Origin of the sequence: Caballeronia udeis, assembly GCF_001544555.2 — a bacterium.
Classification (GTDB): Bacteria; Pseudomonadota; Gammaproteobacteria; order Burkholderiales; family Burkholderiaceae; genus Caballeronia; species Caballeronia udeis.
The window spans coordinates 1-57,671 of sequence record NZ_FCOK02000026.1; the positions used below are offsets into that span (position 1 = coordinate 1).

Consider the following 57,671-nt stretch of genomic DNA (forward strand, 5'->3'; position numbering starts at 1 on the left):
CCCAGTAGCTATCCTGCGCTCGCACGCATAACAGCGTGAAATCAATGGCTTATGTTTGTGATCGAGTCAAAGTTCGGCCTAAGCGCCCGGCGCACGCCGCGCACGCTCTGGATCAGCTCCACGATGTTCTCGGGCACCCACATATCGACGGTCGCGCCCATCTGTGCAAGCACCGGCACGTAACGCGCGAATTGCATCATGTCGCCGTGACCTTGTTCGCCGACAACCAGCAGCGTCTTGCCTTGCGATTCCCCGCGCCATTCCGGCAGACCGGGAATGTTCACCGGCGTGTATTTGCTCGAGCGCCAGCGCACTTCGTGAAGCGCCCAGCCTTCCTTGAAATTGCCGCGCCGTAACTGCAGCAACGCGAGATTGTGCTGCGCGTCGGCGTGGTCAGGGGCGAATGTCAGTGCGTGCCGGTAGTGCGGCTCCACCTCCTCGAAACGGCCGCCTTGCGAGCCGATAGCCGCGCCCACGCACACGTGAATCTGCGGATCGTCGCGCAGGGTCAGCGCCCGGCGATACTGCGCCTCCGCCTCCACGAACTTCCCGAAAAGACCCAGCGTGGTGCCGAGATTCACGTTCGCCTCGAAGTGATCGGGCTTCAGCGCCAGCGCCCGATGCAAGCTGGCGACCGCTTCGTCGAAACGCTTCAGTTCGCGCAGCGCGTTGCCTTCGCCGAAATGGGCTTCGAAGCTGCCGGGGTTGCGGAGAAGCGCGTCACGGTACGTGGCCAGCGCCTCGTCGTAACGCTTCGCGGAGGCGAACGTCGCGCCGAGGTTCAAACGGGCGTCCATGAAATCGGGATCTCGAGCGAGCAGGGTCTCGTGCTGTTGAATGGCTTCGTCGAAGCGGCCAAGCTTTTGCAGCGCTGTGCCAAGATTGTTGCGTGCATTGGCGAAAGCGGGATCGAGGGCGAGCGCCTGTTCGTAGCACTGCACGGAGTACCGAAGATCACCGAGCGCCGCTGCCACCAGTCCCCGGTTGCTCCAGCATGCTGTGTCGTCTGGTGCGAGGCTAAGCGCGCGGTCGAGCAATTGCGCGGCGCGCTCATTGTCACCACGCTGATGCAGCATCACACCGAGGTAATGCAATGCATCGACGTGATCGGGGTGTTCCGCGAGAATCGCCCGATAACCGCGTTCCGCGTCGGCCATATGGCCTGCCTGATGGAGATCTAAAGCGGCGGCGAGCGGTTCGGTCAGTGGATTCATGGCAGGCGTATTCAGCAAAGTGGATAACCTCTCGATGCTAAGCGCTGCCTTCCCCTCCAGCTATCGGACTCCTCCTATCCCTTGTTTCACCGGTTGAGGTTATGAATTTCGCTTAAATCCGCCGCACCTTCACCTTCTTGCCCTTCACCTTGCCCGCCGACAGCTTCTTCACTGCCTGATCGGCAATATCCCGTGCAACCGCCACGTACGTGACCATGTCCGTCACGTTGATCTTGCCGATCTGCGAGCCTTCGAAACCCGCGTCGCCGGTAAGCGCACCGAGGACATCGCCCGGGCGAATCTTTTCCTTGCGCCCGCCGAGGATTTGCAGCGTCGCCATGGGCGGCTGGAGATGACCCGGCTTCGCCGGCGTCAGCTCGCTCAGCTTGTGCCACTCCACTTCCTTCTTCTGCGCCTGTTCAATCGTGCCCACGCGCCCCATTTCGTCCATGCTCGCGAGGCTCAGCGCCCAGCCTTCCTGATCCGCGCGGCCCGTACGGCCGATGCGGTGCACGTGGATCTCGGGATCGGGCGTGACGTCGACGTTGATCACGGCTTCCAGTTGCGCGATATCGAGCCCGCGTGCTGCAACGTCGGTCGCGACCAGCACCGAGCAACTACGGTTGGCGAACTGCACGAGCACCTGATCGCGTTCGCGTTGTTCAAGTTCGCCATGCAGCGCTAGCGCGTTGAAACCCTGCGCGACCAATACATCGAGCAGATCGCGGCATTGCTGTTTCGTATTGCAAAAAGCGAGCGTGCTGACCGGCTGATAGTGGTCGAGCAACTGGCCTACCGCGTGCAGGCGCTCGTTGTCGTGGACTTCGTAGAAGCGCTGCTTGATCTTCGAATTCGTGTGCTGCTCGGTGAGCTTGACTTCCTGCGGCTTGCGCAGGAATTGCTGGCTCAACTTGACGATGCCTTCCGGATACGTCGCGGAAAACAGCAGCGTCTGGCGATCCTTCGGACATTGCTTGACGACGGCGACGATGTCGTCGAAGAAACCCATGTCGAGCATGCGGTCGGCTTCATCGAGGACCAGCGTCTTCAGCGCGGTCAACGGCAACGTACCGCGTTCGAGGTGATCCATGATCCGGCCCGGTGTTCCCACCGCAATGTGGCAGCCATGTTCAAGGCTCGCGATCTGCGGACGCATGGGCGAGCCGCCGCATAGCGTCAGGATCTTGATGTTGTCCTCCGCGCGCGCGATGCGGCGGATTTCCTGCGTGACCTGATCGGCGAGTTCGCGTGTCGGGCACAACACCAGCGCCTGAACGGAGAAAAGCCGCGGATCGATTTTCGCGAGCAGCGGCAACGCGAACGCGGCCGTCTTGCCGCTGCCCGTCTTCGCCTGCGCGATGAGATCGTGGCCCGCAAGCGCGATCGGCAGGCTGGCGGCCTGGATCGGGGTCATCGTCAGATAACCGAGTTGTTCCAGGTTCGCCAGCATGGCCGGCGAAAGCGGCAGGGCGCTGAAAGAGGTAGGCGTGGTCATTGGATTACTTCACAGCAGGTTTCGGCGGGACCGAATTGTCCTGCTCGTAGGTGATGGTGCCGTCGGGCGCGTCGTGGCGCAGCACCTTGTTGCGCGCGCCGCACATGGGGCAGCGGAACATCAGGCCCTGGCCTTCGTTCTTGATAAGCACGTCGGCGAGTTGCCATTCGGCGCCGCACGGCTGGTTTCGGCAGATAAACATGATTGATTTGAGGGTAATTGATGGGGTTGCGGCGTGAAAAGGGCACCGGCGAGGCCGACGCACGCTGTTTCCGCGCAATTAGAAGCCGAAGTGTACGCGTACACGGCGCAATTGCCTCGTTTTGCGGCATTTTCCGGGGCCTTGCCCGCCCGGGCCACCGCCTGGGGCGGGTCGATCGGCTAAACTGGCAGCCACTAAAACGATGCGCGGCAACGCCTTCAACCCTACTCTCCGATGCGAATCCTGCACACCTCGGACTGGCACCTCGGCCAGTACTTTCTTGGGCATTCACGCCAGGCCGAACATCAAAAGCTGATTGCGTGGCTGGTCGAGCAGACCCGGCTGCACGCGGTGGATTCGGTGCTGATAGCCGGCGATATCTTCGACACCGGCGCACCGCCCAGCTACGCCCGCGAACTGTATTACACCCTGATCCTTGCGCTACGCGACGCAGGCGTCGGCTTGACGCTGCTGGCGGGAAACCACGATTCCGTTGCCGTGCTGGAGGAGTCGCGCAACCTGCTGACGGCGTTGAATACCGTCGTCATTCCCTCCGTGCAGGACGATCCGAACGAGCAGGTTCGTGTGCTCACCACGCGTGACGGAAAACCCGGCGCGATCGTCTGCGCCATCCCGTTTATCCGTCCGCGCGATGTGTTGCAGAGCATTGCGGGACAGAGCGCGCGTGACAAACAGGAGTCGCTGCAGGATGCGATTCACGCGCATTATCAGGCGCTGTTCTCGCTGGCCGAGCAAAAGCGCGTTGAGCTTGGCGCGCATTTGCCGATTATCGCGACCGGGCATTTGACGACGGTGGGCGCGAGCGCGAGTGAATCGGTACGGGAGATTTATGTGGGCGCGCTGGAAGCCTTTCCGACGAGCGCGTTTCCGGCAGCCGATTACATCGCACTTGGGCACATTCATCGGCCGCAGAAAGTAGGCGGGTTCGAGCACATTCGCTACAGCGGATCGCCGATTCCACTGAGCTTCGATGAAGCGCGGCAACAGAAAGAGATGCTGCTTGTAGATGTTTCGACGAACGGCCTTGAGTGCGTGACCGTGCTCGACGTGCCGTGCTTTCAGCCGTTGTTATCGGTGAAAGGATCGTTGAAAGAGCTCGAGTCCGCGGTCTCGGCGGCTGCGTCCCAAGCCGTTGAGGGCGAGAAAGTGTGGCTCGAAATCGTGGTCTCCGTCGATGACTACCTCAGCGATCTCCAGGCACGTATCCAGAAGATCACCGAAGACCTGCCGGTGGAAGTACTGCGCATTCGCCGCGAGCGTTCTTCTGCTTCGAACACGCTGCAATCCCAAGCGAAGGAAACCTTGAACGAACTCACGCCCGATGACGTATTCGCGCGCCGCCTGCAAACGGAAATCATCGACGAGGAAACGCGGTTGCAGCTTTTATCGATGTATCGCGAGGTGGTAGCGGAGATTGGCGAGGCGGATGCAGCATGAAGATCCTGTCATTGCGTTTGAGGAATCTGAATTCGCTGAAGGGCGAGTGGAAGATCGACTTCAGCCAGCCGCCGTTTCGCGATAACGGCTTGTTCGCGATCACCGGCCCGACCGGGGCGGGCAAAACCACGTTGCTCGATGCGATCTGCCTCGCGCTCTATCACCGCACTCCGAGGATGGACACCGTCTCGCAGGGGACCAACGAGCTGATGACGCGGCACACGTTCGAATGTCTCGCGGAAGTGGAGTTCGAGGTGAAGGGCGAGGGATATCGGGCGTTCTGGAGCCAGCGTCGCGCACGCGATAAAGCCGATGGGAATCTGCAAGCGCCCAAGGTGGAACTCGCGCGTCTCGATGGCTCGATCGTGACCGAGCGGATCGCGGACAAGCTTCGGCTTGTAGAAAGCATCACCGGGCTGGATTTCGGCCGCTTCACGAAGTCGATGATGCTCGCGCAAGGTGGCTTCGCCGCGTTCCTTGAAGCGAAGGCGAACGAACGCGCCGAATTGCTGGAAGAGCTCACCGGCACCGATATCTACGGCACGATTTCGCAGAACGTGTTCGAGCGGACGCGCAATGAAAAGCTTGCGCTGGATACGCTTCTCGTGCGCGCCGATGGCGTCCAGTTGCTGACTGAAGAGCAACGTACTGAGTTGCAGCAGCGATGCATCGGCCTTGCCGCGCAGGAAACCGCGCTCGGCAAACAGATCGAGGCAACACGCGCAATGCGGGCTTGGCGCGTTGCGTTATCGGAAGCGGAAACGCAGCTTGAACAGGCGCTGGCTAACCAGCGGCAGGCGGACGTGAAGATCGCCGAAGCCAAGGCTTCGCTCGATCGTCTCGCCGCAAGTGAGCCTGCCGAAAAGCTGCGCGCCGATCATACGGCGATGCTTTCTGCGCGTGACAGACTTGCGGAAACGTCGCGTCAACTGGCGATGTCGAAAGACGAAAAGCGCGCCGCTTCGCTCGATGCAGCGCGTGGTCTGCGTTCCGCATCATCGACCAGCCGACGAATCGTCGAAATCCGGGAAGACTCGCTGAATGGCGTGTTACTGGAAACCAAAACGGTTCAATCCACACTCGATGAACATCCGCATCGAAGCAAGCTCGGCGAGCAGATCGTGCTGTGGCAACAGCAATTTGCCGCGCGCCGGCAGATGCTAGGTGACATTGAGGTGAATGCTGCCAAGCAGAAACAATTGAGCGGCGAGATCGACAAGCAGACACGCGAGATCACTGCCAAACAGATTGCGGTACGTGACGCTGCGGCAGCAGCGGAACTCGCACGCAAGACGGAAAGCGAACAGCGTGAAAAGCTTTCGAGCACGCTGGGCAGCGAGGATGAGGCTGCGCTGAAGACGCGCTGCCAGCGTCTTGGCGAGCAGCATCATTTATTCGGCAAGTTGCTTGATATTCGCGACGCGGTCGCGCGCGGAACACCGCAAGCCGCTATGGACCGTGATGGGTTGGCTCAGAAAAACGCGTCGCTCGCGTCGCTGAACGAGCAACGCGATCGTCTTGCGAAAGACGTGGCGACGCTTACCGAGCAAGTGGAAGACAAGCGCAAATTGCTGCATCAGGAGCAGCGCATTCTCGATCTTGCCGGGCATCGCGCTGCGTTGCAGCCCGGCGAAGCGTGCCCGCTGTGTGGATCGACGGAGCATCCGTCCATCACCGCGTATGCCGCGCTCGATGTTTCGTCGACCGAGCAGGCGTTGAAGGACAAACAGCTTTCATTGCAGAGTGCGAACAAGGAAGCTTTGGCGACCGATGTCGCTGTCGCGGCGTTGACTGCGGAGATCAAGGCGCTTGGGACGCGTATCAGCACATGGCTTGAAGACGAAGCGCGCCACGCGGAGAGCTGGCGAAAGCTGTGCGTCGAGCTTGCACTCGGAACTGTTGACCGTGACGGACTCGATGCGCTCGTGCAAGCGCACGCCGCAACGTTGAAGCTGGCACAGGAAACTCTTGCAGCGGTCGATCAACAGATTGCGGTGATCAAGCAGCACGAAACTGCCAGGCATGCCGCGGAGCGGACGGCGCTTGAATGCCAACACGCGCTGAAGCTGTTAGAAGAGAGACAAAGCGCGGCGGAAAAATCCCTAAAAGAAGCCACCGATCAATCCGGCGCCTTGCAATCCGCGTTGCTCAAGCGAGAGCAAACGCTTGATGAATCAGTGACGTCTGTTGGCTACGCGCGGCCTGATACCTGGATACGTTGGCAGCAATGGCTCATCGAACGCGAAGCAGAATGGAGGGCATGGCAGAAGGCATCGGAGCAAATTCGCGCGTTGACGCAGCAAGCCGATCGCGTACGGCACTCGCGCGATGCCGCATTAGCTGAAACCGCAAAATGGTCCACACGATGGGTCGATTGCGAGAAGGATTATGCGGAGTTGGAAGCCGAAGCTGTTGCCACGACCGCCGATTCGGATGCTGCGTTTTTATCGGCAATACAGCGCTACGAAACCGCACGCGATAAAGCCAGCCTGCTCGAAGGCACCGAGCGAACGTTGACTACGCGCTTGAACGAAGAGAAGGACCGCGCAGAGAAAACATCGGCGACGTGGACCGAAGCGTTAGCCAAGAGTGGCTTCGCGAACGAGCCGGCGTTTAAAGAAGCGCTTCTCTCCTACGAAGAACGGGACCGCTTGCAAACGGTAAAACGCGAACTCGATGAACTGCGCACAACGGTTCATACGCTGCGCACGACCGCGGAAAACCGTCGCGCGGAATTGCTGAAAGAGCCGAAGACCGAGCTGGACGCTAACGCCCTGCAACATACGCTCGACGACATGCTGACAACATCGAAGACCCTCAGCGAGACCCAAGGCGAGCTTCGAGCGACACTCAAGAACGACGATCGCTTGCGCGTGGAAAAGCAGGCGCTGTATCAACAGATTGATGCTCAACGCGCGCGCTACGACTTGTGGCAACGCTTGAACAGTCTGATCGGTTCCGCCGATGGCGCTAAGTATCGAAAGTTTGCCCAGGGCCTGACGCTCGATCACCTGATCTATCTCGCGAACCGGCAACTCACGCAGTTGCATGGGCGCTATCAATTGAATCGCAAGCTCGCGGGCGATCTCGAGATGGAAGTGCTCGATATGTGGCAAGGCGATGTCGCGCGCGATACACGCACGTTGTCGGGCGGCGAAAGCTTCCTGGTCAGTCTTGCGTTGGCGCTGGCTTTGTCGGATCTGGTGAGTTTCAAGACTTCGATCGACTCCCTGTTCCTCGATGAAGGGTTCGGCACGCTGGACGGTGAAACGTTGGAGATTGCGCTCAACGCGCTTGATTCGTTGAACGCGAGCGGCAAGATGATTGGCGTGATCAGCCACGTGGAGGCGCTCAAGGAGCGCATTCCATTGCAGATCAGAGTAGCGAAAAGCGTGGGGATCGGCTTTTCGACGGTGGAAGTGGTGGGCGCGTGACGGACGGTTATTCGTCCCGACGCACCACGATTTTCTGTAGCGCAATCTTCTCGACCACAAAGAACGGCATGTCCAGGCGCCATTCGCCTTTCTGCACGGTGGCCCGGTAATCGAATAACGGGTTGCCGTCTGGCGCGCTGAAAATCAACCGTTGCGCAGTACCTTCCGGCAGCGCACTTTGGCCGCCTATCGCTTGATAGCTTGTATTGCTGCCGACATGGAAGTTATCCGTATTCCATCGGTTCGGCGCATGCGGCGGGAACGGTTTGGCATCGTGGAAACCGAACAGATCGTCGTGAGACAGGACGCTGTTACGCAACGTTGGCCACACATTTTCACGCAGATAGTGCTGGTCGATAAAGCGGCCGCTATCCGCATTCTTCGCAGCGAATTGCTGCATCGATTCAATCGCGTTATGCAAGACACCTGCGCACCCGCCCCATAAGCCGGCGAGAATCAATTCGGTGTGCGTGAAGTAATCGCGGATGATGTGAAAGTAGTACGGGCTTTCGACCCACTCCTGTACTGCCGCGTATTCGCGCTCGGAAAGGAGCGCGTCGGCATCGCGGAGAAGGAAGCGCTTGACGCTGGAATCGTCGACAACCAGGAAACGCCACATCAGCGGATGAACGCCCGAATCGCTGTCCATGAAGACGACTTCGGCGCCGGCTTCCTTGAGCCTTCGCTGAACGTGATCCGGGACGGTAGCGTCCAGATATACACGGCATGTCCAACCCTTGAAAACATCACGCGTCATTTCAGCGTTCATGACGGCGGGCTCGCAGTAGCGCGGATTCGATCCGAACAGCGAATAAGCAATCACGTTCTCAGCAGGGTTTGCCGGGTTGAATGCGGGCGGCGCGTGATCGGGAATCGGGACGCTCGGGTTGGCGCCGTATTTGGCATCGGAGGCGCGTAATGAACGCAGTCCGTATTCGCGCATTTCTTCGGTCTTGCCCAGCCAGCCGCAGACTTCCACCAAACCGTCGAGCCACGTCACCGACGCCAGCTTGCGCTTGCTCGCCGGCGCGTTGTGGATGCCCATGTAGACCTTGTACGCCTGGTCGTAGGCTTTGTTACGCATGAGGCACAACGCGTAGTCCGACAAGATCACCATGTTGTCCGGTGTGATTCGAAGCGCTTCTTCAGCAAATTTCGCACCGCTTTGATAATCCCCGGCCGCGTACGCCGCCTGAAACTGTTTCGCGATTCCCGCGAACCGCGCTTGGACGGCTGCGGGGGCTGGCGCATGCCGCCGGATTGTTTCGCTTGTTGAAAATTGGGTCGAGCCATGGCGTTTTATCGGTTATTTAGCGAACGGGCATTGTTCGTACGCGCGCTTGTGCCACAGCGCCGAACCGCTCCGAGGTAACCGTGGACTTTAAACGGCGCGGTGCCCATTGCCGACGCTGGAGATCGTTTTTCACAATTTTGCGGGGTGAAAACGAAGGGAGCGGGCAATCACGCGGACTCGCAAATGACTTGGCTTCGGTTGATCCACAAGAAGCCGATGGGTACTGCAACAGCGGACCCGCAAGTTTCGGCTCGCCGTAAGAAAATCTGAGGAGAAAGGCCGAATCGTAAGAAAATGTGCGCGCGGATAAGAAAATCTGCCGCGCCACTGGGTTTTATGATCTTTGATTCATTCGCGTAAGAAAAAATGGCATAAAAAGCCAAATCGTAAGAAAATCTGTAGTTGGATAAGAAAATCTGCACGCACTCCTGCGTTTTGCAAATTTTTTGTGGAGCCGGGATGACGGCTGTTGGCTATCAATACTTACACCACAAGCTGAACGCGGGCGCACAAGCACCGCGACGGCCCGCGCTTGTGAAGCCCGTTACCCGTTTGACAGAGATCAACGGATGCCTGGCGGTGCCGCAGCATATTGCGCCGCGCGACGACGCCTACCTTGAGCATGTCCTGTTCGCGCTGAAACACGAAGGCACCAACCTTGGCATTCTCGCGCAAGCATTGCCGGCAATCAGCGGCGACATTCTGATCGCGGCACTAAAGCGGGCACCAAACGGTATTTTCATCCGAAAAGCGTGCTTTCTCTGGGAATCGTTCACCGGCGACCAGCTACCCGACGCTCCCGCGGTTGGCGGCGCAGCGGTCGGACTCTTCGACCCGAAGCGTTACATAACCGGCCCCTCGGTCCGCAATGCGCGTTGGCGCGTCGATTTCAACGGCCTCGGATCTTTGCGCTATTGCGCAACGGTCGAGAGAACACCAGCGGTCGTCAGCCTGCTCGATTCCGACATTCTGGGCCGCGCCCAGGAATTCATGGCGTCACTGCCGGCTGAGATGATGGATCGGGCGATCAACTGGGCCTATCTTCACGAAACGCAGGATTCGTTCGCCATTGAGAAAGAGTCCCCCACCGAAGACAAGGCACGCCGCTTCGTGGCACTTTTGCGGCAGGCACATGAGGGTCATCCGTTGAACGAGGACTATCTGGTCGAGTTGCAGAACATCTGCGTTACCAATCCGCTCGACCAGGCCGCGGGATACCGGAGCCAGCAAAATCATCTGCAAAACGGCCTTCGAGGTGCGGCAGGGGTGACGTATGTCCCCCCTCCTCCCGACATGCTGCCTGAGTTGATGGACGCATGGCTGGCGTTTGCGAACGCCGCCCCGACCCAGATTGACCCAATCGTTGCGGCAAGCATTTCTTCGTTTGGCTTCGTGTTTCTTCACCCTTTCATGGATGGCAACGGCAGGCTTTCACGCTTTCTCATCCATCAGGCGCTGTGTTCTTCCGGGAAGCTTCAACACGGACTGTTGCTCCCCGTGTCAATCGCGATGAAGCGCCATGAACTGCAGTACCTGGAAGCACTCCAGGATTTTTCGAAGCCGCTGCGCGAGCATTGGCGGGTCCTCTGGATCGACGACGCAAACTTTGAGTTCGAGTTTCTTGGCAGTCCGTCGATGTACAGGTACTGGGACGCCACGCCAGCGGTTGAATTCGTCCTGCGAATGGCGGACGAGGCCCTTGAAGTCGAATTGCGGCGCGAGACGCAGTTTCTTCGCCATTACGACACGGTGCTTCGCGCCGTGAATGAACGCTTCGACGTGCGCGGCAGTACGCTCTCGACGCTTGTGATGATGTGTCTGGATAACGGCGGTGTAGTCTCGAAAAACCGCCGCAAACAATTCGCCGGGATGGTGCCTGAGGCTGTGTTCGAGGCGATCGAGAGGGCAACGAAAGCGGTGCTTGATGCCGAGTCCGAAGACACCCGGGGATTAGGAACTCCTCCTCTTGAATCATTGTGAAAGCGCCTCGTCCTCACCTGGAGGGCTTCGGTCTGGATCGTACCCATGCCATCACCCAAAAACAAAAAGCCAGTCGCATTCAAAGATGTGACTGGCTTTTTCCAAGCAAGCTGTTGATCGTGCTGCCGACTATCTCAAGATAGTCACAATCTCAAACGTCAATATTCCCCGCTATCAACGCGTTCGATTCAATAAACGCGCGTCGCGGTTCAACGTCATCGCCCATCAGCGTAGTAAAGATTCCATCGGCCGCAATCGCGTCTTCGATCTGAACCCGCAACAACCGGCGCACGGTCGGGTCCATCGTCGTTTCCCACAACTGCGAAGGATTCATCTCGCCCAAACCCTTGTACCGCTGCTTGCTCACGTTACGCTCCGCGTCCGCGATCAACCACTTCATCGCGCTCTTGAAGTCGGTCACCGCCATAGACCGCTCGCCGCGCTTGATCAACGCGCCCGGCCCGATCAAACCCTTGAACGTATTCGCGGTCGTCTGCAATTGCTTGTAGTCCGCGGTCAACTGGAAGTCTTCATCGATAACCGAAACCTTCACGTTGCCGTGATGCCGGCGATTGATATGCAACGACCGGATCTCGCGCACCGGGTCATAAGCCGGCTCGACGGTCACCTCCGGCTTCAAAGGATCGGCACGCAAAGCCGCCTGCAAAGCCGCTGCCGAAGCTGCCGCCGCTTCCTCCGTCGACAAGTCCAGCACAATGCCGTCCATCACCGCTTCCAGCGCGGTCACGTCGTAAAACCGGCTGACGCGATCCACCACCGCCTGCGCAAGTAGATATGCACGGGCAAGCTCGCCAAGCGCGTCGCCGCTGATCGGTGTAGCGCCTTCAGCCGGCGTCAGCTCCGAACCCTGCAATGCCAGCTTCAACATATGCTGGTTCAGCTCGTACTGGTCCTTCAGATACCGCTCGTCCTTACCCACCTTGATCTTGAAAAGCGGCGGTTGCGCGATATAGATAAACCCGCGCTCCACAATCTCCGGCATCTGCCGATAAAAGAACGTCAACAGCAGCGTACGGATGTGCGCACCGTCCACGTCCGCGTCGGTCATGATGATGATGCGGTGATAACGCAGCTTCTCGAGGTTGTAATCGTCCTTGCCGAGCCCGGTCCCGAGCGCCGTGACCAGCGTCACGATCTGCTCCGACGAAATCAGCTTGTCGAAGCGCGCACGCTCCACGTTCAGCACCTTGCCGCGCAGCGGCAGGATGGCCTGGAACTTCCGGTCACGCCCTTGCTTCGCCGATCCGCCTGCCGAGTCACCCTCGACAATATAGATCTCCGACTTCGCCGGATCCTTCTCCTGGCAATCGGCCAGCTTGCCCGGCAAACCAACGCCGTCGAGCACGCCTTTACGGCGCGTCATTTCACGCGCCTTTCGTGCGGCGTCGCGGGCCCGCGCTGCATCAATAATCTTGTTCGTGATGATCTTCGCGTCGTTCGGCGTTTCCTGCAGGAACTCCTCCAGCGCCTTCGCGACCACTTCTTCCACCGGCGCGCGCACTTCCGACGACACCAGCTTGTCCTTCGTCTGCGAGCTGAATTTCGGCTCCGGCACCTTCACGGACAGCACGCACGACAACCCCTCGCGCATGTCGTCGCCGCTCGTCTCGATCTTCGCTTTCTTCGCAATCTCGTGATCGGTGATGTACTTGTTCAGCACCCGCGTCATGGCCGCGCGCAGGCCGGTCAAGTGCGTGCCGCCGTCGCGCTGCGGGATGTTGTTCGTGAAGCACAGCACGCTTTCGTTGTAGCTGTCGTTCCACTGCATGGCCACTTCGACCGTGACATTGTCCTTCTCGCCAATCGCATGAAACACGGTCGGATGCAGGACCTGCTTGGTCTTGTTGATGTAATCGACAAAACCCTTCACGCCGCCGATAAACGCGAAATCGTCTTCCTTGCCGGTGCGCTGGTCCGTCAGCCGAATCCGCACGCCGTTATTCAGGAACGACAATTCGCGCATGCGCTTGGCGAGGATGTCGTAGTGGAATTCGACGTTGCCGAAAATAGTGATGTCCGGCATGAAATGCACTTCGGTGCCGCGATTTTCCGTGTCGCCCACAATGGGCATGGGCGAGTACGTAATGCCGTTTTCGGTGACGAGTTCGCGGTTCTGCACCACACCCTGGCGAAACTCCATGAAGTGCTTCTTGCCGTCGCGGCGCACCGTGAGGCGCAGCCATTCGGACAGGCCGTTCACGCAAGACACGCCCACGCCGTGCAGGCCGCCCGACACCTTGTAGCTGTTCTGGTCGAACTTGCCGCCCGCGTGGAGTTCGGTCATCACGATCTCGGCGGCGCTGCGCTTCGGATCGTGCTTGTCGTCAAGCTTCAGGCCCGTCGGGACGCCGCGGCCGTTGTCGGTCACGGAGATGGAGTTGTCGGCGTGAATGGTGACGTGGATGTCGTTGCAATGGCCGGCGAGCGCTTCGTCGATCGAGTTGTCCAGCACTTCGAAAACGAGGTGGTGCAGACCCGTGCCATCCGACGTATCGCCGATATACATACCCGGCCTCTTGCGGACCGCCTCCAGACCTTCGAGGATCTGGATGGAGGATGCGCCATAAGCGTTGTCGGGTTGCGAAATTGGGTTTTCAGTCATGGGTTTTTTTCCGGTTCTGCGTCACTACTGGGTCGCTACTGGGTCACTACGGGGTTGCTGCGCGGGACTTTTCGAAACACCTTAAAAATGCCAAAGGGGCAATGCGCCCCTTGGAATGTTTTTAGTTTTGGCCGCGTCAGATGCGCATTGGCATCACCACATATTTGAATTCGTCGTTCTCGGGAATCGTGATCAAGGCGCTTGAGCTAGCGTCGCCGAGGCTCACTTGCAGCATGTCGATCTTCAGGTTCGCGAGCACGTCGAGCAGATACGTGACGTTGAAACCAATGTCCACGCTGTCGCCCTGATAGGCGATTTCCAGTTCTTCCTGTGCTTCTTCCTGGTCGGCGTTGGTCGACATGATCTTCAACTGGCCCGGCTCGATCAGGCAACGCACGCCCTTGAACTTGTCCGACGTCAGGATGGCGGCACGCTGCAGCGAACGCTGCAATTCTTCGCGGCCGATCAGGAACGTGTTCTTGTGCGACTTCGGAATCACGCGCTGGAAGTCGGGGAACTTGCCTTCCACCAGCTTCGAGACGAGTTCGACCTGACCGAACGTGAACTTGACCTGGCTCGCCGCAATGTCGATCACCAGCGAGTCGTCAATATCTTCAAGCAAGCGCTGCAATTCAAGGATGGTCTTGCGCGGGATGATCACTTCCTGGCGCGCGAACGATCCCTCGATTTTCATCGACGAGAACGCGAGCCGGTGGCCGTCCGTTGCGACTGCCATCAACTGGTCGCCGTCGACAACCAGCAGCATGCCGTTCAGGTAGTAGCGGATGTCCTGCTGCGCCATCGCGAAGTGGACCATGCCGAGCAATTGCCGGAAGGTCTTTTGCGGAACCGAGAGGCTCGCGCCGAACTCTGTAGCCTGGTTGACGGTCGGGAACTCATCGGCAGCAAGCGTCTGGAGCGCGAAGCGGCTTTTGCCGGAGCGCACGGTCAGCTTCTTGTCGGTGAGATCGAGCGACACTTCACCCGGCGGCATGGCGCGCAGGATGTCGAGCAGCTTGCGCGCGGCGACGGTGGTGGCGACCTGATCGCTGCCGGTGCCGAAGTCGGCACGCGTGGTGATCTGAAGTTCGAGATCGGTCGAGAGGAACGACACGTCGGCGCCAGTCTTGGTGATCAGCAAATTGGCGAGAATCGGCAAAGTATGACGGCGTTCGACGATTCCGCTCACGGTTTGCAGCGGCCTTAGGAGATTATCTCGTTCGGTCTTGACCAGTTGCATAGAGTTCCTTCGTTGATGTGACGGCCGTCCGCCGCGTTTGCCACCGCTTCTGCCACCGCTTTTTGAGAAGCGTTTGCCACCGCATTGATGACCTTCGGACGGTCTCGTGTCACGCGCTCGCGGCGACAAGCCGATCGCACGTGCCAGGCTTACGCCAAAACGCCGCCCAAGGCCGCTGGACGGTCAAACCCGTATTGTGCCTCAAAACCTGACCGCCCCCTGAAAATGGGGGCAATTTCGTCAATAAACAGGCCCGCTTTTCGGCGCTTTTTGTGGCGCTTTTCAGCGCAAGCAACAAATGGCCGCGCGCACGTTCATCGCCTGCCGCTTGAAGCGTTTTCGCCGCTCGCACGACGACACTTTGACCTGGCGCTGTTTTTTGCATCAATCACTGCCGGCGGCGAGGTTTTGCGGCCGTTTTTCCACACTTTCAGCGTCTTCGCACGACACGGAATTCGCGCCGCGCCGGCTGGCAAAACGCTCAGCCTTTCAGCGTTTGCTCGAGCACGTGCAGTTCGTGATTCAACTGGGCGTCCGTGCCCCGCTCCGCCGAGATTTTCCGCACAGCGTGCAGCACCGTGGTGTGGTCACGCCCGCCAAACAGTTCGCCGATCTCCGGCAGACTCTTCTGCGTGAGCTCTTTCGCGAGGTACATGGCGATCTGACGCGGCCGCGCGATGTTCGCCGGCCGCTTCTTGGAATACATGTCCGCGACCTTGATGTTGTAGAAGTCCGCCGCAGTCTTCTGGATGTTTTCCACCGATATCTGCCGGTTCTGCACCGTCAGCAGGTCCTTCAGCGCTTCCTTGGTCAACTCGATCGAAATCTCGCGCCCATGGAACCGGGAGAAAGCCAGGATCTTGCGCAGCGCGCCTTCCAGTTCACGCACGTTCGAGCGCAAATGCTTGGCGACAAAAAATGCCACATCCTCCGACAAACTCACGCCTTCCGACTGCGCCTTGCGCATCAGGATCGCCACGCGCATTTCAAGCTCGGGCGGCTCGATCGCGACCGTCAGGCCGGAGTCGAAGCGCGAAATCAGCCGGTCGTCAATACCCGAAATCTCCTTCGGATACGTATCGCTCGTGATGATCACCTGCGCCTTGTTCGCCACCAGCGCCTCGAACGCGTAGAAAAACTCTTCCTGCGTCCGCGATTTACCCGAGAAGAACTGGATATCGTCGATCAGCAGCAGGTCGAGCGAATGGTAATAACGCTTGAAGTCGTCGAAAGCCTTGCGCTGGTAGGCCTTCACCACGTCCGACACGTATTGCTCCGCATGGATGTAGCGAATGCGGGCGCCAGCCTTGTCCTGCAGCAACTGATTACCGATTGCGTGAATCAGGTGGGTCTTGCCCAGGCCCACGCCGCCGTACAGGAACAGCGGGTTGTACGAGATGCCGGGGTTATCGGCGACCTGGATCGCGGCTGCGCGGGCGAGCTGATTCGCCTTGCCGGTCACGAAGTTGTCGAAAGTGAGAACGGGGTTGAGCTTCGAACGCTCGTAGGCGGAATCGCTCTCCCCGTTCGACGACGCCGTACCGCCCGGCCGCCAGGTCCGGCGCGCGACGGCGGCTTCGTTGGCGTCGAGGCTCGGCAGGTCGAGATCGCCGTTATCGGCCTGGTCGTTATGTTGCAGGGATTGCGCGTGCTGCGCGGCTTCCGCCGCGAGCGCATTGATATGGGCGCTCGCGTTCGCGTGGCCCCCATTGTTTCTTTCAGCAGGTTCGGCCGCCGCGCGCTGCATGGACGGGGAAACGGGTGCGGCGGCAGGCGCGGATGCAGCGGACGATGCAGGCGCGCCGCCCATCGCCTTGCGGGCCGTGGCTTTGGGGTCCAGAACAAACTGGATATCGACGGGCGCGTGCCAGAAATCCCGGGCCAGATCGGCGATACGGCCGGAAAACTGGCTTTTCACCCAGTCGAGCTTGAACCGGTTGGGCGCGGCGATGCGCAGCGTGCTCGCATCGGCATCGAAGTCGACCAGGGCCAGCGGTTTGATCCATGTGACGTACTGCTGCGGCGTAAGTTCGCGCTCCAGCAATGCGGAACAGTGTTGCCAAAAATCGTTCATCGAATGCAGTCGTTAGGGTTTACCGCGAGTCCTGCCGCCGCCCTCGCCGCCACGCGGCGACAAGGCCCGGTGCGCGCGGGCAAGCGTGCCCCGAAGCCTTGCTCACCCTGCTTTTGCGGGTGATGCAGCGGACCGGGACAACGTGCGGTTACGTCGGATTGAGCGGAGATTCTAACGCCAAATGCAACCTCGGCGCGAGTTATCCACAGGGACGGACCACGACGCGTATCAAATCGCCGGGCCTGTGGACTTCTTCGAAAACCGCTCGCCATGCCTCGTAACCTATTGACGGTCAATAGGAAAACGGTTTAAATAGCGGGTTCCGCAAAACCCGAATTCCTGTACCACCGGCCGGTGTGTCGCCTTTTTGCGTCGCTTACGTCTGGCCGGCGGTCCGTTTTTACCCAAGTGAGACCAACATGAAACGCACTTACCAACCTTCCGTTACCCGCCGCAAGCGTACTCACGGCTTTCGCGTCCGTATGAAGACGGCCGGTGGCCGCAAGGTGATCAACGCACGTCGCGCCAAGGGCCGCAAGCGCCTGGCTGTTTAAGGTCGCTTTTGACGGCGCGCCCCGGCACTCGCCCAGACGCGTGCGACGGCCAGGTGTGCAGCACGACAAGCTCCGGACAGGAAACCAGTCAGTTGCGAGCGAGTGCCGCGTTCCCCAAGGCCGCAAGGCTGCTGAAAACGGATGAATACTCATCCGTTTTTCGTTTGCGCCCCTGGCGCCGGTCGCCGCACTTTGTTCTGTACGGCAAGCCGACAGGCAACGAGGCGCGGCTGGGCTTGGTTATCGGCAAGAAGTTTGCGCCGCGCGCGGTGACACGCAACCTGATCAAGCGCTTGGCACGCGAGGCATTCCGGCTTCGGCGTGCGGAGCTTGGCGGCTGGGACATCCTGCTGCGGCTGCATGCGAAAATAGACCGCAAGGCCATGCCGAGCGCGAAATCGCCGCCGCTGCGTACGTTGTTTCGCGAAGAGATCGACGGCCTGCTTGACCGTGCAGTGCGCGAAGCCGCGCGGCGCTTGGGCGAGCAGGGTTCATCGACTGTCGTCAACGACCCACCCGCGCCTGCGGGCTCATGAGCCGCTTCAGGCGCACACCGGCTTGGTCCGGCGTCGACCCGAGCGCGAATTCTATGCAGACGGCACGAATTGCAGAAACGGCGTTGATCGCCTTATTACGCTTCTACAAGGTTGCGGTGAGCCCCATGCTCGGCAACCGGTGCCGCTTTTACCCATCGTGTTCTGACTACGCGCGCGAAGCAATCCAGTATCATGGCGCCGCGCGTGGCTCATTCCTCGCAGCAAAACGTCTGTGCCGCTGCCATCCGTTTTCGGCTGGCGGCATCGATCTGGTCCCCGTGCCTCCGTCCGCCGCCGGCTGCGTTCAGCAGGATGGCGCGCCAGCGGCCGACCCAGTCGACGACTCTGCCCCGAGCTCATCGAATTCGCCAGATCCATCTCCGGATCCGGCAAATTCAGTGAGTTCAAACCCCCACGGCGCCAATAACGCGCTTTTCGATCGACACTGAGACAACGCATGGATATCAAACGTACCGTCCTATGGGTCATCTTTTTCATGTCGGCTGTCATGCTGTTCGACAACTGGCAACGTGACCATGGGCGCCCGTCGATGTTCTTCCCGAGCGCCGTCCCGACCAAGACGGTCGGCAGCGCTGCACCGGGAACCACGACGCCGGGCACGCAAGCCTCCGATTTGCCGGCCACGCCAGGCGTACCCGGCGCTCCGGTCGCGCCTGGTTCGAACGCACCCGCGTCGAGCGCCGCAGACCAGCTCGTGAATTTCTCCACGGACGTCTACTCCGGCCAGATCGATACTCGCGGCGGCACGCTGTCGAAGCTGTCGCTCGTGAAGGAAGGTGACGGCAAGCAGCCGGATCTGTACATCACCCTCTTCGACCACACCGCGACGCACACGTATCTCGCGCGCACGGGCCTGCTCGGCGGTGATTTCCCGAACCACAACGACGTCTTCACGCTCGTCCCGGGCAGCCAGACCACGATGGGTGACGGCAAGACGTTGTCGATCTCGTTCGAGTCGCCGGTGAAGGGTGGCGTGAAGGTCATCAAGACCTACTCGTTCACGCGCGGCAGCTATGTGATCGGTGTGGACACGAAGGTGCAGAACGTCGGCACTGCCCCGGTTACGCCGCGCCTGTACATGGAACTGGTGCGCGACGACTCGCCGGTGGAAACGCCGCGCTTCTCGCATACGTTCATCGGGCCGGCTGTCTATACCGAGCAGCATCATTTCCAGAAGATGACGTTCAGCGATATCGCCAAGGGCAAGGAAGATTTCGCGACTTCTGCGGATAACGGCTGGATTGCGATGGTGCAGCATTACTTTGCGTCGGCGTGGATTCCGCAGCAGGGCGTGAAGCGCGATATCTACGTGCAGAAGATCGATCCCACGCTGTATCGCGTAGGCGTGCAGCAGCCGTTGCAGACCATCGCACCGGGGCAGACCGTAGACGTCCAGGCACGGCTTTTTGCCGGTCCGGAAGAAGAGCGGATGCTGGAAGGCGTCGCGCCAGGCCTCGAGCTCGTGAAGGACTACGGCATGGTGACGATTATCGCCAAGCCGCTGTTCTGGCTGCTCGAGAAGATCCATAGCTATGTGGGCAACTGGGGCTGGTCGATCATCCTGCTCACGCTGTTGATCAAGGCCGTGTTCTTCCCGTTGTCGGCGGCAAGCTATAAGTCGATGGCGCGCATGAAGGCCATTACGCCGCGCATGACGCAACTGCGTGAACGGTATAAGGGCGATCCGCAGAAGATGAATTCGGAGCTGATGGCGCTCTATAAAACCGAGAAGGTGAATCCGTTCGGCGGCTGTCTGCCGGTCGTCGTCCAGATTCCGGTGTTTATCTCGCTGTATTGGGTGTTGCTGTCGTCGGTGGAAATGCGCGGTGCGCCGTGGGTCTTGTGGATTCACGATTTGTCGCAGGCCGATCCGTTCTACATCCTGCCGGTGCTGATGGCCGTGTCCATGTTCCTGCAAACGCGGTTGAATCCCACGCCGCCGGACCCGGTTCAGGCGAAGATGATGATGTTCATGCCGCTGGCGTTCTCGGTCATGTTCTTCTTCTTCCCGTCGGGACTGGTGCTGTATTACGTCGTGAACAACGTGCTTTCCATCGCGCAGCAGTATTACATCACGCGCATGATGGGGCAGAAGAAGGTCGCCAAGGCTTAAGCCTTTGATCTTCGGTTGGATTGAAAACGCCCGGCTTGCCGGGCGTTTTTGTTTCTGCTTCCGCGAATCTCGTTTGTATAAGCGTCTTAGCGCTTCCCACCCGTCCCATAAAATTGGTCGATGAGTTCTTCAAGCAAATACCGGTGATGCGACGAAAGCGCCTCGATCTTCGAAGCCAGTTCGAGCGTCTCTTCGGAAGCCGGATACTTCTCGTCGTGCGTGATCGGCTTCGGTACGTTTTGCGGATTCCCGCTTGGCGGTGGTCCGTAATGAAGCCAGTGCTGTTCGACCTTGAACCACTCGGCGAGCGTCGCCAGTTTGTCGGCAGTGGGAATTGAACGCGCGGTCAGCCACTTATGCGTGGTTTGCGGCGAAACGGGTTCGCCGTGATAACGCAAATTGAAATGCAAAGCGAGATCGGTTGCGCCACGCATTTTCTCGGGCGCGCGTGTCATCGAAAATTTGAGCCGATCCGAAAAATCGGTTTTCTCTTTGGGTGTTGGCATGGTCGCGATTGTGCGAGGCAAACGCTATGGCGGAGTCAACCGCTCGCGTTAGATATGGCGCACCTTCCCCATTTTTAGCGCGTTCAGGAAAAATAACTCGAGAATGCCGCGATGACTGATTGATCCGGGTGACCCAATAGCGAGAACATTTGCACCCAATGAAACGATGCGCACCGACATCCATTCCGATGCTTCATCATATCCCACATAAGATAAATTAAGAATTCTCCTAGCAATTCGTGCGGCGCAGCGAAACGAAAGCGCCGCGCTACAATGCCGCCACTCGTTCACCCGCATTTCGCTGGAAAAAACCATGTCCAATAACGACACCGATCCGATTGTCGCGATCGCCACCGCGCCGGGGCGTGGGGGTATCGGCGTGATCCGGCTGTCGTTCGGGCGGGCGGGCGAAGCGGCGGCGAAGCACGCAATGCTTGCGCTGTGCGGCCAGTTGCTCGACGCGCGACACGCGAGCTATGTGCCGTTTATTGATGCACGCGGTGAGGCGATCGATCGCGGCATTGCGCTGTATTTCCCCGCCCCCCATTCCTACACTGGCGAACACGTGCTCGAGTTGCAGGGACACGGTGGGCCGATCGTGCTGCAACTGCTGTTACAGCGTGCTGTGGATACCGGTCGTGAATTCGGCGTGCGCCTGGCCGAACCCGGTGAGTTCACACGCCGCGCCTTCCTTAACGACAAGCTCGATCTGGCCCAAGCCGAGGCTGTCGCCGATTTGATCGAGGCGAGCACGGAAGCCGCCGCGCGCTCGGCGGGCCGCTCGCTCGACGGCGCTTTCTCGCGCGAAATCCATGCGCTTGTGGAAGACGTGATCACGTTGCGCATGCTGGTCGAAGCGACACTCGATTTCCCCGAGGAAGAGATCGATTTCCTGGAAGCCGCCGATGCCCGTGGCAAGCTCGCGCGCATCCGTGCCTTGCTCGACAAAGTGCTCGCCGACGCTCGTCAGGGGGCGCTGCTGCGCGAGGGGCTGTCGGTCGTGCTCGCGGGGCAGCCGAACGTGGGCAAATCGTCGTTGCTGAACGCATTGGCGGGCGCGGAACTCGCCATCGTGACGCCGATTGCGGGCACGACGCGCGACAAGGTCACGCAGACTATTCAGATTGAAGGCATCCCCCTGCATGTCGTCGATACCGCCGGTCTGCGCGAAACGCAGGATGAGGTGGAGCGGATTGGCATTGAGCGGACTTGGGGGGAAATCGGCCGCGCGGATGTCGTGCTGCATCTGCTGGACGCACGCGAGGCGTTGAGCGCCGACGATGCAGCAATTTCGGCGCGTTTTCCCGTGGGCGTGCCGGTCGTGCGTGTGCTGAACAAGGTGGATCTGGCAGGTGTTGGGGCATCGGCGAGCATGGCCGGTGATGGCGTGCGCGAAGTACGTTTGTCTGCGAAAACCGGCGATGGTATTGCGTTATTGCGTAGCGAATTGCTCAAGATTGCCGGCTGGCAGGCGGGCGCGGAAAGTATCTATCTGGCGCGCGAGCGGCATTTGATTGCGCTGCGCGCGGCGCGGGAACATCTGGCAATTGCGGCGGATCACGCGGACCAGAATTCACAAGCGCTCGATTTGTTCGCAGAAGAGTTGCGGCTTGCGCAGGATCAACTCAATTCGATCACCGGGGAGTTTAGTTCCGATGACCTGCTAGGCGTGATTTTCAGCCGGTTTTGTATTGGGAAGTAGTGCGTTGCCCAAGGACGTCTCGCGATGTCTGACGAATAACGGAATTCCCTGTGACACGAGGAAGAGGGCGCCTGACAGTTATCCAATCGCGTCTATTGGCATCCAGCAAATGAAGGTGCACACCAGCCGCTGTGTCCCCATTCATGTGTACCGAAGATGCCAAGAACCGCCGCACCGCTGAATGACACCCGCATCAAGGCCCTGAAACCAAAGGCGGCGCGTTATCGTGTTTCCGATGGCAGCTTGGTGTTGGAGATCATGGCATCGGGACCGAAAGTGTGACGGTACCGGTATCGCTGCACGGCGAGCGTCAGCCGATGGAGACTATCCGGCAATAGGATTGCAGGATGCTCGCGAGGAAGTCAGCGAGTATGCCAAAATCGTTGCAAAGGGCGTGTTGTGTATTGCGCACGCCAGGAAAGCCCGCGGCGTCCCGACAATGGCGCTGTAGACGCGAACCGTTATCAAGCGGCTATTCGAATACGCGGTGGCGCGCCAGCGTCCACTGACAACCCAGCTCACGCCGTGGTTGTTCGCGTGGTTGCAACTCAAGACCGCTGCACTCGCGTATTTACGCCGGACGAGATCGGCATGGTGCTTCACGCGGTCTATGAATCGGACATCCGGCGGCCAATGAAGCTCGCTCTTCATCTGCTTGTGCTCTCACCGTGGTGCACAAGGCCGAGCTGATGGGAGCGATGCAGTCCGAATTCGATCTTGACGCTGGCGTGTGGAAGATCCCCGGCGACCAATCGTACTCCCGGGTTCCCGTCGCGTAGTGCCGATTGAAGTGGAATCACGGGAAATAGCGGGCTCAGACCGAGTAAGGATTGGTAAGGTAGAATTCCGTCCAAACTACCGGGCTGGAACATGCGAACCTTGGGATCTGCTTTTCTAGCATCGCCGCATGATAGCGATAACAATTTCCTCATCCTGCGCCTTCTTGCTGCATCGCTCGTGGTCTATGGTCACACCCTTGGCATGGGTGCACCGTGCCCGGAGTGCTTCGATTTTGTTTCGAGATGGTTGAATTATCGGTATTCCGGTGACCTTGGCGTCCAGATGTTTTTTGTGCTCAGTGGGTTTCTCGTTTTCGCCAGCTATGATCGCAGCTGCAATCTCGTCACGTTTGCGAAGGCGCGCGCTCTGAGAATTTTCCCGGGCCTCGTCGTATGTGTGCTGCTGATGGTCTTTGTCGTCGGCCCGTCAATGACGACAATATCGATGCATGACTATTTTTCGTCCGACCGAACTCGCGAATATTTCTTCAGCAACGCTAGCCTCTACAGAGCAATCGCCGATCTTCCCGGCGTGTTCCTGAGCAATGCAGTCCCGAACATTGTCAACGGTCCGCTCTGGACACTTCCAATTGAGTCGCGGTTTTACCTGTTTGTCGCCCTTATCGGTTCTATCGGGCTGAGCGCAACCCGGTGGAGTGCAAACGCGACCGTCTCGGCAATGTGCCTGATGGCACTTTTTTTGCCTGATTTCCTACCCATGGTAGGCACCGATCCGTCCTACCACCGGCTCGGAGCATTTTTCGCTGCTGGCGTTTTGCTATACGTCAATCGAAACTCGGTGCCTCTGAACGCGGGCATTGCGGTCATGCTGGTCCTCTGCGCGGTGTTCTCATTCGGATCATCGACATTCGACTTTGCCGCTGGCTTAGTGATCGTCTACGGTGTGTTCTGGCTGGGTTTCACCAAGAAATTGCGGCTGCCGAGATTCATCCAGGACTATTCATACGGCATCTATCTATATGGATGGCCGGTCGCGCAGACGATTACGCACCTCAGGCCGCAGATGGGCGGCTATTGGCTGGTCGCCGCCACGCTCGCGGCCTCTTGGGTCGTAGGGGCAACCTCATGGTTTTTTGTCGAAAAACCATGCTTGGCGTTGAAAAAAAAGGCTGGCCATCAAAGGTTGTCTACGAGCGATGTGGCCGGGGCGATGTGAACCCTCTCTCAGGAAGCGCCTGTTAGGCGCCAATACCATTCAGCAAGTACGCTGTGCCATCGGCCGCCTCTTGGCGGCTTTTGTGCATCTGGTACCTGCAATTTGGCATCAGCATGTGTGCCCCGTTCCAGATAGCCGGGACGTTGGTGTCGGTCACCTTATGCAGCCCGACGCAGTCCGGCAGCATCGGGCGCGACTACACGCCGTCTCCCGGTGCCCCAGAGAAAATTATTGCGGAAGCTGAAACGGCTTGTAAGTTCCGGTATTCTTTTGTCGACCCACAATCAAAAGGGACGAGAGATGCCTGACAGATTCGCCGCAACGCAGCCGAGGATGGGGTTTGAGAATCTCCCGGAAACGGGACTATCCGGTATCTGCCCCGTCTGTGGAAACGACTCGATATTCGCCGGATTCACAGAGAATCTGCGCGAATCAGGGATCTGCAGTAGTTGCGGGTCGTACAACCGGCAGCGGCAAATGGCACTCACTATCAGGCAGTCATTTGATTGTCATCAAAGTGGGCCATTTCACTTCCCCTCCGGATTCTCGATCTACAACGCGGAGTCGAACGGCGCTCTCCACCACCAGCTCCATGCAACCAGTCAATACACGTGCTCCGAATATTTCGGGGATGACGTAGAGCGGGGTTCCGAGGTCAATGGCGTATTGCATCAGGATCTGCAGGCGCTCACCTTCACAGACAACCAGTTTGATGCAGTCCTTTCAAGCGACGTGTTCGAGCATATGCCGCGGCCATACGACGCCCACCGAGAGGTGTTCCGTGTGCTCAAACCAGGCGGACGGCATATTTTCACAGTTCCGTTCGCACCGCACTATCCTCGCGATGACGTGCGGGCAGCGATTGTCGACGGCAAGATCGTGTATTACGGAGAGAAATATTTCCATGGAGATCCGGTCAGACCAGATCAAGGCGTGCTGGTGTGGACGATTTTCGGATTACAGATGCTCGACGAACTGGAACGCATCGGCTTCAAGGTGACATTCGAAAATCTCTATGCGCCCGACAGCGGAATCGTGGGACCGGCTTCGATAGTGTTCTCGGCTCAAAAGCCGTCTTCCGTCGGCATCATTGCATCTCGGCGCCCGGAAGGCCGAATCCATACCCTGGATGGTTCTGCACATTCCGATCCCGCCTAGTTTCATAGCGCCGGTGCAGTGTTTCCTCTTTGATACATGGCCACTGTGCCGATGGCCGCGCTACAGCGCCTAGTGTGACAGATGGACGCGACCGTCGGAGCTGGTCAGCGCGTGCTTGTCGCAATCGGGAGCGGGCGAGAACAGGTCGGATGACGCGTGACGGCGGTGAAGATTCGCGCTGAGCACGAACGAAACAAGATTCCCACCGGCCAATTCGACGCTCAGTTCGATGCCGATACCTCAACGGGCTCGATAGCGACTCCCTCGTTCCAAACCGTGCCGTAATGAATTGGACTCGGTTGGGGTGCCTTTAGCCAGCTTTGAGCAACCTTACGACCCCAGGAATGACGGACATTGATGCGATAGTGGGAGTATCCAGGGACTCAGCCGCACCAACGTGGTCGACCAGTTCTTTGATGACACCGATCATGCCGGCGCTGTGCGATATCAGACGGCTTGCGAAACCCGAGGGAGTTTTCCCTTCGAACATAGGCGCCTGAATTGATGCCCCATCCGGCCAATCTTGCCAATAACCAGTTCCCCAGTCTTCGATGTAGTAACGGCCGCCAGGCTTGAGCCACTGGATCGCGACGTCATAGCAACTCTTGGTCAGCTCCCCAACGTGGCTGGCATCGTCGATGATGATGTCGGCACGCTGAGGAACGTGAGTTCTAAAGACTGCGTCAAGGCCCTCCCTATCTCCTTGCTCTCCGTAAGCCAAAGCGATGTTTTTCCCTTGGAATGTAGCTCGCTCCGGCTGGGAATCAATGCCAAGAATAGATGCATTTGGAAAGTAGCGACCGAGCGTTTCGAGGAATTGGCCCCTAAAAACCCCAATTTCCACAATGGTCAGCGGCGCATCCCGAAGCGACTTGAACTCGTCTTCGTAGTACATCAGGTAGGAGAACGGCTTGGAATATTCACCATCAGGAGCGCCGCAAATTGGGCCGGCATCAACCCAAGTGTCGTGCAGATTTTTCTCATGCATGAGCCGCCCCCGTTCACTAACAATTAGCAATTATCGGTAAGGATCCGGCACAGTATAGACGTTGTCGCCTTCCGGAGTTTGGAGTGGCAGATGCTGCCGGGACTAACGCCGGTATCCTGCCACGATGGGCAAACCCAAAGCGGAGGGGGACCGCGATGCGTCCACACAGGGGTTATGTGGTCTGGTCCCAACCCGTCCGAAATACCAACTTGGGTTGCGAACCGACGCCGATGCTGGACTCCCCCGAACACGGCGTTGTCCTTGGTTGGAATCCAGATCCAGAGGCCAATCACAGCGACCTCTAGTCCAGGCAGACTCGCGTCGATGATAATTTTGGCATCAATCAGACAGCCTTCTCAATAATCCAATTATCTCGAGGACGCTGCACAAACGGGTGGCACTCACCTTTTAAGGTATACATTTCCGACGCATGGTCCGCCTTGCCTTGTTCCGCAAGCCTGTTGAGCCTTTCCGCCGGGCTCGTCCACCCGCCCCTCAAACCGCCTTCTTCCAAGCCGCCGCAAACACCCCCGCCCCGATCAACATCGCACCGCCGGTTCGATTCACCGTCCGCTGCACGCCGGGCCGCCGAATCGCCTGCCGCGCGACCGAAGCGAGCATTGCATAGGCAAACGCATTCGCCGCCGCCAAGCCCACAAACGTCGCCTCCATGATCGCAATCTGCGAAATGCTCGCGACATGCGGATCGATGAATTGCGGCAGAAATGCGATGAAGAAAATGATGCTCTTCGGATTAAGCGTGGTCACGGCGTAAGCGTGAGCGACGATCCGCCCCGTGCGCAATTCTTCGGGCACGCTGAGCGCATCGGCGTCTGTCACCGGTGCGCGCCATAACTTGATGCCCAGATAAACGAGATACGCCGCGCCCACCCATTTCAAGACCATGAACAGTTCCGCCGATGCCGCGAGCAACACGCCGAGCCCGAGCATGGAAGCGGTCATCGACGTGAGGTCGCCCAACGCGACGCCGGCCGTCGTGGCAAGCGCATATTTGCGGCCGTGGCCGAGCGCATAGGACACGACCAGCAGCACGGTCGGCCCGGGAATGGCGACAAGGATGGCGGAGGCGATTGCGAACGGCAGCCATTGAGCGAGAGTCATGGGAGCTCCTGTGGAAAGCGTCGATTAATCCATGAAGATCCGCGTCTGACAAGAGACTGTGTAAAAAAAGCTGGAAGCCTCGAAACGACCCGAAGCGCGCTGCCGTTACCCAGAGAACGCCGCCACGCATCAAGTACCTGACTAGAAACGATTTCATCTGCAAAATCACGTTTCCGTACTCGATTACCGTCTTCGGCACAGATTCTGCTTAGTATTAACGGGCTTTGACCAGCAACGACGCCGGTAATTTGCAGTGTCTCCTCCCTCATTCGTGAGGTTAATGCCCGGTTCCAGCGAACCGGGCATTTTTTTATGGTTCTTTTATTTGCGCCGCATCATTCGGCGTTTTTGATGACAGCGCCGCGCGCTTAAAGCCGCTTAAATCCAAAAGGCCTTCCTGCGACAATCTGTCTTGTTGCGAACGCACACAAGTTGTGCTTGCCTCTTGAAAATTCTCGTCTAGGATAAACGCTGCAGATTAATAACTAGCCACTGAATACATAGCTAAATCCCCGCTAAAGAGTTGCATGGAGGCTATAGATGAAAAAGCGTGCCATTGCTGGTTTTGCGATGATCGGCTTATGTAGCGCGATCGCCACGGCCCACGCCCAGGACAAGGCGATCCATCCGCAACAAACGTTCAGTTTCATGCCTAATGCCTTCGGTTGTTTATCGAAGGACAAATTCGATTCCGCCGATCAGCATGCCCAGGCCGGCGAGCAGCAGAAAATGCAGGAATTCTTCTCGGGATTCCAATGCATCCCGACTCCGGAAGACGCTCATTTCCGTGTAGTGCAGGTTGTCGGCCATGATGTCGAATTTGTGAATGCTTCAAACAGCGACACCCAAGGCTTGTGGACCGCAGACCGATTTATCAAGCAGTGAATTAATCACATACTGATCACGGTTTAAAAGGATAACGGCGGCGTAAAAGCCGCCGTTCGCTTAAGCGCGTGATTATCTCGCGGAGTGAATTTATTCGCGCCCGCTGGATGGACTGCACGTCCTCGCGGGACACTCTTACGCCGCATCGGCAGCGTGAGAAATCAGGTCCCAAGCCGCACCCGTTTTCCCCGCAGCCCTCCCCTCCATCAGCTATTCCCCGCAACGAGCGAACGCGTTCGGTATCATCACGCGTCGAACGTCGTCGAATGTGATTCGGAACGCGTCCGCACGCAGCGGTTCCGCCCGAAACATCCGTTCCGAATTCCCCTTTTTCCGGCCTCTCAAACAGGCTTTCCGGTGTTGCATGGCCCTTAAATCCACAATCTACAAAGCTGAACTGCAAATCGCCGACATGGATCGGCACTACTATGGCGACCACGCGCTGACCATCGCCCGCCATCCGTCGGAAACAGACGACCGGATGATGGTGCGTGTCGCCGCGTTCGCGCTATTCGCAAGCGAACGCCTCGAATTCACAAAAGGCTTGTCAGATACAGATGAACCCGACCTCTGGCAAAAGGATCTGACCGGACAAATCGAAACGTGGATTGAAGTTGGCCAGCCGGAAGAACGGCGCATCGCGAAGGCGAGCGGACGCGCGGATCGGGTCATCGTGATCGCGTATGGCGGCCGCACCTCCGAAATCTGGTGGCAAGGCGTCAAGGCGAAAGTCGAACGGATGCAAAACGTCACCGTCTGGTCGCTCACGGACGGCGTGGCGGCGGCGCTCGGTGCGTTGGCCGAACGCACCATGCGGCTTCAATGCACCGTGCAGGACGGCGAGGCGTCGCTGGGCAGCGCTACCGTCGATCCGGTTGCTATCGACTGGACGGTTTTCAAGGGAAAACCGCGCTGACTGAATGACCTGGCCGGGCGCCGGTCAGGCTTCCGGCGGACCCTTCAGTTCGACAAGATTTCCTTCCAGGTCGAAGAAGTACAGCGACGGGCCGAAGCCTTCAGCGCCGTATCGACGGGCTTCTTCCCCCAGACGCACGCCGTTCTCAAGCAGATGCGCACGCAACGCGGCGGAATCGAACGGTTCCACGCGCAGGCACAAATGATCCATGTTGTTGCCCGCGCCCGGAGTACCGCTTTCCGGCCGGTCGATCTTCGCGCCCACCGCCAGCAGATCGATCAGCGAGCGACCCGCGCGCATCTGCACCAACCCAAGCTCACGCTGTTCCTTCTCTACCGGACAGCCCAGCACGGTCTGGTAGAAACCAACCATGGCATCGAGGTTCGCACAGCGAATCACCACGTGATCAATCTCGCGGATGGGTATCTGCATTGCATGTCTCCCTTCTTAGCGTATGACGGCCGGTGAATTAGTCTGAATCAGCCTAGGTCAATCAATAAAGCAGCTTGAAGTTTAGCGAGTGTTGCGAAACAGCACGGTGCTAAAGGCTGCGAAATGTATAGACGAAAAAAAGTCCGCTCGTTGCGGAGCGGACTGAATCCATATCAGGAGGAGACATGGAGGAGACAGTTCCGATATTACACAGCCGATAGGAGCGATGCAACACTTATCGTAGTAAAAACCCCTATGGTGGTGATGTGTCGCATCTGTGCGTCATTTGTCCATGTGTTCACACCCCCGTCACTCAAGGCCGAAATGACAGAGCAAGATCCGGCGAGTACCTATAGACGTCCGCCTCTAAAGTAGTCACGTACCCTTCGCAAACCGAGGATTGTGATGAAAACCGAACACAGTATCGCCACTTTTTCCGACGATGAAACCCGTTGGAACGCCTTGTCGACCCGCGATTCAAGCGCCGACGGCGAGTTCTTCTATGCCGTTCGTACGACCGGCGTGTTCTGCCGCCCATCGTGTGCGTCGCGGCAGCCACGGCGTGAAAACGTCGAATTCTTCGATACCCCGCAGCAAGCCGAAGCCGCGGGTTACCGGGCGTGCAAGCGGTGTCAGCCGGGCAGTCTGTCGCGCGAGCTGGCCATTGTGGAGCGGGCGTGCAAGGTGCTCGACGCCGACCCGCAACAACGCGTCACGCTTGCCGAATTGAGCCGCGCCGTGCATGTCAGCGCATTTCATTTGCAGCGGCTGTTTTCACGTGTAGTCGGCGTGTCGCCGCGGCAATACCAGGCCGCCCGCCGCGCGGATGCGCTACGCGGTGCGCTCCAGCGTGGCGACGACGTGACGCGCGCCATGCACGACGCAGGCTTCGGCTCGACATCGCGGATGTATGACGCCGCGCCGGCCGAGTTGGGGATGACGCCGTCGACTTATCGACGCAAGGGAGCCGGGTTGGTCGTGCATTTCGCCACGGCCCAGACGGCGCTCGGGATCGTGCTGGTCGCGGCAACGGCCAAGGGCATCTGCAAGATCGCTTTCGGCGATAACCCGGCCGCGCTCGAAGCCGATTTGGCGCAGGAGTTGTCGGACGCTGAACGGATCGAGGATCAGGCGCGGCTTGCGCCGTTTATCGCGCAGATTGACGCCTATCTGCGCGGCACGCGCGAGCACTTCGACCTGCCGCTCGACATCAGCTCAACTGCTTTCCAGCAGCGCGTATGGGATGCGTTACAGAGGATTCCGTACGGCCAGACGCGCAGTTATTCCGACATCGCGGAGACGCTCGGGTCGCCGCGGGCGGTGCGGGCGGTGGCGAATGCGTGCGCGTCGAACCCGGTGGCTCTTGCCATTCCTTGCCATCGCGTGGTGCATAAGGATGGCGCGCTGGCGGGGTATCGATGGGGCACTGCGCGCAAGATCGCGTTGTTATCGACGGAAAAAGAGCATCGGGTGGCAGCGCCGCTTGAAACCGTTGGCGCGGAGGATCGGGGTTGATGGCACGCTCGCCGGGTTTCCGGGCTTGTGGCATCTGAATTACTCTAAACGATACGATGCCCGTTAGCATCCTGATCGCCCGATCCGCCCTGTTTTCGAACGCGCCCAAATTGCCACAAAATAAACCTGCCCGCATCCAGCTGCCCTACGTCGAACCTTACGATTGGCCCCGCGTGCTGCGATTTTTCGCGGGGCGCGCGACGCTTGGCGTCGAAGCGGTGGAAGACGGTTCGTATCGCCGTGCAATCGAGTGGCTCGGCGATCCGGGCACGCTCAGCGTGACACGGCACGCCAGCAAACCTTGTCTCGTCGCGACGCTGGAGGGCGCGGCGAGCCGTCACGCGAAAGCAATTGGCGAACATCTGACGCGCATGTTCGACCTTCAGGCCGATGCACCGGCCATCGCCGCCCATCTCGGCCGGGATCCGTGGTTCGAACCGCTGACGCGAGCCGTGCCGGGGTTGCGCGTACCCGGCGCGTGGTCGGGCTTCGAGCTGGTCGTGCGCGCAATAGTCGGCCAGCAGGTCAGCGTGAAAGCGGCATCGACCATTGTGGGAAGGCTGGTCGAGCGCGCCGGTACACCCCTGACCGATCACCCGCACCCCGGCACCGCCTGGCGTTTCCCGACACCCGCCGCGCTGGCCGAGGTCGATCTGGAGAAAATCGGCATGCCGGGCAAACGCGTGGCCGCATTGCAGGGGTTCGCACGCGAAGTCGCAGCGGGCTCGCTGCCGCTGGACGATCCGCATGCGGACCGCGCCGAACTGCGGGCCGCGTTGCTGGCCATGCCGGGCATCGGCCCATGGACGGTGGAATATGTCGCAATGCGCGCACTACGCGATGCCGACGCGTGGCCCGGCACCGACCTGATCCTGATGCAGGCGCTGGTCGCCCGCGATCCCTTGATGGCAAAAGCGCCTGCCCTGCGCGCCCGCGCTGAGGCGTGGCGGCCCTATCGCGCGTATGCTGCTCTGCACGTGTGGAACGAAATCGCGGATCGGGCGGGATCGGCAAAAGGCGGGTGAGACTCCGCGTCGCCGCCAAGTGCGTCCAAAGCGCATCCTGAAATCCGCCGTCGCTTACACAGCCGAATCGAAGGTCCCGCATCATTCGTCGAAAAACCGTCGCTGCAACCCGCGGTCCAAACTGCTCGAATTCGCGCAAACCCTTATCCGGCAAGGGTTCAAGCACGTCTTACACTGAGATGTTAAAGTGCCCGCTACCCAAAAATCTGGTTCGGCGCATTCCGTTCGGCGCCTGACACGCAACCGTCGCAGCAATGGCAAATACGAATTTCTCATCTCCGTCCAACAGCGCTCTCCTGCGCCGCTTATCCGCGCTCACCAGCGGCCCGCAAGGCGCTGCGTTGCGTCAGGGGCTGCGCGGCATCGAGAAGGAAAGCCTGCGGGTGACGCGCGACGGGACGCTTGCCACCACGCCGCATCCGCGCACGTTCGGCTCGGCGCTCACGCATCCGCTCATCACCACCGACTACTCCGAGGCGCTGATCGAACTGATCACGCCAGCCGAGCACGACGCGGCGCGCACGCTCGAGCAGCTCGACGACTTGCATCGCTTCGCCTACGCGCATCTCGGCAGCGAATTGCTCTGGAACGACTCCATGCCCGGCGTGCTTCCCGCGGATCAGGACATCCCGATCGGCTGGTATGGCACATCGAATATCGGCATGTTGAAGCATGTTTACCGGCGCGGTTTGTCGCTTCGATACGGCCGCACCATGCAGTGCATTGCCGGGATTCACTACAACTATTCGCTGCACGAAGACGTGTGGCGCACGTGGGCCGCGCTCGATAACCGCAGCGCCGTACCGCTCGTCGATTTCCAGTCCGAACGATACTTCGCGCTGATCCGGAATTTTCGCCGCACAAGCTGGCTGCTGATGTATTTGTTCGGCGCATCGCCGGCGCTCAACCAGCAGTTCCTGCGCGATCGCCCGAATACGCTCGAGACCTTCGACGCCACCACGCGCTATCTGCCGTACGCCACCAGCCTGCGAATGAGCGACCTGGGCTACACGAACAACCCGGCGCAATCCGCGCTGCTGCCGAGCTACGACACGCTGGACGGTTATCTCGACACGCTCGCGAGAGCGGTCAGCGAGCCGTATGCGCCGTACGAAGCCATGGGCACGCAGCGCGACGGCGAATGGGTGCAGATCAACACGAACGTGCTGCAGATCGAGAACGAGTTCTACTCGACCATCCGGCCAAAGCGCGTCACGCAACCCGGCGAGCGGCCGTTGCATGCGTTGTCGTCGCGTGGCGTGCAATACATTGAAGTGCGCTGCCTCGATATCGACCCGTTCGAGCCGACCGGTATTTCGCTGGAAACCACGCGCTTCATGGACGCGTACCTGATGTATTGCGCAATCGAAGACAGCCCGCTTTTACCGCGCGCCGCCAACGAGGAAGCCAACGAAAACTTCGCGCGCATCACGAAGGAAGGGCGCAAGCCCGGCCTGACGCTGGCGCGCGACGGCCGCGAAGTCCCCATGCAAGGCTGGGCGGATTCGTTGCTCGACGCCATTGAACCGGTCGCGCAGGCGCTCGACGCGCTGCATGGTGTCGACGAATACATGGTCGCCCTGAAGGCCCAGCGCGCAAGGCTGGCCGATGTCTCGCTGACTCCATCCGCCCGCGTGCTTGCAACCATGCGCGAGCGGCATCAAAGCTTCAACGAATTTGCGCTTGAACTCAGCGCAAAACACGCCGATTACTTCCGCGGCCGTCCGCTCAGCGCACAAGCTGAGCGCGAAATGGCGGCGCTTGCTGAAAAGTCACTGGCCGATCAGGCAAGAATCGAGCGCGAAGAGGTCGGCTCGTTCGATGCCTTCGTCGGCGCTTATCGTGCTTACACGTTGAACCGCATCAGCGTTTGAACGACTAGGTGCCGGCTCCAAAGCCGGCGCCTAGCGCAATCCAGCAGCTTTTTCCTCGCCGCACAGGTTCAGTAGCGGCAACCCTTACTTGTTTTGCAACAGTGCGCAACGCGTGGAAACGCGCGCGCGCATGCCGGGTCTGAAATTAGCGACGCATCAGCTGAACCAGACCGATTGGCGGATGGCCGTACACGATCGGCCAGCCTGGACACACATCAAGGGGAGTAAGAAGAATGAGAAAACACCTGTTGGGAAGCGCAAGCCTGACCAAGACAGCGGCGATGAGTGCACTGGTGGCGGCAATCACCCTGCTGGCGGGTTGCTCGACAAGCGGCCAGATTGCCGGCGAGACCATGGAGCAGGCCACGGCGCCGCTCACCTGTACGAACAAGGCCGAATGTGACGCGTGGTGGGCGCGCGCCCAGGTTTGGGTAATCAACCACTCCGGATACAAGCTGCAAACCGTTACGGATTCGATCATCCAGACCGAAGGCCCCTCCGGCGGCAAACGCGACCTCGCGTACCAGATCACCAAGACCCCGAGCAACGAAGGAACAGCGACGATCGGCTTCGCCGCCCATTGCGACAACATGTTCGGTTGCGAGCCGAACCCGTGGAAGGCCGGCGCGGACTTCAAGCAGTTCGTGCGCGGCAGGCCATCGCAGATGGGCACGCCGGGAGGCGCGACGGCGTCCGGCAATGCGTTGCCGCCGGTTTCTCCTGTCCCGCCATCCCGGCCAATGCCGCAAAACCTGCCCGTACAGCCAATGCCGCCGACGCTTGAGAATCAGCCAGGACAATCCGGCCAGAACCTGACGCCGCAGTAGGTTTTCATCGATTATCTGCTGCAGAAGGCCGCGTCTTCCTCAGGAGACGCGGCTTTTGCTTATGCGATCAGGCAAACGCGCAGGAGGCGGTAATCGGTGAAAATGTGGCGGCTACATACTATTTAGTGCATCGACAGGATGCTTGCTATCGCCTCGATAGCCAAAACCCTTGCATAGGCATTGTTTTAATCTGGCGAGGTAATGGCCCTCGACTTCGCGCGTTTGGGGCGCCTGATGCGACGCACCGGCATGCGGCATGCCGCCGAAACGCCTAAGGGAAATTCGCCCTGCGAATCCCGCACGCTCCCACCGTTTCCCCCACCGGCATCATTCGCCGGTGTCTGATCGAACGCGCTCCGTCCAATACCCTCCGCACATCTCATTCAAAGCAACCTTGCCCTGTGCATTCTCCGGAAAGCCCGTGCCGACAGGCTGCGAGGCTTAAGCGGCAGCGTCTATCGGTTCCATCCACAGGAATTCACGCCATGCTCAGAAGCCGCGTGCCGTCCATCAAAGGACTCTCGATCGCAGCGCGCAAAACGTCCGCGATGAGAGACGCGGGACCGAAACAACACGCCCCATTCGCCAGCCAGCCGGTACTCGTACTGCGCAAGCGCCACTCTCGCGACCTAAAAACAACACTGCAAAAATTTGCTAAGGAATGCATCTTGAAAATCAATTGCATAGTCAATATTATTCTAAGCAACGAGTTACGCGCCAAGGCGCCACCCGAGACCATGTTCTGACCGACTGAAAGCATCGAAACATTCGGTGCGCAAATGGATTTACCCGATGAACCGCGCTGCCCAAACCACCCTCCTTCTCGGCCGACGCTTCGGCCACTCGCTCGTTGCCGCCTTGCTGCACGTCCTGCCGCCAAACCTGAGCTCATGGAAGCTGGCGCTCTACGTGATCGTGTTCTTGCTGCCGGGCGGATCGTTTGTCGTGCTGGGTGCCGCGTGGTTCGAAAACCGGCGTCCCCGCAAACCCTCCAAGCCCGCCCCCGCCAAAACCCCGCTGCTCTGCCGTCCGAAACACTGCGACGCCTGAGACCCGCGACGCCGTTCATGACGGGTCGCGCTTATGCAACTTCGGCAACTTTCGCCACGCCTGAGCGTCGCGTAACGACCCGTAACCGAATCCGCACGGCGAGTAACACTCAGCTTCCTTTCAAGCCGTTACCCTAACGGCTGCCCGACGCCCGCCCTTCAGGCGCGTTCAGTTACCATCTCGGACCGGTTGCACAAAGCGCTTCGCGTCGCGTCGGAGCGCACGCAACTTCCGACAGGAATCCAGAGCAGATGCCGTTCACCCGAATCCCCGTTTTTCCTCGCAAGTCCGCTATCGTGCTCGTTCTGGCACTGGCCGGTTGTGCCGTCGGTCCGAACTACAAACGCCCTGACACCGCCATTCCCGCATCGTATAAAGAGGCGCCGGAAGGCTGGAAAATTGCGCAGCCGTCGGACCGGGTGGATCGTGGAAACTGGTGGGCGATTTATAACGACCCGCAGTTGAATGACCTCGAAACGCGGCTGAACGCGTCGAATCAGACTATTGCTCAATTCGCGGCCGCTTACCGGCAAGCCCGGGCGCTGGTTTCAGAAGCACGCTCGGCGTATTTCCCTACGCTGGGGTTATCGGCGACGGGTTCGCGGGCGCGTTCCCCCGGCCGCTCGACCAGTTCCGGCTCAAGCGGCGGGGCGATTGGCAATAGTTACGATCTTTCCCTCGATGCATCGTGGGAACCCGATTTGTGGGGCACCGTCAGCCGGACGGTGGGCGCGCAGCGCGCCGGCGAGCAAAGCGCAGCGGCCGACCTCGCCAACGCGCGGCTCTCGGCGCAAGGCACGCTCGCACAAACCTACTTCCAGTTGCGTTCGCTGGACGCGCAGCAAAAGCTCCTCGATGACACCGTCGCCGCCTATCAGCGCACGCTGCAACTCACGCAGAACCAGTACGCGCAGGGCACGGCCGCCCGCTCGGACGTGATCCAGGCGCAGACGCAATTGCAATCGGCGCAAGCGTCGGCTATTGATAACGGCGTCGCCCGCGCGCAGTTCGAACACGCTATCGCCGTGCTGGTTGGCGAGCCCGCGTCCACGTTCTCTATCGCGTCATCGCCGCTCGACGCCACGCCGCCTGAGGTGCCGCTGCAACTGCCTTCAGCCATCCTCGAACGGCGGCCCGACATTGCATCCGCCGAGCGCAAGGCAGCGCAGGCGAATGAGCAGATCGGCGTGGCAATCGCGGCGTTTTTCCCCACGCTGACATTGTCAGCAACGGGCGGCTTCCAAAGCTCCGTGTTCTCGCAATTACTGACCGCACCGTCGCGCTTCTGGACGCTCGGGCCGGATATCGCAGCCACCATTTTCGACGGCGGCTTGCGAGCCGCGCAGACCGAAGCGGCGCGCGCGTCGTATGACTCGGCCGTGGCGACATATCGGCAAACGGTGCTGACCGCGTTCCAGGACGTGGAGGACAACCTGGCGTCGCAGAGAATTCTCGCCAACGAGATCGGAGTTCAGGAGCAGGCGGTGGCGTCGGCGCAGCAGGCGCTGGCTATCGTGACCAATCAGTACAAGTCGGGCACGGTCGGGTTCATCAACGTCCTCACTGCGCAGACCACGGCGTTCCTCGCCGAGCAGAAGCTGGCGAATATTGCCGGGGAGCGGATGGTGTCGTCGGTGGGATTGATCAAGGCGCTCGGCGGCGGCTGGGACACAGCTCAAATGGATCAGGAAACCGGTAGTACAGCCGCGCCCGACGCCGCCGCGCCGGTTCCGGCAAGCGGCGTTGCGGTGAAAGGGTCGAGCGCCCCGTTGAATCCCGCGCAGAGTTCATCGACCGTTGCGGCGGTCAACGAGGGCACGGCCAAAGAGTAAGACGCGCCGGAGCGAGAATGCCTCGGGGTCCTTGCGTGCCTGCCGTAGCCTAACGCCGCTCTGGAAGCGGCGGCGAACCCTTATCGAGCGAAGGTCAGCTCGACGGTATCCGGTCCGGTGTGCCGCCCGAGCAGGTTCAACAATCCCGCCAGGTTTTCGCGTGCGTCCGGCGTGGCGGTCGCCGAGCCGTTGAACGCGCTCGATGTCTTCGACACCGTCCCTTGTCCGCTCAGCAGCAACGGCCCATTTGATGTCGTCGTCAGATTGATCGTCGCCGCCTCGCCTTCCGCCTGAAACACCACGCGATACGACCCCAGCGGCTTCACGCGCGACACGCTGGACGCCATGTCGTCCAGCGTCACGGTCGCCTGCCCGTACGTGTTGTGCCCAAGCATCCGCCATTCGGTCCAGGTCAGCCGCACATTGCCTTCCATGTTGAGCGTGTTGAACGGTGCGCCCAAACCCGAGAGCAGGCTCGCCGGCACGGTAATCGCCCCCGGTGAGATCGTCGAACCGGAAAGACCGGCATCGACGAAAACCGAATCCGGCATGGCGTCCGTCTGGCGCATTTCCATCCGCACGCGGCCAGTGAACAAGGGCCAGAAGGCAGTCGTCCATTCGATGCGCCCCGGCAGCAGCGTCGCGCCGTCGACACCGCCCGCGCCGCCGCCGGTTGCAAGCATCAGCGTGGCCGATCCCTTCCACAGCGAACCGGCCGGGTCGACGAGATTCATATGCCCGTCCGTCGACTTTGCGAATTTCGGCACGATCCAGGCCGCCGGCAGCATGACGGCCAGCATCACGACCACCGATACCCCCGCCACCACGAACCACGGCCACGCCGCGAGAAGCCGCCGCATGCTGTAGTTCATTGCACCTGGGCCGGTTGCAGCGATGCCGTGAGATCCACCTGGCCATCGGGTTTCAGCGCCGTGATGTGTGCCTCGCTGACCTGCACCTTGAACTGCTTCCGGACGCTGTCGAGCCAGACCGTCCATTCCGGGAACGACGCGTTCTTCAACTGGATCTGCACACCCGAGCCGACCACCTGGACTTGCGCGGGGGGCATGTTGTTATCGGCGAGAGACTTCGCCAGCGCGTCGCGCAGCGCACCGCCGGTCGGCGTGACACCCTGCCCGCCGCCTGCGAGCGAGCGTGCCTCGTTGGCTTGCGCGGTCATCTGCGCGAGCTGGAGCTGCATGGCGGGCAGCGTGCTGCGCAGCCGCGCACGGCCTTCATACGCGGGCGCCCACAGCACCAGATAGACCAGAGCGATGGCCGCCACCACGGCGCCCCACATCAGGATGGTTTTTTCACGCTGGGTACGCGCGTTCCAGAACTCGCCCCAAGTGTCGATGATGGCTTGTTTCATTGGGCGCTCCTGATGGTCCACTTGCCGGTATTGCTGTCGACACCGCCGGCCAGCCCGTTCGCCGCCAAGCGTCTCTGCAAGCCAGGATCGACTCTGGTTTCCGGCTTGAAGGTCACTTCCAGGTGTCTGTCGCGGTAATCCAGCCCCGCGATGCCGTTCACGGGAATGGGGCCGAGCGCACGGGCGAGGGCGTCAGCGAGAGAGAGGAAATCAGACGGCGACAGTTGTCCCGACACCAGCCGCAAGCGATCGAGCTGACGCGACATCTGGTCGGGCGCATCGAGCACGACCGTGGTTTTCGGGAACGTGTTGAGGAGCGTTTCGGTCATCTGCGCGTTGATCGCGTCGCGCTGCCGGGCGAGCTGCATCCACTGGATGTTGATGCCGATCATCGATACCACCAGCGCTCCTGCCAGCAGCGCCACCGGCACCCTCAACCGCCGCATGGTCGCGCGATCGAGCCGCCACGGCTGCGCCGCGAACTCGAACTGGCACAGGTCGAAGTGGTTGGTCAGCGCGTTGCGAGCGAGGGTTTCGAACGTCAGCGGCTGCGCGCCGGGAATCGCCGGCCGTGTCGAAGCCAGGCGCGGCTCGGCGCCGGGAACGTCGCGCAGGGTGTACAGCGTCATCGGCTGGGCGCCCGCGAGCGCGCCGAGCGTGGAGGTCACGGCATCGGCGGGAATGGCCAGGCCTTCGCCCAGCGCCGCGTGCTCGCCGCGCGCAATCGCAATCTCGACACGCGACATGAGAGTTTCGGGCGGTCTGAGCGTATCGCCGCCGAGCAAAACCGGGGCGGTCGCCAGCACCTCGCCCAGGACGCCCGCGACAAACGGATTCGGGGTATCGGCGGCGCTTTCATGCAGCGGCAGACAGCGCATGGCCGGCACGGCCTTCACGTTCCGATGCCCCGCGTTGGCAAACGCCTCGAGCACAAAGCGGAACCAGCCACGATCGATCACTGCGAGCACCCGCCGGCCGCTCGCGAGCGCGACCGGATCGACGGCGATATGGCAGGTCTGCGGGTCCTGGATCAACTGATCCTCGACCACGTTGGGCAACGCCTGGCGCAAGCGCGGCCCTTTCAGCGGCGGCATTTGCGCGGCGGTCAGCAACAGGTCGCGCGCAGCGACTATCAGTACCGTGGCGCTCGCACGCGGCAGCAGCGACAGCGCGGCACGACCGGACCGCTGCGTGACGTTGCGCTTGTCGAGCAGCAGAAACGGCAGCTCCGGCAAATGCCACTCTTCGGAGCGCACCGCCGGATCGCGCGGCGGCAGTAGGACGATCAATGTGCTCAAAGGCCGCTCTCTTGTTTTCTGAATCGAAAGTTATTTACTGTACTGCGACGTTGTTTCAGTGAAACCCGTCCAAACGCATCAAAGCTGGTCGCGAACATAGACAATACGCGTGGTATGCGTCGCCGGATCGCGATACAGCAAGGTCGTCCGGTCGACTTCCGCCCGCTCGTGCTGCACGCGGCCGTGGATCAAGAAATACTTCGTGGTCACGTCCATCTGGCTCGTATCGACAGCATCGGCTTTCACGCCTGCGCCGGTCAGTGCAAGTGTCACGTTGCCGACATCGTGGAAAAACACGGTCTCGCGGCGCGCGACAAACGCCTGCGCCTGCGAAAGCGACATGCCCGGCACCGTCGCCGCAATCACCTCGGCCGAAGCGGTATTCATATTCACCGACGTCGTGGTCGGCAGCACGGTCACGAACGGCCGCAATTTCTCCACCGCTTCCGGTGAAAAACCGGGGACATCCAGCAGAGACTCCACGTTGATCATCTGCAGCGGCGCAACGGGCGCGTTGCTGTCCGCATCGGCGAGACCGGGGTCGTCGGTGAAATTGCCGCCGCCCGTTCCGCCGCCCTGCGCGATCGCGGCAATCGTGGAGGCGGGCGAGGCCGCGGCGGCGGTTGTCGATTGCGCCTGGAACCGCGTTGCCGATTGCGCCAGCCCGGCGCGAATCTGCAGCGCGACGGTTTTCGCCAGCGACGCATCGAGCCCGAGCAGCGTCAGCAGCCGCTGGAATGACGCGATCTCCTGCACGTTGATGACCAGCAAGCCGGGCGTAGGCGTGGAAACCAGGTTGCGCAGGTTGAACTTGGCCTGCGCATCTTCAATCGACCCGGACAAGTAAGTGGATGCACCCTGCTGCGCCCGCACGTCGCCAATCTGTCCGAGAAAGTCCGACAGCCGCGTTTTGGCGATCGGCACACCCCACACGCCGCCGAGATACGTGACGGTCGGCGCGGAATCGGCTTCGGAACGCAGGATCAGGCGGGTCCAGTCGAGCGCGCTGCGCGAGATCCATTGCGCCTGCGCGAGCAGCCGCTGGTTCTCGATACGGCGGACCTGCACTTGCTGGCGCCACAACAAGCCCGACACGATGATCGCCGACAACGCCACAACCAGCAGCGCGCTGATGATTGCGACGCCGCGCTGATGCGAATGCCTGGATGCCCTGTGCCGTTTCGCGTGAACTGATGAAGAACGCATGGTCATTCTCCGATCAGAAACACGCGCGTGATCGGCAGCGCCAGATTGTGCGCGCCAACCGCGATCTGAATACCCGTCACGGCGCGCGGCAACGGCGCATTGCCGAGTTGTGGCACCTTCAGGTTGTTGTCGTTCTGCGTGATTTGCGCAGTCACGTCACCCATGCTCATCGTCCAGCCGACCTTGGGCACGTAGGCGCGCGTGGCGAAAGTCGAGACGCCGCCCATCAGCGGAATCGCTGTCCAGCCGTCCGAGTTGTCCGACGCCGATAACGCCCTGCGCACTTCACCCACATTCCCGAGCGGCGGCGACGCAAAGCGCACCACGCGCCCGCCGTCGACCAGCCGGTAGCGCACGACCTGCAAGCGCGGCGCCACGCCGGCCGTGTAGACACCGCGCACGATCTGCAGCCCGTTCCCGCCGATAGCCACCGCGGCCTGGCCGGCTTCGTCGTCAGTAGCGGCCTGGCGGGCGTCGATGCGCATCTGGTCGAACAACTGCGCGACCACGCGTTCATCTTCCATCGCGTTCGTAATGGTCGTGCGGCCGCGCATGATCTGGTCGAGGCCACGCCACGACAGCACCGCAATCACAGCGAGGATCGCGATCGCGACCAGCATCTCGATCAGCGTAAAGCCGCGAGTGCCACGCGCGCCGCGAACGTCCCGCCTAGAGCGAACGGCTGGTTTCATTTGCCACCACCATGACCATTTGCGCGAGATTGCCTGCCAGCCCGGGCGACTCCACGATAACTTCCACCCGCCGGAAAATCGGATTCGGCGTGGCCGACACACGGTCGGTGCAAGTCAGCTTGAGATTGCCCTGCGAGCAATCGAACGTATGCGTGCCAATATCCGGCCACGTATGCGTGAGCCGCAATCGCGCGAGTTCGTTGTCGGCGCTCCAGCCGGCCAGCAGGCGCCGATGCAAATCCGCCTCGCCGGTCGCAAGCGCGCCCACTGCCCGGAGCGACGCCGCCAGCGCCACTGCGATGATTGCCAGCGCGACGAGCACTTCGATCATGGTGAAACCGCGCGTGCGTTTGAGCTTGGGTGTGAGGCCGTGACGAGGGCCGGGCGTGAGCGTTGGCATCAGCGCACCTGATAACGGCCGTTGCCGGTGCCGACAATCGTCACGCTGCCGACCGCCGACGCGAGCGTCACTTCCATCGGGGTATCAATGGCTTCTGTGCCGAACACCACCCGCCCCGCCGTCTGATCGGAACCAGCGTACTGGATCGTCACGCCGGTCACGCCGCCGTCCCAGCGGCGCGGGCGCAGCAGGTCGTCGCGTAATGGACGCCAGCCGTCTTCCGTACGGATATCGAAGCGAAAACCGCCGTCTACCGGCAGCCACGCAATAGGCCTTGCCCGCACCTGCGCTTCGTCGCCGGCGGATTCGAACAGGAGCGCGAGACGCTGCGCTTCCTCGTTGAGATCCGTGCGCGGATTGCGCGTGAGCTTCACCGAAGCCAGCGACACCAGCAATCCCGCGATCACCAGCACCACCAGCATTTCCAGCAGCGTAAAGCCGGCCTGCGGCCGCACCTTCGCGCAGCGCGGCGCCTCGGGTGCTGAACAGTCCTGCTTGTGCTGCATGTTCACGTCGATTGGCTTCTGTTAAGGACGCAAGGAGAGGCTAAAAGGCCTATTGCCACGAGCCGATGTCCGCGTCGTTGCCCTCGCCGCCCGGTTTGCCGTCGGCGCCGTAGCTGAATACGTCCACTTCGCCGTGCACGCCCGGGTTCAGGTATTGATATTCCTTACCCCAAGGGTCGACTGGAACGCGATCCATATAACCGCCGCCCTTCCAGTTGTTCGGGACCGGTTCGGTGGTCGGCTTTTCGACCAGTGCGCGCAGCCCCTGCTCCTGGGTCGGATAGCGGCCGTTATCCAGTCGATAAAGATTCAGCGACTGCATGATCGAGCCAATATCCGCCTTCGCCGCGACGCGACGCGCCTCGTCCGGACGACTCATGATCTTGGGCACGATCAACGCGGCAAGAATGCCGAGAATCGCGATCACGACCATGATTTCGATCAGCGTGAAACCGCGCTGGCGACGCGTTTGCTGGCTACCTTGCGCCGTCTGTAGTTCGTAGTGGCGCTTCATCCACATTTGCATGATTTGATCTTCCTTTCCAATTGATGTCGTTACAGCGCTCAGGCCCGACATGATGTTCGATGCCCGTCCGCCGCTCTCGCCGGATCATTCGTCGGAACAATCAACGGTGGTTGCGGGCAGGCAAGCATTCTATAGGTCCGCCTGGGCGCATTTCACTTCGTAAGCGTCGCCTGTTTGGTCTGCTTGATCCTGAGCGGTTCTAGCGCACATAAATGGTCGGACCGGCCGCGTTCGGCGGCAGGAATATTTCAGAGCGTTTACCGTTTCTATCGATGATGATCGAGCGCGCCCGCACTTCCTTGATCGTCACGCCCGGCGTCAGCGGGCCGCCCAGCGAGATAGCCTTTGCCGGCTCACCGCCGTAACTCACGATCGCCGCCGCGCCGTGTTGCAACGCGAGGATCCCGAACAGGTGTACGTCCTGGTTTTCCTGATGCTGCAGTTGCCCGCCGAACAACGTGGCAGCCTGTTCCACCGAGGGCGCGCGCCCGGCCGCCGCCGCGGGCAACGGCGCGCTCTGGTGCGTCGTCAGGGTGATGACCCACCACGTCAGCGTCGCGCAGAAAATGGCGAACGCGATGAGCGATAGCAGGCGGGTCTGAAATGCATTCATGGGATGGGCTTCTTCACTGCACCAGATTATTCAATTCGATGATCGGCAGCATCACCGCCAGCACGATCACCAGCACGACGCCGCCCATCGCGAGGATCAGCAGCGGTTCCAGCAGGCTCGTGAGAAACATCGTGCGGCGTTCGAGTTCGCGCGCTTCGCCTTCGGACGCGCGGTCGAGCATGGTAGTGACGTCGCCGGTGGCTTCACCCGAGCGGATCAGATGCACCAGCACGGGCGGAAACGTCCGCGTGTTACCAAGCGCGCGGGACAGCGACGTACCTTCGCGCACGCGGATAATGGCGTCATCGACGTTCGCGCTCATCGCGCGGTTGCTCAGGGTCTCGCCTGCGGCTTGCAGCGCACGCAGGATAGGCACGCCGGCAGCCGTAAGAATCGCAAGCGTGCTGGCGAAACGCACGGTGTTATAGCCGCGCACGAGTTTGCCGAGGAGCGGCGCGGTGAGCAGCCACCGGTCGAACGCCATGCGCGGCCCGGGCCGCGCGAGCAGACTCTTGATAAACCAGCTCAGCAGCGCCACACCGATCAGCCCGGCCCACCACCAGTTCCGCACGAAGCCGGAGAGCGCCATCATCGCGATGGTGAGGAACGGCAGCGCCTGCTTCGTGCTGGCGAATACGTTCACCACTTGCGGCACCACGTAACTCAGCAGGAACGTGACAATGCCGAATGCGATCAGCGTGACGATCGCGGGATAGGTGAACGCGAGTACGATCTTCTGCTTCAGCGCATTGCGTTGTTCGATGTAATCCGCGAGTCGCGACAGCACCAGTCCAAGCTTGCCGGTATGTTCCCCGGCCGCCACCAGCGCGCGATAAATCTCAGGGAAGTCGCGTGGATGTTCGGCCAATGCATTCGCGAACGAATGGCCGCCGAGCACTTCGCCTCGGATGGCGGCCATCAACTCGCGAACGTAATCGCGCTCCGATTGCTCCGTCAGCACCGAAAGCGTTTCGCCGAGCGGCAGACCCGCTGTCAGCAGGCTGGCGATTTGCCGCGTGAGAATGGCCTGCTCGCGTTGCGACAAGCGTTTTCCCATCGATAACCGCTGCTTGCGCTCACCCCGCGTGCGAGTAGCCGCCGCCTCGACCACCAGCGGCGTCAGCCCCTGCGTCCTCAGTTGACTGCGGGCGGCACGGGCGCTGTCGGCATCGAGTACGCCTGTCTGCGACTTGCCCGCCTGGTCGATTGCCTCGAAACGAAACGCCGGCATGGATGTTTAATCTCCGCCCGTCACGCGCAGCACTTCTTCCAGCGATGTTGCGCCGGTCGCGAGCCACCGGTTTGCATCCTCGCGCAGCGTGCGCATTCCCTGCTGCCGGCCGGCCGTCAAAATTTCGGCATCCGATGCATTCCTGTGAATCAGCGCGCGAAGCGGATCGTCGAGCAGCAGCAGTTCGTACACGCCGCGACGTCCCGCATAACCCGAGTTGCCGCACTTGTCGCAGCCGACTGCGTGCCAATGAATATGGCCGTCTTCGGAGCGCTCTTCCTTGCATACCGGACACAGCTGGCGCACCAGCCGCTGCGCCAGCACGCCGAGTAACGACGACGCCAGCAGATACGGTTCGACGCCCATGTCGGTGAGACGCGTGACGGCGGATGCGGCGTCGTTCGTGTGCAGCGTGGCCAGCACGAGGTGACCGGTCAGCGATGCCTGCACCGCGATCTGCGCCGTTTCCAGATCGCGGATTTCCCCGATCATGATGATGTCCGGGTCCTGCCGCAAAATGGATCGCAACGCGCGCGCGAAGGTCATGCCAATACGCTCGTTCACCTGCGTCTGGCCGATCCCGCCCAGGTCATATTCGATCGGATCTTCCACCGTCATGATGTTGGTGGTGGCGGTTTCGAGCCGCGACATCGCCGCATAAAGCGTGGTCGTTTTACCGGAGCCCGTCGGACCGGTCACCAGCACGATTCCGTGCGGACGGCCGATCAGCTTGTCGAAGTGAACCAGCGTGTCGCGCGCCATGCCGAGCGTTTCGAGGTTCAGCCGCTGCGCATCTTTTTCCAGCAGACGCAGCACCGCGCGCTCCCCATGACCGGTCGGCAGCGTGGACACGCGCACGTCCACCGGCCGGCCGCCTACGCGCAGCGTAATGCGGCCATCCTGCGGCAGTCGCTTTTCTGCAATATCCAGTTGCGCCATGATCTTGATACGCGAGATCAGCGCGCCATGCAGTGCCTTCTTCGGGCGCACGACGTCGCGCAAGGTGCCATCGACACGAAAGCGCACCACCGAAGACGTCTCGAACGGTTCGATATGAATATCCGACGCCTGCTCGCGCGCCGCCTGCGTCAGCAGCGCGTTGATCATACGGATGATCGGCGCATCGTCTTCCGATTCGAGCAAATCCTCTATTTCGGGAATGTCCTGCATCAGCCGCGACAGATCGACTTCGCCTTCCACTTCGCCCACGACCTGCGCCGCGCTGCCGTCGTTACGCGAGTAGGCCGAATTGATGGCGGCCGAGAGTTCGGCCACCGGCAAACGCACAATGGAAAGCGCGCCAAAGTTGCGAGCGACCTCGGCGAGCGCGGCGTCGCTGGTTTTATCGCTGATCCACACTTCGATGCTGTCCGCGTGCTGGTGCGCCACCAGGATCTGTCCGGTCCGCGCGAACGCGTACGGGATCAGCCGTGCCGCGAGCGGCGACGGCGTGCTCGTGGCAACGTTGGCTACGGACGCGCTCAGCGTGCTCACGGCTTCGCTCCCGTATCGCCGTTGTTAAGCGGTACGGCCGGCGCCGAGTTATTCGGCACAGCGTAATTGTTCACGTTCGCCGGCTGGCCTTGATATTGGCCCGGCGGCTGCGCCGTCTGATATTGCTGCTGGCCTTGATACTGCCCTTGCTCCTGCACCTTCGGCGGCGCCGCTTGCGGCAACGTCGCGCTGCCACCCTCCGACGGCGAGCGTGTCATGTTGTTCCAGTCGAACAGATTCTGCGCCGGCACACCGCCCTGGCTCGGGCCGATCGGCGCCGGCGGCAGAACCGGCACGTCCTTGTCCTTCTCGACGCGGTTATCGGAGATCGAGTTGTACTGCTGCTGGCGCAGGTAATCGTAGCGATCGTTGGAGATCTGCGAGGCGGTCGCCTGATCGCGCACGATCACCGGGCGCAGGAACACCATCAGGTTGGTCTTCGTCCGCGTCTTCGCTTCACTGCGGAACAACTGGCCGATCCAGGGGATATCGCCGAGCAGCGGCACTTTGCTGTTGCTCGTCGAATACTGGTCCTGCATCAAGCCGCCGAGCACGACGATTTCACCGTCGTCCGCCAGGATGGTCGACTGGATCGAGCGCGTGTTGATCGTCACGCCGCCAGGATTGTTGGTCGTGGTGGTGTCGACGCTGGAGTCTTCCTGATAAAGCTGGAGCTTCAGGACGCCGCCCGTCGTGATCTGCGGTTTCACATGCAGCGTCACGCCCACGTCGCGCCGGTCGAACGTATTGAACGCGGAGACCGACGTACCCGTATTGGCGGTTGGCGTGGCGTACGAACCGGTCACCACCGGCACGTTCTGACCGACCACGATCTTCGCTTCCTCGTTGTCCAGCGTGATGAGGTTAGGCGTCGACAGGATGTTCGCATCCGACGATGTCGACAACGCCTGCAGCAAACCGCCCAGGCCAAAGAAATTGCCGAACTTGTGCAACAAGCCGATGTTCAGGCCCTGCGCGAGAATGTTCGTCTGCCCCGCAAGGGCTGCGGGATTGTTAGCGATCACCGACCCGGCAGCGGTCAGGTCGACAATGCTCGACGTCCCGGAGCCAAGGTTCGTGCTGCCATAAATGCCGTTGTTGCCGCTTTGCGACAGCAGCGCACCCTGCCACTGAATGCCGAGATTCGCGCCGGTTGTAGCGGAGAGCTCCACGATCAGCGCTTCGATATAAACCTGCGCACGGCGTGCGTCGAGCTGGTCGATCACCGCACGCAAGTTGCGGTACACGGGGTCCGACGCGGTAATGATCAGCGAGTTGGTGGCCGTGTCGGCCTGGATCATGCCGTTGCCGGGTTGATCGCTCGACCCGCTGCTGTCGTTGTTGTTACCGAAGCCGGAGTCCTTGCTCTGGCCGCCGCCCGCCATCGGATTGCTGCCTGACGACGAACTGCTGCTGCCGAGCCCGCCCGGCAGCGGCGGCAAGCCGCTCGTACCCGTGTACGAACTGGAACCGCCCGCGCCAAACGAACCCGAACCACTCGACGAACCCGATCCCGATCCCGATCCCGACGACGATGAGGAAGACGAACTGTCGCCGCCGCCCTTGCCCATCATCGCGCGCAGGGTCTTGGCGAGGCGCGTGGCGTCGGCATTGCGCAAGGTGACCACATGCATGTTGCCCGGCTGCGCGGTGGCCGCGTCGAGGCTGCGCGCAAGCTGCTTGGCGGCTGCGAGCCGTGCGCTGCTGGAGGCGCGCAGTAGCAGCGAGTTCGTGCGCGGATCGGCGGTGACGGTGACTTTCAGCGTGGCGTCGGTGCTGCCTATTGAGCCAGGATCGAGCAGCTTGTTGAGCTGTTCGGCCACGTCGAGCGCATTCGCGTTCTTCAACGGCACCACTTCGACCTGCCGGCCCGCCGCTGTGTCGATGCCCGCGATGATGCTCGCGATGCGCCGTACGTTGTCGGCATAGTCCGTGACGACCAGCGTGTTGTTGGCCGGGTACGCGGCGATCGTGTTGTTCGGCGAGATCAGCGGACGCAGGACCGGCAACACGTTGTTGGCCGATTCGTTGTGCAGCTCGAACACCTGCGTGATGACCTGATCGCCTCTCGCGGTGGGCGCATTGCCGACATAGGTCGGCACGCCCTGCAGCTTGGCGTCGGCTTCCGGCACGACTTTGAGCACTCCGTGATCTTGCACGAGTGCGAAGCCCTGCATTCTCAATGCCGACTGCAGCGTTTTCAAAGCCTGATCCTCTGGCACCGGATTTTCCGATACAAGATTCAACTGTCCTTTGACCCGCGGGTCGACGATGATCGTCTTCCCAGTAGCGGCGCCGATCGCTTTCGCAACCTGATCGATGTCCGCATTGACAAAATTCAGTGTCACCTGTGCGTGCGCTATTTGCGTGGTGACAAGACCAGCCACCAGCAAAGCCGTCGCGGCGCGACGCAATGCCATACGTTTTCTTCTCATGGAGTGTGATGTCAAGACCTGCTGATCACGTCGCTGCAAACCGGTCGTGTTGCGTGTCTTTCGACGCTTTTAACATCACGAAGGCTTAAAACAGACGTTTCCAGGGCCGATGCCCGGGCAATGCCATATCCCAAAAACGTGAACCATAGCAGCTTTTCATGTCAGGTTTGTCACAAAACTACTAATCTTTGGCCGTCGATCCTCAAATAATAAAGCGCCAGAAATCTCGAAAAAATCTTCTGATAAAACCATTGGCGTCTTGACCCTTACTCGGCCCTTTCGCTATATACAAAAGGTTGAAACTGTCATATTTGTTCGCTTCGCCTGTGCAGGTGAGTCATTCAAATACACATGCGCCTATAAAGACGGACGCCGCCAGTTGCCTTTGCTTTCGAACGCCTTTCGAATTAATTGGCGTCACATGCCTTGGCTATGTCGGATGGTCAGATTTAAAACCCCATAGTCTGCCGGTATGATACGAGTGCTTCGGTGTGCTGGATGCGCAAAATGCGGGTGGGTTTTCCCGTGTTTACCGAGTCTTACCTAGTTTTACCGGGTGTTACCCGGTTTTGCCGATGAAGCGACGTCGTCACCGCAGCAGTCCGCGGATGCCGGGCATGCTGTCGATCAGGTGGTACCCAACATGATGAAAATGTTTTTGCGACTCTTTGCGATCGGCTTCGGCGCCTTGCTGGCAGCCGCGCCCGCGCACGCCGACTGTTTCGACGAAGCCGCCAAGTATCAAAAGGTCAATCCGCTGATCCTGCGAGCGATCGCGTGGCAAGAGTCGCACAACCAGCCGGACGCAATGAACAAGAACGCGAACGGTTCGATCGACTATGGCCTGATGCAGATCAATTCCGTCCACCTGACGCAGCTCGCACAGTACGGCATCTCGACCACCACGCTGATGCAGCCGTGCAAGTCGGTGTATATCGCCGCTTGGCATCTGCGTCAGAAGATGAACAAGTATGGCAACACGTGGCAGGCGGTCGGTGCGTACCACTCCGAAACACCGTCGCTGCGGGATCAGTACTCAAGACAGATCATCAATATCCTGGGCAAGTGGAAGTTGCTGACAGCATCGCGCTGAGTCAGGTTCGCTTCACTTCACTTCACCTCGTTTCGTTCGGCATCTGCTGTTTTTCATCGCATGGCGCGGCGTTCCAGCTGCGTTTGATGCACAATTCCGCGTTCCAGCTCGCCGCTATTCCAGGCGGGTCTTCTTGAAAGCGCCACCGCTTTCAGCGGCCGCTCGCGCGACCACGCGCCCTCTTTCGATGCCAAACGCGATGAATCAGCCCCTGCCCGTTACCGTGCTTGCCGGTTTGCCAGGCGTAGGCAAGACCACGCTGCTCGACCATTTGCTCGCACATCATGATCATGCCGGCACGTCCATCGCGGTTGTTCGCGGCCGGATCGACGACCTTTCGGGTGAAATCAACCGGGCCGCCGCTGAAGCCCGCTTCGACGCGATCGTGGTGGAAGCGTCCGGTACCGAGGATCCGCAGGTTATCGCCGAAAACCTGGTTTTCGATAACGACATCGCGCACCTCGACACGATCGTGACCGTCGTCGATGCGGACAGCTTTTCGCGCGATTACGCGTCGACGGATGCGCTGAGCGAGCGCGGGTTGGCGGACGACGACCACGACGATCGCACGGTCGTCGAAGTGCTGATCGCGCAGATCGAATTCTGCGATGTGATCGTGATCAACAAGACGGATCTCGTCGATACCGCCGCGCTCGCCAAACTCCGGCGCATCCTGCACGCGCTCAATCCGCGCGCCGAGCTGATCGACGCCCGTCAAGGCGCGGTGGCCGCGAGCGAGTTGGTGAACACGGACCGCTTCGACTTCGATGCAACCTCGAGCGCGCCCGGCTGGCTGACGATGCTGAACGCCGATCCGGATTCGGCGCCGGTGGCCGACGGCGTGGATGTCGGCGGATTTGTTTATCGAGCGCGCCGGCCGTTTCATCCCGAGCGGCTATGGGCGCTGGTGCATCAGGAATGGCCGGGTGTATTGCGTTGCAAGGGCTTTTTCTGGCTCGCAACGCGAACCGATATTGGCGGCTCGCTATCGCAAGCGGGAGGCGCGCTGCGGCATGGTCCCGCGGGAATGTGGTGGGCGGCGCAGGAACGCAGCGAATGGCCGACCGGCGATGCCGAACTGGAAGCCGAGATTGCCGCGGACTGGTTCGGGGATGCGGACGATATGACTATCGGCGACCGGCGGCAGGAACTGGCGATGATCGGAACCGGCCTGGACGAACCGCATTGGCGCGCGGCTTTCGACGCTTGTCTCGTCACCGACGAGGAATGGTCGCAAGCGTCGAACGGATTGCTAGCCGATCCGTTTCCGTCGTGGGAGATGGACGAAGATGAGCACGACCATGACCACGATCATCACGACCACGACCACGGCGATGATTGCGATTGCGGCGCCCACGGGCAAGGGCACGAGCACTAGCTTGTCTCCGCCGCCCGGTGAACAACTCTCGCGATCGAAAAAAAACCCGCCAGAGGCGGGTTATATACTGACAATCGGCTACAACTTACCGCTTGTTCACTGCGTCCTTAAATGCCTTGCCAGCCGTGAACTTGACGGTCTTGGCGGCCGGAATCTTAATGGATTCGCCGGTCTTCGGGTTACGGCCGGTGCGCGCTGCGCGCTTGCCCGAACCAAAGCTTCCGAAGCCAATCAACTGCACGGCGTCACCCTTCGAGACGGCCTTCTTGACCACTTCGAGCAACGTGTCCAGCGTTTCGCCGGTTTGAGCCTTGCTGGCGCCGGTCTGAGCGGCCACGGCGTCGATCAGTTCCTGTTTATTCATTAAGGTTCCTTTATCAGTTTAGGTTGACACGAACAGCGCGAACGCGCCGATTATACGTGCGCGGGCCTTGCAGTCGAGTACTGGCGCGGGTCCAGCCCCCTGGCCCACTATTCCGGCAAACCCTCACACCCCGGTCACCGGGCCTCCTCCTTACTCGGCGGTTGTTATCATAACGCAGCGCAAACCCAAGCGGGATAAGGGTTTCGAAGATTTACGCGTGATTCGACGCAAGTAGAATCCCTTGTCGACGCCCTTTTCATGCAAGCAATCCTTTCGTACTGTCCGTTTCACCCTCCGTTGGTTTTTGCCAACGGTTGGCGGACAATCCGGCGCATCACGCGCTAAGCCTTGCCCCTATTAGCTTTAGGGGAACGCGGCGCAGCATCGGAAATGCACGGCGAAGGTCATATCATCAGTTTGCTTTCAAACCTTTCGTATGACCCATTCCATTTTTTCCGCAAACGTGCTTGGCAGTCACGCGCGTTGGGCCCGACGGCGAAACTTCACTGTTTTGCAGGTGGAGCTCGACGCTGGGCGATTGTTTATCGAAACATGGGCCGCGTGGCGTGCTGATCCAGAGCGCTGCGAGCGCCTGCACTTTGTCGCGGTCGGCCGGCTGGAGACGATGGACCTCCCCGATGTACTCACTGAGCAGCCCACGCTTTCCCAATTACTGATCAATGCGTGGCCGATGCGAGTTGCCGGGCAGCACCGGCTCGAGTTTGAAAACGGGCGCGTGGTGCTGACGCTGGCTATCGGCGAGCTGGAGAGCATGCTGCAGAAGATCTGGCTGCGCGCCGATGCGTTTTATCTGCGGCTATCGCGTGTCCATGCAAAGCTCGCCTATGTCGCCAAGGCACTGGCGCGTGTCGCCGGGGACCAGGCGACGTTGTGTGCAGAAGCGCATCCCGAGCTTCCCCGCGCCCTGGAAGATGCAGGTTTTATCTGCGATGAAACCCCGGATGCCTCTTATGTGAGCGCCCGCTTCGCTCCAAGCTGGCGTGTACGGCGCCATGAACCGCCGCTTGCGTTGGCAATAGAGGACTCCCAAGTTCAAACGCTGCGCCATGCAATCGTCATAGGGGCTGGCCTTGCCGGCTGTGCGATCACGGAGCGCCTTGCGTCGCGGGGATGGCGAGTCAGCCTGATCGAACGCCACGACGATCTCGCCCGCGATGCGTCCGGTAACCCCGCGGGCGTCTTCCACCCGATCGTCTGGCGTGATGACAGCATTGCTGCCCGCCTGACACGCGCAGGATTTCTCTACGCGCTGCACCGATGGTCAGAACTCGAACGCGCCGGCCACGATCTGGGACGCAGCGACCAGGGCTTGCTGCAAATCGCGGATTCCACCGACGATGCGCGCGCAATCGCATCGGCAATCGAGCGATTCGGCCTGCCGCCGTCCTATGTCGTAGCCGTCGATGAACACGAAGCCTCCCGCCTGGCCGGTCAGCCCGTCGCGCGCGCTGGATGGTTTTTCCCTCACGGCGGCTGGATTTCCCCCGCTGCGATATGTGCGGCGCAATGCGCAGCTGCGGGCGATTTACTGACGGCCCGCTTCGGCACCGAAGTCGCGCGTATCGAACGGGAAAACGGCGCATGGACCGCCTTCGACTCCACCGGCCGCGCCCTCGCCCAAGCCCCCGTCGTGATCCTGGCCAACGCCGGCGATGCGCAACGCATCGCCGGGCTTCACGGACTTCCAACGCGCGGCGTACGCGGCCAGCTCACGCTACTGGACGCGAGTCCCCTGGATGGCCTGCGCGTGCCGATCGTCGGCGATGGCTACGCCGTACCGCTCGGCGCTCATCGGACGCTGACGGGCGCGACTTACGATATTGACGACATCGAAACGAAGATCCAGCTCGCCGGTCATACCGAAAACATCGAACGTGTCGCGATGATGCTGCCCGCCCTGACCGGATTTGAACCTCGATCAGAAACACTGGAAGGCCGCGTGGCTTTCCGGTCGGTGACGAGCGACCGCATGCCGATGATCGGCGCCCTCGCCGACGAAGCCGCCGCACGCGCCAATGCCGCCCGTCTTTCCGGCGCATGGCCGCTCGATTTGCCGCGGGCGCCCGGCTTGTACGGCGCGTTCGCTTTCGGTTCGCGCGGGCTGGTGTGGTCGACGCTCGCCGCCGAACTGATCGCGGCGCAAATCGAAGGGGAACCGTGGCCTGTCGAGCGTGAACTGGCCGAAGCCATCGACCCCGCACGCTTCCTTCTGCGCGCGTTGAGACAAGGTGAATTCACCTGAAAACCCTGGCTGGAAAACTATCCACCGCAGCCTGTGGATAACCCGTCGAATTTGGCGCGAATGACCTGTGTACTCGCTGTGGGCGTAAACGGGACAACTCGATTGCGCCGTGAATCCGGCCGAAGTTGTTCCGGGTTCACCCTCCGGCGCCCACACGTTCACTATCTGCTTATGCGTCCTTCAAGCTTCTGTAAACGTTGATGAAAACAGAGTTATCCACAGAAATCGTGCGGCCTTGTTAACTACTACTACGTATATATAAACAAAACTTGTAAACCTTAAAACCGGCGTCATCGGCAGCGTTCAAAGTGAAAACCCGCGTTATTTCAGACAAAACGACGACGAGATGCAGTGCTCTAAAAGGTAGATTTTTCCGTACCCCAACTCGATGGAAGCCATTGTTACCGCTCGGTTTAAGCGGTCATGGGATTGAAGAAGGGTCGCCGGGAGCTATGGCACAATCGCCGTTCTTTCGTATAGCCGCTTTGCCGGCTTATCGCTTCAAACCGGGCTCCAAGCGAGCGCGTGAATTGAAAAAAACGCTGTATCCCTTGCCGTGACGGCAGCGGACCAACCGGCCAGGCAGCGAACGGCTGTCAATTGGCCAACCGGTCCCAACGGGGCTTGACGGAACCTGAACAATCATCAGGCAACGAACCTTTCCGGCAACCCGCACCGTTGCCGCGCACTACCTGCCTATTCACTGACTGTCCGCACTAGCTGCGAAGGAGAAGTCCTCACGATGAAGTCGGCCTTTTCATTCTTACCGGTCTGGCCGCTCGTACCTGACGCCATTTTTTGGGCCGGCCTTGCGCTGGTCGCTGCGGGTCTCTGCGGTGAACTGCTCTGGCGTGCCTGGCGTCTGCCGCGTATCACCGGCTATGCCGTCATTGGCCTGATCGCGGGCAATGCGGGTTTTGGTGTTATCGATGTCAGTTCGGCGGGGATCTCGCGGCCCTTGCTCGACGTCGCGCTGGGCCTGCTCCTGTTCGAGCTCGGCAGCCGGCTCGACTTGCGCTGGATTCGCCGCAATCCTTATCTGATCTTGTCGAGCATTGCTGAAAGCACGCTTACGTTCGGCTTCGTGCTGATCGCGTTGACGCTGTGCAAAGTGCAGACCATGCCGTCGATCGTGATTGCCGCGATCGCGATGGCAACGTCGCCGGCCATGGTCATTCAACTGCGTACCGAATTGCGTGCCGAAGGCCAGGTCACGCAGCGCCTGCTCACGCTGACCGCGCTCAACAGCATGTACGCGGTGATCGTGGAAAAACTCGCGGCCGGCGTGCTGCATCAGGAGATCTACGGCAACACGCTCGCGACTATCGTTCAGCCGCTTTATCTGCTGCTCGGTTCGCTCGTCCTGGCGCTGGCCCTCGCGCTGGCCTGCAATCTGCTGTACCGGCGGCTGAATACCAACGACGAGCATTCGTTCGTCGCGTTGTTCGGGCTCGTGCTGCTCGCCATCGCAATTGCGCATGTGTTCAAGCTGTCGACCATTCTTGCCTTGCTGGCGGCCGGCATCATTGTGAAGAATTCGAACGAGCGGCCGCAGCTATGGCCAACGCATTTCGGCACGGCGGGCTGGTTGCTGACGGTGATTTTGTTCGCGCTGACATTGACGTCGTTCGAATGGCACGATATCGCGCTGGGCGGCGTGGCCGCGCTGGCGCTGATCGTGGCGCGTTTCGTCGGCAAACTGGCCGGCGTGATGATCTTCGCCAAACCGAGCGGCCTCAACTGGAAACAGGGTGCGGCTCTCGGGGTGGCGTTGACGCCAATGTCGGCGCTTGCCTACTTGCTCGTTGACGATATGTACGTGCTGTACCCCGATTACGACCCGACGCTGCGTGCAATCGTGATGTGCTCGATCGTCGTGCTGCAGATTGTCACGCCGTTCCTCGTGTATCGCAGTTTGTCGGCGATCGGTGAACGGCGCGAGTAGCGTCGCATCCTGTTTTTTTTTATCGTTTTTAGCGGGTTGCCGGGCGTTTCATCGAACCTGTCACTGAGCGCTTGAGCGCACTACCCGGCGCGTCATATCTATAGGCGTCGTGCCGTGCCGGCAAGGTGCCGGCACGCGACCCAGGCTTTGTCAATCAAGAGGCACCATGTCACTCGAACCTTTCATCAACTCGGAGCCGTTCACCTTCGGCGTCGAACTCGAGATCCAGGTCGTCAATACGCACGACTACGACCTGACCAAGGCCGCCTCCGATCTCATGCGGCTCGTCAAGGACGAAAAGATCCCTGGCAACATCACGCCGGAGATCACCGAAAGCATGATCGAGCTGTCCACCGGCATCTGTACGACGCACGAACAGGCCGTAACGGACCTCCGTGCCATCCGCGACACCCTGGTGTCAGCTGCTGACCACCTCAATGTCGGGCTGTGTGGCGGTGGCACGCACGCCTTCCAGCAGTGGAGCGACCGCCAGATCTTCGATACACCGCGCTTTCAGTACCTTTCCGAACTCTACGGTTACCTTGCCAAGCAGTTCACGGTGTTCGGCCAGCACGTGCACATTGGCTGCCCGGACCCGGACAGCGCGTTGTTCCTGCTGCATTCCATGTCGCGTTTCATTCCGCACTTCATCGCGCTGTCGGCGTCGTCGCCGTACGTGCAGGGCGTGGACACCGGCTTTCATTCCGCCCGCCTCAATTCTGTCTTTGCATTTCCGCTGTCCGGCCGGGCGCCGTTCACCCTCACGTGGGACAGCTTCGAGGAATATTTCTCGAAGATGGTCAGCACCGGCGTGGTGAACAGCATGAAA

General features: G+C 60.5%; 49 protein-coding genes (1 of these 49 running past the window's edge). 24 read left to right on the forward strand and 25 right to left on the reverse strand.

What is annotated here, in order from left to right; all coding sequences use genetic code 11:
• Positions 1-41 precede the first annotated feature (41 nt).
• From AWB69_RS19345 to AWB69_RS19355, 3 genes are all read right to left on the reverse strand, one after another.
• Positions 42-1,214 carry a tetratricopeptide repeat protein gene (locus AWB69_RS19345; protein ID WP_062087609.1) on the reverse strand — a complete coding sequence of 391 codons (1,173 nt, stop codon included), beginning with the start codon at positions 1,212-1,214 and terminating at the stop codon, positions 42-44.
• Positions 1,215-1,326: 112 nt separating this feature from the next.
• On the reverse strand, positions 1,327-2,709 hold the full coding sequence (gene dbpA / locus AWB69_RS19350; protein ID WP_062087610.1) for an ATP-dependent RNA helicase DbpA: 1,383 nt from the start codon (positions 2,707-2,709) through the stop codon (positions 1,327-1,329).
• 4 nt (positions 2,710-2,713) lie between these two features.
• Positions 2,714-2,911: a hypothetical protein gene (locus tag AWB69_RS19355; protein ID WP_062087611.1), complete on the reverse strand. Its 198-nt coding sequence runs from the start codon at positions 2,909-2,911 to the stop codon at positions 2,714-2,716.
• 234 nt (positions 2,912-3,145) lie between these two features.
• Between AWB69_RS19355 and sbcD the strand changes: the two genes are divergently transcribed.
• Both sbcD and AWB69_RS19365 read left to right on the forward strand, forming a co-directional pair.
• Positions 3,146-4,369 (forward strand): exonuclease subunit SbcD, encoded by a 1,224-nt coding sequence (sbcD, locus tag AWB69_RS19360; protein ID WP_062087612.1) that lies wholly within the window; start codon positions 3,146-3,148, stop codon positions 4,367-4,369.
• Positions 4,366-7,803: an AAA family ATPase gene (locus tag AWB69_RS19365; RefSeq protein ID WP_062087619.1), complete on the forward strand. Its 3,438-nt coding sequence runs from the start codon at positions 4,366-4,368 to the stop codon at positions 7,801-7,803. Before sbcD ends, AWB69_RS19365 begins: the two co-directional genes overlap by 4 nt.
• 7 nt (positions 7,804-7,810) lie before the next feature.
• On the opposite strand, the gene AWB69_RS19370 is transcribed toward AWB69_RS19365, so the two are convergent.
• Complete coding sequence (locus AWB69_RS19370; protein ID WP_331712681.1) at positions 7,811-9,106, reverse strand: tetratricopeptide repeat protein; 1,296 nt, start codon at positions 9,104-9,106, stop codon at positions 7,811-7,813.
• 450 nt (positions 9,107-9,556) lie between these two features.
• On the opposite strand from AWB69_RS19370, the gene AWB69_RS19375 reads away from it, so the two are divergent.
• Entirely contained in the window at positions 9,557-11,077 is a 1,521-nt protein-coding gene (locus tag AWB69_RS19375; protein ID WP_062087621.1) for a Fic family protein, read from the forward strand.
• A gap of 151 nt (positions 11,078-11,228) precedes the next feature.
• Here AWB69_RS19375 and gyrB read toward each other — a convergent pair whose 3' ends face one another.
• The 3 genes from gyrB to dnaA all read right to left on the reverse strand — a co-directional run bounded on the left by gyrB (position 11,229) and on the right by dnaA (position 17,014).
• A complete protein-coding gene (gene gyrB, locus AWB69_RS19380) occupies positions 11,229-13,700 on the reverse strand; it encodes a DNA topoisomerase (ATP-hydrolyzing) subunit B (protein ID WP_062087622.1) in 2,472 nt (823 codons plus the stop codon).
• A 136-nt stretch (positions 13,701-13,836) separates the two neighbouring features.
• Positions 13,837-14,940 carry a DNA polymerase III subunit beta gene (gene dnaN / locus AWB69_RS19385; RefSeq protein WP_062087623.1) on the reverse strand — a complete coding sequence of 368 codons (1,104 nt, stop codon included), beginning with the start codon at positions 14,938-14,940 and terminating at the stop codon, positions 13,837-13,839.
• Between the two features lie 481 nt (positions 14,941-15,421).
• Positions 15,422-17,014, reverse strand: a complete 1,593-nt coding sequence (dnaA, locus tag AWB69_RS19395; protein WP_062087625.1) for a chromosomal replication initiator protein DnaA — start codon at positions 17,012-17,014, stop codon at positions 15,422-15,424.
• A gap of 419 nt (positions 17,015-17,433) precedes the next feature.
• Between dnaA and rpmH the strand changes: the two genes are divergently transcribed.
• The 4 genes from rpmH to yidC are packed head-to-tail and all read left to right on the forward strand — an operon-like array spanning position 17,434 to position 20,238.
• Positions 17,434-17,568, forward strand: coding sequence for a 50S ribosomal protein L34 (gene rpmH / locus AWB69_RS19400; RefSeq protein ID WP_006998755.1), 135 nt, complete (start codon positions 17,434-17,436; stop codon positions 17,566-17,568).
• 53 nt (positions 17,569-17,621) lie between these two features.
• Positions 17,622-18,104 (forward strand): ribonuclease P protein component, encoded by a 483-nt coding sequence (gene rnpA, locus AWB69_RS19405; protein WP_062087626.1) that lies wholly within the window; start codon positions 17,622-17,624, stop codon positions 18,102-18,104.
• Between the two features lie 53 nt (positions 18,105-18,157).
• Complete coding sequence (gene yidD / locus AWB69_RS45900) at positions 18,158-18,553, forward strand: membrane protein insertion efficiency factor YidD (RefSeq protein WP_075643950.1); 396 nt, start codon at positions 18,158-18,160, stop codon at positions 18,551-18,553.
• A gap of 8 nt (positions 18,554-18,561) precedes the next feature.
• Positions 18,562-20,238: a membrane protein insertase YidC gene (gene yidC / locus AWB69_RS19415; protein WP_062087628.1), complete on the forward strand. Its 1,677-nt coding sequence runs from the start codon at positions 18,562-18,564 to the stop codon at positions 20,236-20,238.
• Between the two features lie 86 nt (positions 20,239-20,324).
• Here yidC and AWB69_RS19420 read toward each other — a convergent pair whose 3' ends face one another.
• Together AWB69_RS19420 and AWB69_RS47830 are read right to left on the reverse strand one after the other, a co-directional pair.
• Positions 20,325-20,744, reverse strand: a complete 420-nt coding sequence (locus AWB69_RS19420; protein ID WP_062087630.1) for a hypothetical protein — start codon at positions 20,742-20,744, stop codon at positions 20,325-20,327.
• A 48-nt stretch (positions 20,745-20,792) separates the two neighbouring features.
• Positions 20,793-21,059 carry a hypothetical protein gene (locus tag AWB69_RS47830; protein WP_156528903.1) on the reverse strand — a complete coding sequence of 89 codons (267 nt, stop codon included), beginning with the start codon at positions 21,057-21,059 and terminating at the stop codon, positions 20,793-20,795.
• Between AWB69_RS47830 and mnmE the strand changes: the two genes are divergently transcribed.
• From mnmE to AWB69_RS47095, 3 genes are all read left to right on the forward strand, one after another.
• A complete protein-coding gene (gene mnmE / locus AWB69_RS19425; RefSeq protein ID WP_062087632.1) occupies positions 21,058-22,446 on the forward strand; it encodes a tRNA uridine-5-carboxymethylaminomethyl(34) synthesis GTPase MnmE in 1,389 nt (462 codons plus the stop codon). The two genes, AWB69_RS47830 and mnmE, sit on opposite strands and share 2 nt — an antisense overlap.
• Before the next feature lie 870 nt (positions 22,447-23,316).
• Positions 23,317-24,402 carry an acyltransferase family protein gene (locus tag AWB69_RS19430; protein ID WP_062087637.1) on the forward strand — a complete coding sequence of 362 codons (1,086 nt, stop codon included), beginning with the start codon at positions 23,317-23,319 and terminating at the stop codon, positions 24,400-24,402.
• 477 nt (positions 24,403-24,879) lie between these two features.
• The gene (locus AWB69_RS47095; RefSeq protein WP_231937169.1) at positions 24,880-25,560 is read left to right on the forward strand and encodes a class I SAM-dependent methyltransferase; all 681 of its coding nucleotides are present in this window, start codon (positions 24,880-24,882) and stop codon (positions 25,558-25,560) included.
• A gap of 310 nt (positions 25,561-25,870) precedes the next feature.
• On the opposite strand, the gene AWB69_RS19440 is transcribed toward AWB69_RS47095, so the two are convergent.
• Together AWB69_RS19440 and AWB69_RS19445 are read right to left on the reverse strand one after the other, a co-directional pair.
• Positions 25,871-26,548: a class I SAM-dependent methyltransferase gene (locus AWB69_RS19440; RefSeq protein ID WP_062087642.1), complete on the reverse strand. Its 678-nt coding sequence runs from the start codon at positions 26,546-26,548 to the stop codon at positions 25,871-25,873.
• Between the two features lie 495 nt (positions 26,549-27,043).
• Positions 27,044-27,670 (reverse strand): LysE family translocator, encoded by a 627-nt coding sequence (locus AWB69_RS19445; protein ID WP_062087645.1) that lies wholly within the window; start codon positions 27,668-27,670, stop codon positions 27,044-27,046.
• Positions 27,671-28,210: 540 nt separating this feature from the next.
• Here AWB69_RS19445 and sap1 point away from each other — a divergent pair.
• Both sap1 and AWB69_RS19455 read left to right on the forward strand, forming a co-directional pair.
• Positions 28,211-28,555: a surface attachment protein Sap1 gene (gene sap1 / locus AWB69_RS19450; RefSeq protein WP_062087647.1), complete on the forward strand. Its 345-nt coding sequence runs from the start codon at positions 28,211-28,213 to the stop codon at positions 28,553-28,555.
• Between the two features lie 364 nt (positions 28,556-28,919).
• Positions 28,920-29,471: a YaeQ family protein gene (locus AWB69_RS19455; RefSeq protein ID WP_031360972.1), complete on the forward strand. Its 552-nt coding sequence runs from the start codon at positions 28,920-28,922 to the stop codon at positions 29,469-29,471.
• 24 nt (positions 29,472-29,495) lie between these two features.
• Here the strand turns inward: AWB69_RS19455 and AWB69_RS19460 are convergent, their stop codons facing one another.
• Positions 29,496-29,903, reverse strand: a complete 408-nt coding sequence (locus AWB69_RS19460) for a VOC family protein (RefSeq protein ID WP_062087649.1) — start codon at positions 29,901-29,903, stop codon at positions 29,496-29,498.
• A gap of 405 nt (positions 29,904-30,308) precedes the next feature.
• Between AWB69_RS19460 and ada the strand changes: the two genes are divergently transcribed.
• The 7 genes from ada to AWB69_RS19495 all read left to right on the forward strand — a co-directional run bounded on the left by ada (position 30,309) and on the right by AWB69_RS19495 (position 38,026).
• Positions 30,309-31,418, forward strand: a complete 1,110-nt coding sequence (gene ada, locus AWB69_RS19465) for a bifunctional DNA-binding transcriptional regulator/O6-methylguanine-DNA methyltransferase Ada (RefSeq protein ID WP_062087652.1) — start codon at positions 30,309-30,311, stop codon at positions 31,416-31,418.
• 56 nt (positions 31,419-31,474) lie between these two features.
• Entirely contained in the window at positions 31,475-32,443 is a 969-nt protein-coding gene (locus tag AWB69_RS19470; RefSeq protein ID WP_082913480.1) for a DNA-3-methyladenine glycosylase family protein, read from the forward strand.
• Between the two features lie 254 nt (positions 32,444-32,697).
• Positions 32,698-34,317 carry a glutamate--cysteine ligase gene (gene gshA / locus AWB69_RS19475; RefSeq protein WP_062087655.1) on the forward strand — a complete coding sequence of 540 codons (1,620 nt, stop codon included), beginning with the start codon at positions 32,698-32,700 and terminating at the stop codon, positions 34,315-34,317.
• A gap of 233 nt (positions 34,318-34,550) precedes the next feature.
• Positions 34,551-35,144 carry a hypothetical protein gene (locus tag AWB69_RS19480; RefSeq protein ID WP_063977859.1) on the forward strand — a complete coding sequence of 198 codons (594 nt, stop codon included), beginning with the start codon at positions 34,551-34,553 and terminating at the stop codon, positions 35,142-35,144.
• A 485-nt stretch (positions 35,145-35,629) separates the two neighbouring features.
• Positions 35,630-35,890, forward strand: a complete 261-nt coding sequence (locus AWB69_RS19485) for a hypothetical protein (protein WP_062087658.1) — start codon at positions 35,630-35,632, stop codon at positions 35,888-35,890.
• Between the two features lie 46 nt (positions 35,891-35,936).
• Entirely contained in the window at positions 35,937-36,194 is a 258-nt protein-coding gene (locus AWB69_RS19490) for a hypothetical protein (RefSeq protein ID WP_062087662.1), read from the forward strand.
• A 251-nt stretch (positions 36,195-36,445) separates the two neighbouring features.
• Positions 36,446-38,026: an efflux transporter outer membrane subunit gene (locus AWB69_RS19495; RefSeq protein WP_062087665.1), complete on the forward strand. Its 1,581-nt coding sequence runs from the start codon at positions 36,446-36,448 to the stop codon at positions 38,024-38,026.
• A gap of 80 nt (positions 38,027-38,106) precedes the next feature.
• Here the strand turns inward: AWB69_RS19495 and AWB69_RS19500 are convergent, their stop codons facing one another.
• From AWB69_RS19500 to gspD, 12 genes are all read right to left on the reverse strand, one after another.
• A complete protein-coding gene (locus tag AWB69_RS19500; RefSeq protein ID WP_062087668.1) occupies positions 38,107-38,898 on the reverse strand; it encodes a type II secretion system protein N in 792 nt (263 codons plus the stop codon).
• Positions 38,895-39,398, reverse strand: coding sequence for a type II secretion system protein GspM (gene gspM / locus AWB69_RS19505; protein ID WP_062087670.1), 504 nt, complete (start codon positions 39,396-39,398; stop codon positions 38,895-38,897). Before gspM ends, AWB69_RS19500 begins: the two co-directional genes overlap by 4 nt.
• A complete protein-coding gene (gene gspL / locus AWB69_RS19510; protein ID WP_062087672.1) occupies positions 39,395-40,696 on the reverse strand; it encodes a type II secretion system protein GspL in 1,302 nt (433 codons plus the stop codon). The genes gspM and gspL overlap by 4 nt, the downstream gene beginning before the upstream one ends.
• Before the next feature lie 78 nt (positions 40,697-40,774).
• Positions 40,775-41,908 (reverse strand): type II secretion system minor pseudopilin GspK, encoded by a 1,134-nt coding sequence (gene gspK, locus AWB69_RS19515; RefSeq protein ID WP_062087674.1) that lies wholly within the window; start codon positions 41,906-41,908, stop codon positions 40,775-40,777.
• Complete coding sequence (locus AWB69_RS19520) at positions 41,905-42,594, reverse strand: PulJ/GspJ family protein (protein WP_075643951.1); 690 nt, start codon at positions 42,592-42,594, stop codon at positions 41,905-41,907. The genes gspK and AWB69_RS19520 overlap by 4 nt, the downstream gene beginning before the upstream one ends.
• Positions 42,572-42,994 (reverse strand): type II secretion system minor pseudopilin GspI, encoded by a 423-nt coding sequence (gspI, locus tag AWB69_RS19525; protein ID WP_062087680.1) that lies wholly within the window; start codon positions 42,992-42,994, stop codon positions 42,572-42,574. The genes AWB69_RS19520 and gspI overlap by 23 nt, the downstream gene beginning before the upstream one ends.
• The gene (locus AWB69_RS19530) at positions 42,994-43,500 is read right to left on the reverse strand and encodes a GspH/FimT family pseudopilin (RefSeq protein ID WP_062087684.1); all 507 of its coding nucleotides are present in this window, start codon (positions 43,498-43,500) and stop codon (positions 42,994-42,996) included. The genes gspI and AWB69_RS19530 overlap by 1 nt, the downstream gene beginning before the upstream one ends.
• 49 nt (positions 43,501-43,549) lie before the next feature.
• On the reverse strand, positions 43,550-44,026 hold the full coding sequence (gspG, locus tag AWB69_RS19535) for a type II secretion system major pseudopilin GspG (RefSeq protein WP_197500276.1): 477 nt from the start codon (positions 44,024-44,026) through the stop codon (positions 43,550-43,552).
• A 199-nt stretch (positions 44,027-44,225) separates the two neighbouring features.
• Positions 44,226-44,639 (reverse strand): type II secretion system protein N, encoded by a 414-nt coding sequence (locus AWB69_RS19540; protein WP_062087687.1) that lies wholly within the window; start codon positions 44,637-44,639, stop codon positions 44,226-44,228.
• 13 nt (positions 44,640-44,652) lie between these two features.
• Positions 44,653-45,870, reverse strand: a complete 1,218-nt coding sequence (gspF, locus tag AWB69_RS19545) for a type II secretion system inner membrane protein GspF (RefSeq protein ID WP_062087690.1) — start codon at positions 45,868-45,870, stop codon at positions 44,653-44,655.
• 6 nt (positions 45,871-45,876) lie between these two features.
• Positions 45,877-47,364, reverse strand: coding sequence for a type II secretion system ATPase GspE (gene gspE, locus AWB69_RS19550; protein ID WP_062087693.1), 1,488 nt, complete (start codon positions 47,362-47,364; stop codon positions 45,877-45,879).
• On the reverse strand, positions 47,361-49,784 hold the full coding sequence (gene gspD, locus AWB69_RS19555; protein ID WP_062087697.1) for a type II secretion system secretin GspD: 2,424 nt from the start codon (positions 49,782-49,784) through the stop codon (positions 47,361-47,363). The genes gspE and gspD overlap by 4 nt, the downstream gene beginning before the upstream one ends.
• Positions 49,785-50,445: 661 nt before the next feature.
• On the opposite strand from gspD, the gene AWB69_RS19560 reads away from it, so the two are divergent.
• Positions 50,446-50,892: a lytic transglycosylase domain-containing protein gene (locus tag AWB69_RS19560; RefSeq protein ID WP_156528906.1), complete on the forward strand. Its 447-nt coding sequence runs from the start codon at positions 50,446-50,448 to the stop codon at positions 50,890-50,892.
• Positions 50,893-51,091: 199 nt separating this feature from the next.
• Entirely contained in the window at positions 51,092-52,270 is a 1,179-nt protein-coding gene (locus AWB69_RS19565; RefSeq protein WP_062087805.1) for a GTP-binding protein, read from the forward strand.
• Positions 52,271-52,355: 85 nt separating this feature from the next.
• Here the strand turns inward: AWB69_RS19565 and AWB69_RS19570 are convergent, their stop codons facing one another.
• Complete coding sequence (locus AWB69_RS19570; RefSeq protein ID WP_031364544.1) at positions 52,356-52,634, reverse strand: HU family DNA-binding protein; 279 nt, start codon at positions 52,632-52,634, stop codon at positions 52,356-52,358.
• 436 nt (positions 52,635-53,070) lie between these two features.
• Between AWB69_RS19570 and mnmC the strand changes: the two genes are divergently transcribed.
• From mnmC to AWB69_RS19585, 3 genes are all read left to right on the forward strand, one after another.
• The gene (gene mnmC, locus AWB69_RS19575) at positions 53,071-54,897 is read left to right on the forward strand and encodes a bifunctional tRNA (5-methylaminomethyl-2-thiouridine)(34)-methyltransferase MnmD/FAD-dependent 5-carboxymethylaminomethyl-2-thiouridine(34) oxidoreductase MnmC (RefSeq protein WP_062087701.1); all 1,827 of its coding nucleotides are present in this window, start codon (positions 53,071-53,073) and stop codon (positions 54,895-54,897) included.
• A gap of 742 nt (positions 54,898-55,639) precedes the next feature.
• Positions 55,640-56,842, forward strand: coding sequence for a cation:proton antiporter (locus AWB69_RS19580; protein WP_062087704.1), 1,203 nt, complete (start codon positions 55,640-55,642; stop codon positions 56,840-56,842).
• 166 nt (positions 56,843-57,008) lie between these two features.
• Positions 57,009-57,671, forward strand: the 5' portion of a protein-coding gene (locus AWB69_RS19585) for a YbdK family carboxylate-amine ligase (protein ID WP_062087707.1). It continues 453 nt past the right edge of the window; 663 of the gene's 1,116 nt are visible here — the first part of the coding sequence; it begins with the start codon at positions 57,009-57,011; its stop codon lies off the right edge, out of view.

Coding starts and splice junctions, on each gene's coding strand:
- AWB69_RS19345 (WP_062087609.1), bottom strand. CDS start 1,214: ATGAATCCACTGACCGAACCGCTCGCCGCCGCTTTAGATCTCCATCAG.
- dbpA (WP_062087610.1), bottom strand. CDS start 2,709: ATGACCACGCCTACCTCTTTCAGCGCCCTGCCGCTTTCGCCGGCCATG.
- AWB69_RS19355 (WP_062087611.1), bottom strand. CDS start 2,911: ATGTTTATCTGCCGAAACCAGCCGTGCGGCGCCGAATGGCAACTCGCC.
- sbcD (WP_062087612.1), top strand. CDS start 3,146: ATGCGAATCCTGCACACCTCGGACTGGCACCTCGGCCAGTACTTTCTT.
- AWB69_RS19365 (WP_062087619.1), top strand. CDS start 4,366: ATGAAGATCCTGTCATTGCGTTTGAGGAATCTGAATTCGCTGAAGGGC.
- AWB69_RS19375 (WP_062087621.1), top strand. CDS start 9,557: ATGACGGCTGTTGGCTATCAATACTTACACCACAAGCTGAACGCGGGC.
- gyrB (WP_062087622.1), bottom strand. CDS start 13,700: ATGACTGAAAACCCAATTTCGCAACCCGACAACGCTTATGGCGCATCC.
- dnaN (WP_062087623.1), bottom strand. CDS start 14,940: ATGCAACTGGTCAAGACCGAACGAGATAATCTCCTAAGGCCGCTGCAA.
- dnaA (WP_062087625.1), bottom strand. CDS start 17,014: ATGAACGATTTTTGGCAACACTGTTCCGCATTGCTGGAGCGCGAACTT.
- rpmH (WP_006998755.1), top strand. CDS start 17,434: ATGAAACGCACTTACCAACCTTCCGTTACCCGCCGCAAGCGTACTCAC.
- yidD (WP_075643950.1), top strand. CDS start 18,158: ATGCAGACGGCACGAATTGCAGAAACGGCGTTGATCGCCTTATTACGC.
- yidC (WP_062087628.1), top strand. CDS start 18,562: ATGGATATCAAACGTACCGTCCTATGGGTCATCTTTTTCATGTCGGCT.
- AWB69_RS19420 (WP_062087630.1), bottom strand. CDS start 20,744: ATGCCAACACCCAAAGAGAAAACCGATTTTTCGGATCGGCTCAAATTT.
- mnmE (WP_062087632.1), top strand. CDS start 21,058: ATGTCCAATAACGACACCGATCCGATTGTCGCGATCGCCACCGCGCCG.
- AWB69_RS47830 (WP_156528903.1), bottom strand. CDS start 21,059: ATGGTTTTTTCCAGCGAAATGCGGGTGAACGAGTGGCGGCATTGTAGC.
- AWB69_RS19430 (WP_062087637.1), top strand. CDS start 23,317: ATGCGAACCTTGGGATCTGCTTTTCTAGCATCGCCGCATGATAGCGAT.
- AWB69_RS47095 (WP_231937169.1), top strand. CDS start 24,880: ATGGCACTCACTATCAGGCAGTCATTTGATTGTCATCAAAGTGGGCCA.
- AWB69_RS19440 (WP_062087642.1), bottom strand. CDS start 26,548: ATGCATGAGAAAAATCTGCACGACACTTGGGTTGATGCCGGCCCAATT.
- AWB69_RS19445 (WP_062087645.1), bottom strand. CDS start 27,670: ATGACTCTCGCTCAATGGCTGCCGTTCGCAATCGCCTCCGCCATCCTT.
- sap1 (WP_062087647.1), top strand. CDS start 28,211: ATGAAAAAGCGTGCCATTGCTGGTTTTGCGATGATCGGCTTATGTAGC.
- AWB69_RS19455 (WP_031360972.1), top strand. CDS start 28,920: ATGGCCCTTAAATCCACAATCTACAAAGCTGAACTGCAAATCGCCGAC.
- AWB69_RS19460 (WP_062087649.1), bottom strand. CDS start 29,903: ATGCAGATACCCATCCGCGAGATTGATCACGTGGTGATTCGCTGTGCG.
- ada (WP_062087652.1), top strand. CDS start 30,309: ATGAAAACCGAACACAGTATCGCCACTTTTTCCGACGATGAAACCCGT.
- AWB69_RS19470 (WP_082913480.1), top strand. CDS start 31,475: ATGCCCGTTAGCATCCTGATCGCCCGATCCGCCCTGTTTTCGAACGCG.
- gshA (WP_062087655.1), top strand. CDS start 32,698: ATGGCAAATACGAATTTCTCATCTCCGTCCAACAGCGCTCTCCTGCGC.
- AWB69_RS19480 (WP_063977859.1), top strand. CDS start 34,551: ATGAGAAAACACCTGTTGGGAAGCGCAAGCCTGACCAAGACAGCGGCG.
- AWB69_RS19485 (WP_062087658.1), top strand. CDS start 35,630: ATGCTCAGAAGCCGCGTGCCGTCCATCAAAGGACTCTCGATCGCAGCG.
- AWB69_RS19490 (WP_062087662.1), top strand. CDS start 35,937: ATGAACCGCGCTGCCCAAACCACCCTCCTTCTCGGCCGACGCTTCGGC.
- AWB69_RS19495 (WP_062087665.1), top strand. CDS start 36,446: ATGCCGTTCACCCGAATCCCCGTTTTTCCTCGCAAGTCCGCTATCGTG.
- AWB69_RS19500 (WP_062087668.1), bottom strand. CDS start 38,898: ATGAACTACAGCATGCGGCGGCTTCTCGCGGCGTGGCCGTGGTTCGTG.
- gspM (WP_062087670.1), bottom strand. CDS start 39,398: ATGAAACAAGCCATCATCGACACTTGGGGCGAGTTCTGGAACGCGCGT.
- gspK (WP_062087674.1), bottom strand. CDS start 41,908: ATGACCATGCGTTCTTCATCAGTTCACGCGAAACGGCACAGGGCATCC.
- AWB69_RS19520 (WP_075643951.1), bottom strand. CDS start 42,594: ATGAAACCAGCCGTTCGCTCTAGGCGGGACGTTCGCGGCGCGCGTGGC.
- gspI (WP_062087680.1), bottom strand. CDS start 42,994: ATGCCAACGCTCACGCCCGGCCCTCGTCACGGCCTCACACCCAAGCTC.
- AWB69_RS19530 (WP_062087684.1), bottom strand. CDS start 43,500: ATGCAGCACAAGCAGGACTGTTCAGCACCCGAGGCGCCGCGCTGCGCG.
- gspG (WP_197500276.1), bottom strand. CDS start 44,026: ATGCAAATGTGGATGAAGCGCCACTACGAACTACAGACGGCGCAAGGT.
- AWB69_RS19540 (WP_062087687.1), bottom strand. CDS start 44,639: ATGAATGCATTTCAGACCCGCCTGCTATCGCTCATCGCGTTCGCCATT.
- gspF (WP_062087690.1), bottom strand. CDS start 45,870: ATGCCGGCGTTTCGTTTCGAGGCAATCGACCAGGCGGGCAAGTCGCAG.
- gspD (WP_062087697.1), bottom strand. CDS start 49,784: ATGGCATTGCGTCGCGCCGCGACGGCTTTGCTGGTGGCTGGTCTTGTC.
- AWB69_RS19560 (WP_156528906.1), top strand. CDS start 50,446: ATGAAAATGTTTTTGCGACTCTTTGCGATCGGCTTCGGCGCCTTGCTG.
- AWB69_RS19565 (WP_062087805.1), top strand. CDS start 51,092: ATGAATCAGCCCCTGCCCGTTACCGTGCTTGCCGGTTTGCCAGGCGTA.
- AWB69_RS19570 (WP_031364544.1), bottom strand. CDS start 52,634: ATGAATAAACAGGAACTGATCGACGCCGTGGCCGCTCAGACCGGCGCC.
- mnmC (WP_062087701.1), top strand. CDS start 53,071: ATGACCCATTCCATTTTTTCCGCAAACGTGCTTGGCAGTCACGCGCGT.
- AWB69_RS19580 (WP_062087704.1), top strand. CDS start 55,640: ATGAAGTCGGCCTTTTCATTCTTACCGGTCTGGCCGCTCGTACCTGAC.